This is a genomic window from Halonotius terrestris (assembly GCF_006861665.1).
Taxonomy (GTDB): domain Archaea; phylum Halobacteriota; class Halobacteria; order Halobacteriales; family Haloferacaceae; genus Halonotius; species Halonotius terrestris.
Map to the genome: position 1 here is coordinate 586,810 of NZ_RKLU01000001.1, position 53,697 is coordinate 640,506.

General features: G+C 64.6%; 57 protein-coding genes and 2 pseudogenes (2 of these 59 cut by a window edge). 27 read left to right on the forward strand and 32 right to left on the reverse strand.

The window, feature by feature from the left end:
* Both EGH24_RS03100 and EGH24_RS03105 read left to right on the forward strand, forming a co-directional pair.
* Window positions 1–1,126 carry the 3' portion of an ammonium transporter gene (locus EGH24_RS03100; RefSeq protein ID WP_142978700.1) on the forward strand. It extends 614 nt beyond the left edge of the window, so 1,126 of the gene's 1,740 nt are visible here — the last part of the coding sequence; its start codon lies off the left edge, out of view; its stop codon occupies window positions 1,124–1,126.
* Between the two features lie 204 nt (window positions 1,127–1,330).
* Complete coding sequence (locus EGH24_RS03105; protein ID WP_321167806.1) at window positions 1,331–2,455, forward strand: DNA primase large subunit PriL; 1,125 nt, start codon at window positions 1,331–1,333, stop codon at window positions 2,453–2,455.
* Window positions 2,456–2,482: 27 nt separating this feature from the next.
* On the opposite strand, the gene EGH24_RS03110 is transcribed toward EGH24_RS03105, so the two are convergent.
* The 6 genes from EGH24_RS03110 to EGH24_RS03135 form a co-directional block, all read right to left on the reverse strand.
* A complete protein-coding gene (locus tag EGH24_RS03110; protein WP_142978701.1) occupies window positions 2,483–2,731 on the reverse strand; it encodes a DUF7472 family protein in 249 nt (82 codons plus the stop codon).
* Window positions 2,732–3,043: 312 nt separating this feature from the next.
* The gene (gene hjc, locus EGH24_RS03115; protein ID WP_142978702.1) at window positions 3,044–3,466 is read right to left on the reverse strand and encodes a Holliday junction resolvase Hjc; all 423 of its coding nucleotides are present in this window, start codon (window positions 3,464–3,466) and stop codon (window positions 3,044–3,046) included.
* Window positions 3,467–3,649: 183 nt separating this feature from the next.
* Window positions 3,650–3,871: a hypothetical protein gene (locus tag EGH24_RS03120; protein WP_142978703.1), complete on the reverse strand. Its 222-nt coding sequence runs from the start codon at window positions 3,869–3,871 to the stop codon at window positions 3,650–3,652.
* A gap of 38 nt (window positions 3,872–3,909) precedes the next feature.
* Window positions 3,910–5,199, reverse strand: coding sequence for an adenosylhomocysteinase (locus tag EGH24_RS03125; RefSeq protein WP_142978704.1), 1,290 nt, complete (start codon window positions 5,197–5,199; stop codon window positions 3,910–3,912).
* Between the two features lie 79 nt (window positions 5,200–5,278).
* Entirely contained in the window at window positions 5,279–6,586 is a 1,308-nt protein-coding gene (locus EGH24_RS03130; protein WP_142978705.1) for an amidohydrolase, read from the reverse strand.
* Between the two features lie 69 nt (window positions 6,587–6,655).
* Complete coding sequence (locus EGH24_RS03135; RefSeq protein ID WP_142978706.1) at window positions 6,656–7,336, reverse strand: peptidase; 681 nt, start codon at window positions 7,334–7,336, stop codon at window positions 6,656–6,658.
* Window positions 7,337–7,433: 97 nt separating this feature from the next.
* Between EGH24_RS03135 and hisG the strand changes: the two genes are divergently transcribed.
* Window positions 7,434–8,279: an ATP phosphoribosyltransferase gene (gene hisG, locus EGH24_RS03140; RefSeq protein WP_142978707.1), complete on the forward strand. Its 846-nt coding sequence runs from the start codon at window positions 7,434–7,436 to the stop codon at window positions 8,277–8,279.
* A gap of 25 nt (window positions 8,280–8,304) precedes the next feature.
* Here hisG and EGH24_RS03145 read toward each other — a convergent pair whose 3' ends face one another.
* On the reverse strand, window positions 8,305–8,565 hold the full coding sequence (locus EGH24_RS03145) for a hypothetical protein (RefSeq protein ID WP_142978708.1): 261 nt from the start codon (window positions 8,563–8,565) through the stop codon (window positions 8,305–8,307).
* Between the two features lie 89 nt (window positions 8,566–8,654).
* Between EGH24_RS03145 and EGH24_RS03150 the strand changes: the two genes are divergently transcribed.
* A complete protein-coding gene (locus tag EGH24_RS03150; RefSeq protein WP_142978795.1) occupies window positions 8,655–10,397 on the forward strand; it encodes an excinuclease ABC subunit C in 1,743 nt (580 codons plus the stop codon).
* A gap of 54 nt (window positions 10,398–10,451) precedes the next feature.
* Window positions 10,452–11,030 (forward strand): DUF7090 family protein, encoded by a 579-nt coding sequence (locus tag EGH24_RS03155; protein WP_142978709.1) that lies wholly within the window; start codon window positions 10,452–10,454, stop codon window positions 11,028–11,030.
* 26 nt (window positions 11,031–11,056) lie between these two features.
* On the opposite strand, the gene EGH24_RS03160 is transcribed toward EGH24_RS03155, so the two are convergent.
* The 3 genes from EGH24_RS03160 to EGH24_RS15930 form a co-directional block, all read right to left on the reverse strand.
* Complete coding sequence (locus EGH24_RS03160) at window positions 11,057–11,797, reverse strand: SIMPL domain-containing protein (protein WP_142978710.1); 741 nt, start codon at window positions 11,795–11,797, stop codon at window positions 11,057–11,059.
* A 91-nt stretch (window positions 11,798–11,888) separates the two neighbouring features.
* Window positions 11,889–12,677, reverse strand: coding sequence for a DUF7089 family protein (locus tag EGH24_RS03165; RefSeq protein ID WP_142978711.1), 789 nt, complete (start codon window positions 12,675–12,677; stop codon window positions 11,889–11,891).
* Window positions 12,677–12,766, reverse strand: coding sequence for a hypothetical protein (locus EGH24_RS15930; protein WP_449271756.1), 90 nt, complete (start codon window positions 12,764–12,766; stop codon window positions 12,677–12,679). Before EGH24_RS15930 ends, EGH24_RS03165 begins: the two co-directional genes overlap by 1 nt.
* Window positions 12,767–12,898: 132 nt before the next feature.
* Here EGH24_RS15930 and EGH24_RS03170 point away from each other — a divergent pair, with 132 nt between their 5' ends.
* On the forward strand, window positions 12,899–13,324 hold the full coding sequence (locus EGH24_RS03170; protein WP_142978712.1) for a hypothetical protein: 426 nt from the start codon (window positions 12,899–12,901) through the stop codon (window positions 13,322–13,324).
* A gap of 62 nt (window positions 13,325–13,386) precedes the next feature.
* On the opposite strand, the gene EGH24_RS03175 is transcribed toward EGH24_RS03170, so the two are convergent.
* Window positions 13,387–15,048: a DNA-directed DNA polymerase II small subunit gene (locus tag EGH24_RS03175; RefSeq protein WP_142978713.1), complete on the reverse strand. Its 1,662-nt coding sequence runs from the start codon at window positions 15,046–15,048 to the stop codon at window positions 13,387–13,389.
* Window positions 15,049–15,237: 189 nt separating this feature from the next.
* Between EGH24_RS03175 and EGH24_RS03180 the strand changes: the two genes are divergently transcribed.
* Window positions 15,238–16,104 carry a S26 family signal peptidase gene (locus tag EGH24_RS03180; RefSeq protein WP_142978714.1) on the forward strand — a complete coding sequence of 289 codons (867 nt, stop codon included), beginning with the start codon at window positions 15,238–15,240 and terminating at the stop codon, window positions 16,102–16,104.
* 19 nt (window positions 16,105–16,123) lie between these two features.
* Here the strand turns inward: EGH24_RS03180 and EGH24_RS03185 are convergent, their stop codons facing one another.
* On the reverse strand, window positions 16,124–18,139 hold the full coding sequence (locus EGH24_RS03185) for a Cdc6/Cdc18 family protein (protein ID WP_246057876.1): 2,016 nt from the start codon (window positions 18,137–18,139) through the stop codon (window positions 16,124–16,126).
* An 838-nt stretch (window positions 18,140–18,977) separates the two neighbouring features.
* Between EGH24_RS03185 and EGH24_RS03190 the strand changes: the two genes are divergently transcribed.
* Genes EGH24_RS03190 through EGH24_RS03200 form a run of 3 tightly spaced genes read left to right on the forward strand, consistent with a single transcriptional unit; the run spans window position 18,978 to window position 20,702 of the window.
* Window positions 18,978–19,619 (forward strand): Era-like GTP-binding protein, encoded by a 642-nt coding sequence (locus EGH24_RS03190; protein WP_142978715.1) that lies wholly within the window; start codon window positions 18,978–18,980, stop codon window positions 19,617–19,619.
* Window positions 19,619–20,017: a DUF2073 domain-containing protein gene (locus EGH24_RS03195; RefSeq protein ID WP_142978716.1), complete on the forward strand. Its 399-nt coding sequence runs from the start codon at window positions 19,619–19,621 to the stop codon at window positions 20,015–20,017. Before EGH24_RS03190 ends, EGH24_RS03195 begins: the two co-directional genes overlap by 1 nt.
* 4 nt (window positions 20,018–20,021) lie before the next feature.
* A complete protein-coding gene (locus EGH24_RS03200) occupies window positions 20,022–20,702 on the forward strand; it encodes an OapC/ArvC family zinc-ribbon domain-containing protein (protein WP_142978717.1) in 681 nt (226 codons plus the stop codon).
* Window positions 20,703–21,002: 300 nt separating this feature from the next.
* On the opposite strand, the pseudogene EGH24_RS03205 reads toward EGH24_RS03200, so the two are convergent.
* Window positions 21,003–21,998: pseudogene (locus EGH24_RS03205) on the reverse strand (radical SAM protein).
* 162 nt (window positions 21,999–22,160) lie between these two features.
* On the opposite strand from EGH24_RS03205, the gene EGH24_RS03210 reads away from it, so the two are divergent.
* Together EGH24_RS03210 and EGH24_RS03215 are read left to right on the forward strand one after the other, a co-directional pair.
* Window positions 22,161–22,820 carry a DUF6517 family protein gene (locus EGH24_RS03210; RefSeq protein WP_142978718.1) on the forward strand — a complete coding sequence of 220 codons (660 nt, stop codon included), beginning with the start codon at window positions 22,161–22,163 and terminating at the stop codon, window positions 22,818–22,820.
* A gap of 95 nt (window positions 22,821–22,915) precedes the next feature.
* Window positions 22,916–24,031 carry a DUF373 family protein gene (locus EGH24_RS03215; protein WP_142978719.1) on the forward strand — a complete coding sequence of 372 codons (1,116 nt, stop codon included), beginning with the start codon at window positions 22,916–22,918 and terminating at the stop codon, window positions 24,029–24,031.
* Window positions 24,032–24,053: 22 nt separating this feature from the next.
* On the opposite strand, the gene pyrE is transcribed toward EGH24_RS03215, so the two are convergent.
* Entirely contained in the window at window positions 24,054–24,575 is a 522-nt protein-coding gene (gene pyrE / locus EGH24_RS03220; protein ID WP_142978720.1) for an orotate phosphoribosyltransferase, read from the reverse strand.
* Between the two features lie 67 nt (window positions 24,576–24,642).
* Entirely contained in the window at window positions 24,643–25,698 is a 1,056-nt protein-coding gene (locus EGH24_RS03225; RefSeq protein WP_185903223.1) for a methyltransferase domain-containing protein, read from the reverse strand.
* 127 nt (window positions 25,699–25,825) lie between these two features.
* Between EGH24_RS03225 and EGH24_RS03230 the strand changes: the two genes are divergently transcribed.
* The 3 genes from EGH24_RS03230 to EGH24_RS03240 all read left to right on the forward strand — a co-directional run bounded on the left by EGH24_RS03230 (window position 25,826) and on the right by EGH24_RS03240 (window position 27,291).
* Complete coding sequence (locus EGH24_RS03230) at window positions 25,826–26,152, forward strand: DUF5658 family protein (RefSeq protein WP_142978722.1); 327 nt, start codon at window positions 25,826–25,828, stop codon at window positions 26,150–26,152.
* A gap of 125 nt (window positions 26,153–26,277) precedes the next feature.
* On the forward strand, window positions 26,278–26,838 hold the full coding sequence (locus tag EGH24_RS03235) for a TATA-box-binding protein (protein WP_142978723.1): 561 nt from the start codon (window positions 26,278–26,280) through the stop codon (window positions 26,836–26,838).
* A 69-nt stretch (window positions 26,839–26,907) separates the two neighbouring features.
* Window positions 26,908–27,291 carry a DUF7473 family protein gene (locus EGH24_RS03240; RefSeq protein ID WP_246057878.1) on the forward strand — a complete coding sequence of 128 codons (384 nt, stop codon included), beginning with the start codon at window positions 26,908–26,910 and terminating at the stop codon, window positions 27,289–27,291.
* A gap of 32 nt (window positions 27,292–27,323) precedes the next feature.
* Here the strand turns inward: EGH24_RS03240 and EGH24_RS03245 are convergent, their stop codons facing one another.
* Entirely contained in the window at window positions 27,324–28,004 is a 681-nt protein-coding gene (locus tag EGH24_RS03245; RefSeq protein WP_142978724.1) for a class I SAM-dependent methyltransferase, read from the reverse strand.
* A gap of 111 nt (window positions 28,005–28,115) precedes the next feature.
* On the opposite strand from EGH24_RS03245, the gene EGH24_RS03250 reads away from it, so the two are divergent.
* Complete coding sequence (locus EGH24_RS03250; RefSeq protein WP_142978725.1) at window positions 28,116–28,580, forward strand: DUF2391 family protein; 465 nt, start codon at window positions 28,116–28,118, stop codon at window positions 28,578–28,580.
* A gap of 65 nt (window positions 28,581–28,645) precedes the next feature.
* Here the strand turns inward: EGH24_RS03250 and EGH24_RS03255 are convergent, their stop codons facing one another.
* The 4 genes from EGH24_RS03255 to mdh all read right to left on the reverse strand — a co-directional run bounded on the left by EGH24_RS03255 (window position 28,646) and on the right by mdh (window position 32,138).
* Window positions 28,646–29,173, reverse strand: a complete 528-nt coding sequence (locus EGH24_RS03255) for a magnesium transporter (RefSeq protein WP_142978798.1) — start codon at window positions 29,171–29,173, stop codon at window positions 28,646–28,648.
* Window positions 29,174–29,249: 76 nt separating this feature from the next.
* On the reverse strand, window positions 29,250–29,822 hold the full coding sequence (locus EGH24_RS03260) for a magnesium transporter (RefSeq protein ID WP_142978726.1): 573 nt from the start codon (window positions 29,820–29,822) through the stop codon (window positions 29,250–29,252).
* A gap of 93 nt (window positions 29,823–29,915) precedes the next feature.
* The gene (locus EGH24_RS03265; RefSeq protein WP_142978727.1) at window positions 29,916–31,124 is read right to left on the reverse strand and encodes a potassium channel family protein; all 1,209 of its coding nucleotides are present in this window, start codon (window positions 31,122–31,124) and stop codon (window positions 29,916–29,918) included.
* A 99-nt stretch (window positions 31,125–31,223) separates the two neighbouring features.
* Complete coding sequence (mdh, locus tag EGH24_RS03270) at window positions 31,224–32,138, reverse strand: malate dehydrogenase (protein WP_142978728.1); 915 nt, start codon at window positions 32,136–32,138, stop codon at window positions 31,224–31,226.
* A gap of 286 nt (window positions 32,139–32,424) precedes the next feature.
* Here mdh and EGH24_RS03275 point away from each other — a divergent pair, with 286 nt between their 5' ends.
* Complete coding sequence (locus tag EGH24_RS03275; RefSeq protein ID WP_142978729.1) at window positions 32,425–33,069, forward strand: Sjogren's syndrome/scleroderma autoantigen 1 family protein; 645 nt, start codon at window positions 32,425–32,427, stop codon at window positions 33,067–33,069.
* On the opposite strand, the gene EGH24_RS03280 is transcribed toward EGH24_RS03275, so the two are convergent.
* Window positions 33,066–35,531: a DEAD/DEAH box helicase gene (locus tag EGH24_RS03280; RefSeq protein WP_142978730.1), complete on the reverse strand. Its 2,466-nt coding sequence runs from the start codon at window positions 35,529–35,531 to the stop codon at window positions 33,066–33,068. The two genes, EGH24_RS03275 and EGH24_RS03280, sit on opposite strands and share 4 nt — an antisense overlap.
* 145 nt (window positions 35,532–35,676) lie before the next feature.
* Window positions 35,677–36,396, reverse strand: coding sequence for a hypothetical protein (locus EGH24_RS03285; protein ID WP_142978731.1), 720 nt, complete (start codon window positions 36,394–36,396; stop codon window positions 35,677–35,679).
* Between the two features lie 319 nt (window positions 36,397–36,715).
* Between EGH24_RS03285 and EGH24_RS03290 the strand changes: the two genes are divergently transcribed.
* Window positions 36,716–37,006: an AbrB/MazE/SpoVT family DNA-binding domain-containing protein gene (locus EGH24_RS03290; protein ID WP_142978732.1), complete on the forward strand. Its 291-nt coding sequence runs from the start codon at window positions 36,716–36,718 to the stop codon at window positions 37,004–37,006.
* Here the strand turns inward: EGH24_RS03290 and EGH24_RS03295 are convergent.
* Window positions 36,990–38,033, reverse strand: coding sequence for a Brp/Blh family beta-carotene 15,15'-dioxygenase (locus EGH24_RS03295; protein ID WP_142978733.1), 1,044 nt, complete (start codon window positions 38,031–38,033; stop codon window positions 36,990–36,992). The genes EGH24_RS03290 and EGH24_RS03295 overlap by 17 nt on opposite strands.
* A 43-nt stretch (window positions 38,034–38,076) precedes the next feature.
* Window positions 38,077–38,745, reverse strand: coding sequence for a phosphoserine phosphatase SerB (gene serB, locus EGH24_RS03300; RefSeq protein WP_142978734.1), 669 nt, complete (start codon window positions 38,743–38,745; stop codon window positions 38,077–38,079).
* A gap of 116 nt (window positions 38,746–38,861) precedes the next feature.
* Between serB and EGH24_RS03305 the strand changes: the two genes are divergently transcribed.
* From EGH24_RS03305 to dhaM, 6 genes are all read left to right on the forward strand, one after another.
* Window positions 38,862–39,875: an A24 family peptidase C-terminal domain-containing protein gene (locus EGH24_RS03305; protein WP_142978735.1), complete on the forward strand. Its 1,014-nt coding sequence runs from the start codon at window positions 38,862–38,864 to the stop codon at window positions 39,873–39,875.
* A gap of 82 nt (window positions 39,876–39,957) precedes the next feature.
* A complete protein-coding gene (hisI, locus tag EGH24_RS03310) occupies window positions 39,958–40,326 on the forward strand; it encodes a phosphoribosyl-AMP cyclohydrolase (protein ID WP_142978736.1) in 369 nt (122 codons plus the stop codon).
* Window position 40,327: 1 nt separating this feature from the next.
* Window positions 40,328–41,581 carry a DUF7118 family protein gene (locus EGH24_RS03315; RefSeq protein ID WP_142978737.1) on the forward strand — a complete coding sequence of 418 codons (1,254 nt, stop codon included), beginning with the start codon at window positions 40,328–40,330 and terminating at the stop codon, window positions 41,579–41,581.
* Between the two features lie 113 nt (window positions 41,582–41,694).
* Entirely contained in the window at window positions 41,695–42,690 is a 996-nt protein-coding gene (gene dhaK, locus EGH24_RS03320; RefSeq protein WP_142978738.1) for a dihydroxyacetone kinase subunit DhaK, read from the forward strand.
* Window positions 42,687–43,388 carry a dihydroxyacetone kinase subunit DhaL gene (dhaL, locus tag EGH24_RS03325; protein ID WP_142978739.1) on the forward strand — a complete coding sequence of 234 codons (702 nt, stop codon included), beginning with the start codon at window positions 42,687–42,689 and terminating at the stop codon, window positions 43,386–43,388. The genes dhaK and dhaL overlap by 4 nt, the downstream gene beginning before the upstream one ends.
* A complete protein-coding gene (dhaM, locus tag EGH24_RS03330; protein ID WP_142978740.1) occupies window positions 43,388–43,765 on the forward strand; it encodes a dihydroxyacetone kinase phosphoryl donor subunit DhaM in 378 nt (125 codons plus the stop codon). The genes dhaL and dhaM overlap by 1 nt, the downstream gene beginning before the upstream one ends.
* A 30-nt stretch (window positions 43,766–43,795) precedes the next feature.
* On the opposite strand, the gene ptsP is transcribed toward dhaM, so the two are convergent.
* The 3 genes from ptsP to glmM form a co-directional block, all read right to left on the reverse strand.
* On the reverse strand, window positions 43,796–45,490 hold the full coding sequence (ptsP, locus tag EGH24_RS03335; protein ID WP_142978741.1) for a phosphoenolpyruvate--protein phosphotransferase: 1,695 nt from the start codon (window positions 45,488–45,490) through the stop codon (window positions 43,796–43,798).
* Window positions 45,487–45,783, reverse strand: coding sequence for a phosphocarrier protein HPr (ptsH1, locus tag EGH24_RS03340; protein ID WP_142978742.1), 297 nt, complete (start codon window positions 45,781–45,783; stop codon window positions 45,487–45,489). Before ptsH1 ends, ptsP begins: the two co-directional genes overlap by 4 nt.
* Before the next feature lie 76 nt (window positions 45,784–45,859).
* Window positions 45,860–47,218, reverse strand: a complete 1,359-nt coding sequence (gene glmM, locus EGH24_RS03345) for a phosphoglucosamine mutase (RefSeq protein WP_142978743.1) — start codon at window positions 47,216–47,218, stop codon at window positions 45,860–45,862.
* A gap of 121 nt (window positions 47,219–47,339) precedes the next feature.
* Here glmM and EGH24_RS03350 point away from each other — a divergent pair, with 121 nt between their 5' ends.
* Window positions 47,340–49,676: a DEAD/DEAH box helicase gene (locus tag EGH24_RS03350; protein ID WP_142978744.1), complete on the forward strand. Its 2,337-nt coding sequence runs from the start codon at window positions 47,340–47,342 to the stop codon at window positions 49,674–49,676.
* Between the two features lie 12 nt (window positions 49,677–49,688).
* Here EGH24_RS03350 and EGH24_RS03355 read toward each other — a convergent pair whose 3' ends face one another.
* The 3 genes from EGH24_RS03355 to EGH24_RS03365 are packed head-to-tail and all read right to left on the reverse strand — an operon-like array spanning window position 49,689 to window position 51,042.
* Complete coding sequence (locus EGH24_RS03355; protein WP_142978745.1) at window positions 49,689–50,024, reverse strand: DUF5615 family PIN-like protein; 336 nt, start codon at window positions 50,022–50,024, stop codon at window positions 49,689–49,691.
* Window positions 49,918–50,319, reverse strand: a complete 402-nt coding sequence (locus EGH24_RS03360) for a DUF433 domain-containing protein (RefSeq protein ID WP_142978746.1) — start codon at window positions 50,317–50,319, stop codon at window positions 49,918–49,920. The genes EGH24_RS03355 and EGH24_RS03360 overlap by 107 nt, the downstream gene beginning before the upstream one ends.
* A 48-nt stretch (window positions 50,320–50,367) precedes the next feature.
* Entirely contained in the window at window positions 50,368–51,042 is a 675-nt protein-coding gene (locus tag EGH24_RS03365; RefSeq protein ID WP_142978747.1) for an HAD family hydrolase, read from the reverse strand.
* A gap of 74 nt (window positions 51,043–51,116) precedes the next feature.
* Between EGH24_RS03365 and EGH24_RS03370 the strand changes: the two genes are divergently transcribed.
* On the forward strand, window positions 51,117–51,878 hold the full coding sequence (locus tag EGH24_RS03370) for a topoisomerase DNA-binding C4 zinc finger domain-containing protein (RefSeq protein WP_142978748.1): 762 nt from the start codon (window positions 51,117–51,119) through the stop codon (window positions 51,876–51,878).
* A gap of 3 nt (window positions 51,879–51,881) precedes the next feature.
* Here EGH24_RS03370 and EGH24_RS03375 read toward each other — a convergent pair whose 3' ends face one another.
* On the reverse strand, window positions 51,882–52,556 hold the full coding sequence (locus tag EGH24_RS03375) for a metallophosphoesterase family protein (RefSeq protein ID WP_142978749.1): 675 nt from the start codon (window positions 52,554–52,556) through the stop codon (window positions 51,882–51,884).
* A gap of 26 nt (window positions 52,557–52,582) precedes the next feature.
* Here EGH24_RS03375 and EGH24_RS03380 point away from each other — a divergent pair, with 26 nt between their 5' ends.
* Window positions 52,583–53,467 (forward strand): phosphorylase family protein, encoded by an 885-nt coding sequence (locus EGH24_RS03380; RefSeq protein ID WP_142978750.1) that lies wholly within the window; start codon window positions 52,583–52,585, stop codon window positions 53,465–53,467.
* 3 nt (window positions 53,468–53,470) lie between these two features.
* On the opposite strand, the pseudogene EGH24_RS03385 reads toward EGH24_RS03380, so the two are convergent.
* A pseudogene (locus EGH24_RS03385) lies at window positions 53,471–53,697 on the reverse strand (IMP cyclohydrolase) (it continues 372 nt past the right edge of the window).

The window sequence follows — 53,697 nt, forward strand, 5'->3', positions numbered from 1 at the left end:
GAACGTCATNCCCGGTCACTCNNTGACNTTCGCCGTACTGGGAACGCTCATCCTCGCGTTCGGCTGGTACGGCTTCAACGTCGGCACGGCCTCCGTGGTCAGTGGCGGCGTCTTCAACACGCAAACGCTGAACCTCGTTGCGATGAGCACGACCATCGCCATGGCCTCCGGTGGCCTCGGTGCTGCCGCCGTTGCCTGGCTGAAAACCGGGAAAGTCGACACGCTGTACGTTGCGAACGGCCTGCTGGCCGGCCTCGTCGGCATCACCGCCATTCCGGACACGACCGTCTGGTGGGGTGCCTTCATCGTCGGCGGCCTCGCCGGTGCCCAGCTCCCGCTTGTCTTCGAGTTCGTCTCGGACACGCTCAAGATCGACGACGTCTGTGCTGTCTTCCCCGTCCACGGGAGTGCTGGTGTGCTGGGGACGCTGATGTTCCCGTTCGTTGCCGCACCCGGCGCGCTGAGTAGCAGCGTCGGTGCCCACTTCATCGCACAGCTGACCGGTGTCGTCATCATCGGCGGCTGGACGCTCACCGCAACCGCGATCGTCTGGTACGCCCTCAAAGTCATGGGCGAAGCACGCGTCACCGCCGACCACGAGCAGGAAGGCCTCGACATCTCCGAACACGGCGTCGAGACCTACCCCGAGTTCGGTGGCGACCGCGTCGCGACCGACGGCTTCGGGCCGACTGACAACGACGAGATCCGCACCGACGGCGGCAGCGACGACCACGAGATCCGTACTGACGGCGGCCGCGAGGTCCGCACCGACGGCGGCGACCCGGAACTCAAAATGGTCCTCTCGGTCATCCGTCCGGAGAAACTCGGTGACGTGAAGNANGNGCTCGCNGANGTCGGNGCGCCCTCGCTNACNGTNACNAACGTCTCNGGTCGTGGCNNCCAGCCCGCNAAGAAGGGNNNNTGGCGCGGCGAGGAGTACACCGTCGACCTCCACCAGAAGGTGAAANTCGAGTGNGTCGTCGCCGATGTCGAAGCTGAAGAGGTTGCCGACGCGATCAAGGAAGCAGCCAACACCGGCGAACCCGGCGACGGGAAGATCTTCATCCTCGATGTCGAAGACGCCATCCAGGTCCGAACCGGGAAAGAAGGCACGGAGGCTGTCTAACGCGACTGACGCACTGCTGACTCGATTTCGGCACGGCCGCTCGAACCAAGCCGGGCGGTTGTCCCGAGCCTGATCACCACACTCCGACCGGTTCTTTTTCCGATACGCAATACCCGTCAGTTGCAACACCGTCACTGCGGGCGCGGACGAAGTGAGCGAAGCGACCGTCGGGCTTATTCACCCCGCCGGTGAATCACTCCCACGATGGCGATCACTCCACGCGACGCCCGGTACCCGTTCCTCGCGGCCGCTCGTGCGGCCGTCACGGAGGCGGGTGTCGATCTGGCGGAGTTGGTCGCCACCGACGAACCCGCGGTCGATCGCGGCCGCGAGCGGGTCGAACGCGCGCTGCTGGCCGGCCGCGTGGATTCGGAGACACCCGACCAGTGGCGCGTCGAAGACGAATTACTCTCGTATCCGATCGCCCGCATTCTCGTTTCGTTGCTTGATTCGCCGGCCGCAGTGGAAAAATACGCCGCTGCGGAGGCGAAAACCGCGATCGAGCGGCTACAGGACGACCTCGAAAACGCGGGCGACGAGCTCCGGAGTACCCCCTCGGCCGGCATCGACCGCGAGACGCTGATCACCGAACTCGGATTGGAGGGGTCGATCCGGCCCGAACGCGAGGGGGCGACCACGACGGGCGACGCGACCGCCGGCGACGAGCCAGCGTGGTTCCACGTCGGCGTCGGCACCTACCTCGAACTCGCCTCAGGGGCGCGCGGCGACGGCTGGCGGCTCGTCAATCGAGAACTCAGCGACGGCGCGGTCCGGGTCGAGCGCGAGGAGCTATTTCGCCTGTTGCGGACGGCGATCCGCCGGCGGGTCGCGGAGGGACTGCCGTTCGACGGTCTCAACGAAGACGAGGGCATCGCCGCGGAGTTGGAGGCGGAACTTACTGATCTCCGGCGGCTGCTCTCCGAGCGGACGCGGGTCGGCGAGATCGATTTCGTCGCCCGCGAGCTGTTCCCGCCGTGTATCGAGAACCTACTACAGAAGGCCGAAGACGGGATCGAACTCGAAGGCTTCGAGCAGTTCACGCTGATGGCGTTTCTGACCGGGATCGGGATGGACGCCGACGAGATCGTCGCCTTCTGTGCGGCATCCTCACTGGAGCCGGAGGGGATTCGCTACCAGACCGAGTATCTGAAAGCCGACCGCGGCACGCAGTACCCGCCGCCGTCGTGTGAAACGCTGAGTGCTTACGGGATCTGCCACAACGAGGACGACCACTGGAAAGTCGCCGGCCACCCCCTGGAATACTACCAGCAACAACTGGAGACAGCCGACGACGTCGTCGACTGGCGGGAACAGGCGGCCGACGACTGACATAGAAACAGGAAGCAGAACGGGGCGTTACTCGGTTGGTTCGGAGTCAACGGCCTCGGCAGCGTCGTCGTTGCTGACGCGGGCCAGCCACGCGCCGACGGCAGCCATCAGGAGGACGAAACCGACGAGCGCGCCGATGATCGCCAGCCCGCCGGTACTGGAAAAGCCCTCACCGCCGCCGAAGACGGTCCCGATACCGATGAGACTCACGAGGAACAGCCCGACGGCAGCCGCCGAGACGATCGTTTTGCGGCGGAGATCCGCGTCGATATCCATACGCTCAGTTGCGAGAGCCGTCGCAAAAGGGCTTCGAAACGGGCGACAGCGACGGACGCGACCGTGACGAGCGGTGCGCTCAGCGTGTCCACGTCAGGGGAACCGCCGCAGAAGCACACGTGCCGGCGTGGTGCCCGGGCCACGCACGGCGTGGGTGGTTGTTCGACACGGCCGCTGGGTGGGAACGACGCGGCCACCTAGGCCCATATTTCCTGTCAACTAAAATGTACTGGATATTAGTAATTTCATTCTTTTCAACAAATTAAGTCGAAAACACGGGAGGAGTCGACGACAGCACGGAGACACAACTGCTCAGAGGTCGTCGAGGGTCGTCCGCTCGCTGTGGCCGACGAGTTCCTCGAAATCGATCCCGTCGGCGAGAGCGGTCTCCTTNTTNACGCGGTAGTTCCCNCCGTCNGTGACNTNGAGGTCGCCGGGGTGGAAGAAGTACCAGTCCTCGCGGTCGAAGCGGGCGGCGATNCGNGNNTTCGCGCCGAAGTTCTNNGCGAAGTAGANNAGCGCNTCNACCTCCTCGCCGGAGAGATAGATCGGATCGCCGCTGGAGGATTTGGCTTCGATGGCATAAAACCGGCCGTCGTCGCCGGCCAGCACGTCCGGGAGGTCGCGGTCGGTCGCGCTCCCGCTGGCCGGCGCGCGCATGACCGCGAAGCCGGCCTCGTCGAGGCGGTTGACCAACTCGCGTTCGCGGCGGTCGCCCTTCCGGTTGGCACTCATCGGTGGCGAGAGGCAGTCGTCACGGGGAGTCGTCGCAGGCGGTGCGAGCGATGCAATCGGTACATACGCAGGAATAGACGGGGACGGCCAAAAGGATACGGACGCCAGCTCGGGGACGTTGGGTTAGGGATCGTTGGGTCAGGAATCGTTAGGTCAGAAGTCGTCGGCTACGGGTCCGGCGAGTCACCGCTCGTCAGTGTCTTCAGTGGTCTCCGTGTTGCCAGCACTCTTGTTGAGTTTCTCAGCCACGTCGCCCTCGGCGAGGTTGGTCGATCCGAGGTAGATCAACACGATGGAAGCGAGCAACACGAGATCACCGAGGACGCTGCCCTGCGTCATCGCCATGTACGCGCCGCCGATGACGGAGACGACGGCCAGTCCCAGATACGCCCACCCAACGTTCATACCAGTAGTGCTCCGACCGAGGTGAAAAACGCGACGGTCTACGTGCCGTGATCCCAGCTACCGAGGTACTCGCGCTGCTCGTCGCTCAGCGAGTCATGGGCGACGCCCTCGGCGTCAAGTTTGATCTCGGCGATTTCGCGGTCGAGGTCGTCCGGCACGTCGTGGACGCCGGCCGCGTACTCGTCGCCGTTGGCCGCGAGTTCGCGGACACAGACCGCCTGCACGCCGAAGCTCTGGTCCATCACTTCGACCGGATGGCCGAGCGCGATGGGCGCAGCAAGGTTGACGAGTCGCCCCTCGGCGAGGACGTTGAGCCGGCGGCCGTCGGGCATCTCGTAGGCCTCGACGCCGTCGCGGGCCTCGTAAACATCGACTGCCTTCTCCTCGAGAGCGACGAGGTCGATCTCGATATCGAAGTGGCCCGCGTTCGCCAAGAGGACACCGTCGGGCATCACGTCGAAGTGCTCCTCGACGACGACATCGCGGTTGCCGGTGGTCGTCAGGATGAGGTCGGCCTCGGCGGCGGCCTCCTGCATCGGTTTCACGTCGTAGCCTTCCATGTGGGCTTCGAGGGCTTTCCGCGGGTCGACCTCNGTGACGACGACGTNGGCGTTCTGGCCCNNNGCTTTCTTNGCGACGCCGCGNCCGCAGTCGCCGTAGCCGGCGACGACGACCGTCTTGCCCGCGAAGGAGAGGTTCGTCGTCATCGCGATGTTGGCGAGCGACGCCTCGCCCGTGCCGTGGACGTTGTCGAACAGCCGCTTCATCGGCGTGTCGTTGACGGCGAAGACGGGGTAGTGGAGCTCGCCGTCGTCGTCCATCGCGCGCAGCCGGTGAACGCCCGTCGTCGTCTCCTCGCAGCCGCCGAGGATGGAGTCGATGAGCGCCGGGTGGTCCTGGTGGATGGCGGCGATCATGTCCATCCCGTCGTCGACGGTGATCGTCGGTTCGTGGCCGATGACGGCCTCGATGGCCGCGTAGTAGGTGTCGTCGTCGACGCCGCGCTCCGCGTAGGAGGTGATCTGCTCGTGGGAGTCGAGCGCGGCGCTCACGTCGTCGTGCGTCGACAGNGGGTTNCAGCCGGTGATNGCGACCTCNGCNCCNCCNANGGCNANNAGTTCGNNGAGNNNGGCNGTCTTNGCNTCGACGTGCATCGCCATCCCCACCGTCTCGCCGGCGAGCGGTTGCTCGGCCTCGAACTCCTCGCGGAGCGACTGAAGAATAGGCATGTGCTGGAGCGCCCAGTCCATCTTGCGGCGGCCCTCGCTGCGGGCGGATTCGGGGTCGTCGAGATGTGCGTCGACCGGCAGATACGCGGATTCGCTCATACGGAGGCATCGAGCGAGGCGGTGAAAACGGTACCGAAGACGGCGACGCGGGGATGGCAGGTTACTCGGCGCGAGCAGATTACTCGGCGCGAGCGATCAGGTCGGCGGCGTGCTCGCTCGCCCGCTCGCGGATCGCGGCCTCGTCCAGCGTCTGGACCTCGCGGTCTTCCATCAGGATCTCCCCGTCACAGATCGTGTGGCGCACGTCCGAGCCGCGAACCGCGTAGGCGAGGTGGCTCACGTAGTCGTGGACCGGCGTCAGGTGGGGTGCGTCGAAGTCGACGACCGCGATGTCGGCTGTCCCGCCGGCTTCGAGTTCGCCGACCGGGAGCCCGATGGCCGCTGCGCTGCCTTCGGTCGCCATGCGGACGGCCGATTCGGCGGCGACATCGCGGGCGTCGCCACGGGCGAGTTTGCCGAGCATGGCTGCATCCCGAATCTCGTCAAAGAGGTCGAGATCGTTGTTCGAGGCCGCGCCGTCGGTGCCGAGACCGACGTTGACGCCAGCGTCGAGTAGCTCCTGGATCGGGGCGATCCCGCTTGCGAGTTTCATGTTGGATGCGGGGCAGTGGATCACACTCGCGCCCGTCTCAGCCAGCAGGTCGATTTCGGTCTCGTCGACATGGACGCAGTGGGCGAGGAAGTCGTCGTCGGTGAGCATCCCGAGGTCGTCGGCGTATTCGAGCGGGCGGACGCCGTGCTCGTCGACGACGGGCTCGACCTCGTTTTCCGTCTCGTTGGCGTGGAAGTGCAGCGGGACACCGGCCTCGCGGGCCTGGGGGACGAACTCCTCCAGATACTCGGTCTCAACAGTCGTCAGCGAGTGCGGCATCAGCGCGGTCGTGATCCGGCCGTCGGCCGCGCCGTCGAACTCGCGGGCGATATCGAGGCCCTCCTGTGCGTCGGCGCGAGCCCCTTCGTCGTCTTTGCCGACGCTGATGAAGGCGTGGCAGAGGTTGGCGCGAAGGCCGGAAGCCTCGGTTGCGGCAGCGATCTCGGGGACTTCGAAGTAGCTGTCGGCGAACCCGGTGATCCCGTTTGTGATGAACTCGACGAGGCCGAGTTCGGTGCCGACGCGGATGTCCTCGGGCGTCAACTCCGCTTCGACCGGCCAGATGTCCTCCTGGAGCCAGGAATCTAAGGGTTTGTCGTCGGCGTAGCCGCGGAGCAACGTCATGGCGACGTGGGTGTGGGCGTTGACGAGCCCCGGCATCACCAGCGAGTCGGTTGCGTCGAGCGTTTCGCCGCCGTCGAGGTCGTCAGCAACTTCGAGCACCACGCCGGCCGGCCGATCGATCAGTACGTCGGCCTCGCGCACCTCGAAGTCGGGCGTGAGGACGTGTCCGCCCTCGATGACGACGGTGTCGTCGAATGCCGTCTCGGTCATACCGGCGATTACGGTGCGGGTCTCTTAATCGGACAGGGTCGACAGCGACAGGACTGCGCGATACAGCGATCACTCAGTAGATCGTAAGCGGTCGATCCGCTGGCCAAGCGGTGGTTGGACCTCGAAATAGGTGCGCCACGTCGCCCCCTCGGGATCGACGCCGCGGTGGTCAGCGACCGCCTCGAAGGCGTCGGCCAGTTCGCTTGCACCGACGCGGTCGGCGGCCGCCCGATCCGCGCGGAACTGGAGTTGGCGGCCGCCCCAAAAGAGGACGAGGGCGGCAGCCGCGATCACGAACAGCCCGTTTGAAAAGGCGAGCAGCCCGCCGAACATCGCAGTGGCGACGCCGATGACGACCGCGGCGGCGACCGCGCGGTATTCGAGATACAGGAGACGACCGCGCTGGGCCTCGGCCGTCAGCAGCGCGGTCGCCGTCGCGTCATCGAGCGTGTCGAGAACCCCCTCAGTGAGTAGGAGTTGGCGGCGACCCGGCAGCCCGATGAGCGACACCTGGATCGACGACGGCGCGGCCGTCTCGGAGAAATGGATCGCCGTCGGATCGAGATCGGCTGCCGCGAGCAGCGCGTCGATTGTCTCCTGTTCGTCGGTCGTGGGCGAGCGCGTTTCACGGAGCGATAGCGACACCCGCGGGCCGAGTGCGGCCATCGCTAGAAACAGCACGACGGCGGCGGCGACGAACCACCACGGATCGATAGTGGCCTGCAGTGGGGCGGCGACCGCAGCAGTCATACATCCGACTGCGGCCGACGGCCCCATAGCGGTTCCGCTCCGCTATCCCGTCGTAGCGGAGGGAAAGACAGTTGCCCCAGCGGCGAGAGGTGCGGATATGCGCATCGCCGTGCCCAACAAGGGGCGTCTCCACGAGCCGACGGTGAAGCTACTCGAACGCGCCGGGCTCCGGATCGAAAACGGGGCCGACCGGAAGCTCTACGCCGAGACGGTCGACCCCGACGTGACCGTGCTGTTCGCACGCGCCGCGGACATCCCCGAGTACGTCGCCGACGGCGCGGCCGCCGTCGGGATCACCGGCCTCGATCAGGAACGCGAATCCGGCACCGACCTCGACGAACTGGTCGACCTGGAGTTCGGCCAGTGCCGGCTCGTGTTGGCGGCTCCCGAAGACGGCGAAATCACCGAGCCGGCGCAGTTAGCAGGCAAAACGGTCGCTACCGAGTTCCCGCGAATCACTCGGGAGTACTTCGACGAGCAGGGGATCGACACCGACATTGTCGAGGTCACGGGCGCGACCGAGTTGACGCCGCACGTCGAGATGGCCGACGCCATCGTCGATATCACCTCGACGGGAACGACGCTCGCGGTCAACCGGCTGGCGATCATCGACGAGGTACTGCAGAGTTCGGTGCGGCTGTTCGCACGGCCCGAAACGGCCGACGACGACAAAGTCCAGCAGCTTATGACCGCTTTCGAGTCGGTGCTGGCAGCCGACGACAAACGCTATCTGATGATGAACGTCGCCAGCGAGGATCTGGAAGCGGTCAAAGACGTGATTCCTGGACTCGGCGGGCCGACGGTGATGGACGTTGCCGGCAGCGACGATCTGGCAGTTCATGTCGTCGTCGACGAACGCGAGGTCTTCGAGATCATCAACGACCTCAAAGCCGCGGGCGCGACCGGGATTCTCGTGACCGAAATCGAACGGCTGGTGGAGTAACGCGGCAGCGGTACGGAACGGTCTGTTAGATCGGTTCGTCGGGCTCGTAGTCCGCAGCGACCGATTGGGCTTCAGTCGCGTACTGCTCCTGATTGTCCGGATCAACTGCAGCGAGTTCGTCCTCGTCATCGATGTCGATAGCGGCCGTGATCGGGTCGCTCCGCTGTTGGAGGAGCGTCGCCGACAACTCCTTGCGAAGCTGTTTGGTACCGTCAGTTGTCGCGTACACGAAGGAGATCAGATTGCGGTCATCGTAGCTGCGCTCGACGAGCCAGAGCCGTGGCATATCCGTCCTTGTTGGAGGAGTGAAATGTGGCTGTCGGTCCAGAGAGCGGTCGCGTTACGTTCAATTGTCCTGCCGCCCAATCGACGGTGATGGAGGTCGGAACGCTCCGCGAGCGCGCAAGCGAGTTGCCGACGGAGCCCGGCGTCTACCAGTTTCAGGCCGGCGAGACGGTGCTGTACGTCGGCAAGGCGGTCGATCTGCGCTCGCGGGTTCGTTCGTACGCCGATCCGCGAAGCGACCGCATCGCCCAAATGGTCGCCCGGGCGGAGTCCCTTGAGGTCGCCGTCACCGACACCGAAACGCAGGCCCTCCTGCTCGAAGCGAACCTGATCAAACGCCACCAGCCGCGGTACAACGTCCGGCTCAAGGACGACAAATCCTATCCGCTGGTGCAGCTCACCGAGCACGACGTGCCGCGGATCGAAATCACGCGCGAACCGAACGACGCCGCGACCGTTTTCGGCCCGTTCACCGACAAAGGCCGGATCGAGACCGTCGTCAAGGCGATCCGCCACGTCTACGGCCTTCGCGGCTGTTCGGACCACAAGTATCAGGGCCGGGAGCGACCCTGCCTCGACTACGAGATGGGGCTCTGTACCGCCCCCTGTACCGGCGAGATCGACGCCGAGAGCTACCGCGAGGATGTCGAGGCGGCGATCCGGTTTTTCGAGGGTGAAACCGGCGTGCTGGCTGACCCACTCCGCCGGAAGATGGAAACAGCGTCTCAAGAGCAGGCCTTCGAGCGCGCCGCGAACCTGCGGGATCAACTCGATGTCGTCGAGACGATCCACGACGACAGCGAGCGGGCAGTCGCCGGCGGGAGCGACGAGGTAGTCGCGGACGTACTCGGCGTCGCCGTCGACGGCGACCGCGCGACCGTCGCCCGGCTTCGCAGCGAGCGCGGCCAGCTCGTCGACCGCTCGCGACACAGCCTCGAGGCACCCGACGAGGCCGACGGCGGCGACCGGGTGGCCGCGTTGCTGTCGGCGTTTCTGCCGCAGTATTACGCCGAACGCCCGCTGCCGGATGCAGTCTTACTCTCCGAACGTCCGGCCGATGACGACGTGGTCGCATGGCTAGAACGCGAAGGGGTTGCGGTCCGCGTTCCGGGAGCGGGCCGGGAGGCAACCTTGGTCGATCTCGCACTCAAAAACGCCCGACAGGGCCCGGTCGACGGCGACCCGCTGGGCGTGCTCGGTGAGAAGCTCGGTATCGACCGACCGCGCCGGATCGAGGGGTTCGATGTGAGCCACAGTCAGGGCAAAGCAGTCGTCGGCAGCAACGTCTGTTTCGTCGACGGCAGCGCGGAAACGAGCGACTACCGCCGGAAGCGACTCACCGACCGCAACGACGACTACGCGAACATGCGGGAGTTGATCGAGTGGCGCGCGGTTCGTGCGCTTGAGGGGCGTGACGACCGACCCGATCCGGACCTCCTGCTCATCGATGGCGGTGAGGGACAGTTAGGGGCCGCGATGGACGCCCTCGACAAAACAGGCTGGGACGTGCCGGTCGTCGCGCTCGCCAAAGACCGGGAGTTGGTGATCACGCCGGACCGCGTCTTCGACTGGCCGAGCGACGCCGAGCACCTCCACGTCTGCCAGCGCGGCCGCGACGAGGCCCATCGGTTCGCCGTCCAGTACCACCAACAGCTCCGGGACGACGTTTCGACCGCGCTTGATGGGATTTCGGGTGTGGGCCCCCAGACGCGAAAGCGACTGCTCCGACGGTTCGGCAGCGTCGAGAACGTGCGGGACGCGTCGAAAGCCGACCTACAGGACGTCGACGGCGTCGGCAAGAAAACGGCCGCGAAGCTCGCCGAGCGGCTGTGAGTGGCCGATACCGAATGCCTACATCATTAAGTTAACCCAGCCGATTTCAACGATATGGACTACACGCTTGCGGTCGATAACGCGCCGGAGACGATCAGCGGTGGGACGGGGGTTCTCCTCCTCCACCCCTCGATCGGCGAAACCGACCGGATCGACACGGANTTCCTGAAGACNGANACNGANCACNNNCTCGTNGTNTCGACCCGAACCACCGCCCGCGAGGTNGNACAGAAGNTCGAACACTACGACGTCGACGAGGACCGCGCGGTCATCCTCGATACGCTCTCGGTCGAACGCGGCTACTCCCGTCGCGGTACCGACGACGTCCACTACGTTTCCGCCCCGGACGACCTCGACGGGATCGTCCGGCAGGTCGGCGACTTCCTCGATGAACACGACGGGAAACTCCGGATCAGCGTCGACTCGCTGACCGAGATGATCTACTACGCCGACGAGGACGGCGTCGCCGACGCAACCGAACAGATCCTCGAACTGCTCGTCGAACACGATGCCGTCGGGATCTTCCATCTCTCGAAGGAGGTCCACGACGATGCGGTCATCGAGAAGTTCCGCGACCTCTTCGACGGTGTCATCGACCTCGACGACGACGGCAGCGTCGAAACCGACTTCTGAACGGTCAGCCGAGCCACCGACTCGGCTCAGCTGATCCGATACGTTACTTCGACAGTCGCACTCACAGTCACATCGTCAGGCCGGAGATCGGTTGACGCCGCGTCGGCCATGGCCTCTTCATCGAACCGCGCGTACGACGGTGAGAGCCCGCCACCCGCGGAGGTGACGTGCTGCACGTCGATGATTCCGGAATCGACCCGCTCGGCCAGCACGTCGGCCTCGGTGCGGGCGTTGTCGACGGCGGACTGAAGGGCATCCTCACGCAGCGAGTCGCGGGTCCCATCGGAGAGCGTGTACTCAATGCGGTCGATGGAGTCGGCCCCGCCGTCGATGGCAGCGTCGATGACGTCGCCGGTCGAATCGACGCTGTCGATGTCGAGGGTAAACGAGTGGGTGCCGAAGTAGACTGGCTCGTCGGGCGTTTCGGACTCGGGGAGTCGCGGCGGGACGCGCTCCTCTCGAATGCTGAACCGACCGGTCGTGATCTGCTCGTCGCTGAGGCCGGCCTCGCGGAGGGCTTGGGTGAGCCGCTCGGAGTCCGTCGAGAGTTGGTCCCGAACGCTGGCCGCGGTGTCACCAGTGGCTTCGACGCTCACTTCGACGACAGCCCGATCCGGTGGGGCCTGCATCTCGGCTGTGCCAGTGACAGTGATCGTTCGGAGGTTGCTATCGCCACCTGTCGCGCCCGACTGGGCGGCACTAAGACAGCCGGAGAGGGCAGTCGTCCCGGCGGCTGCGACACCGAGAAGGAGGGTTCGTCGGTCCATGGCTGAGAGACAGGCGCGGAAAGGATAGGCGTTGTGCAGGGTGAAACAGGGATATGAGCGCGTCTGGAGCGCGAAATACTCGGCTGCCGTGCTATTCCTGCAGTTCCGCGAAGGTCTTTTCCGCCCACTCGACGCCGTAGTCGGCCCCGTGATCGCGGTAGGCACCCGTATCGAGCGCGCTGAACGGCGTCGGAATCTCGAGATCGTGTTTGATCGCCGCGCAGGCGTACTCCGTCGCTTCCGCGAACGTCATCTCGTCGTGAGCGACCGCCCGCGAGAGGTCGCCGAGGCGACCTTCGAGTCGCTGGCCGGCATCGACCCACGCCTCATGCAGGGATTCGAACTCGCTTTCGTCGGCCCACGAGGCGAAGACCGGGCGCGTCTGGAGGCCGACCCAGCCGTCGAAGAGCGCGGCGGCGATCTGATACACGTCGGCCCCGCCGAGGCCGACGGCGGCGTCGAGGTCGGCGTAGGCATCGGCGAAGAATGGGAGGAAGTGTTCGGGGACGCTGCAGTCGATTTTGACGAACGCCTCGGCGATGAGGAAATCGAGGAACGGGTCGGGCGTTCCCTCAGCCCGCTGTTTCAGCAGGACCGTCGGCGGCTCGGTCTGGGTAGTCCAGACGACGGTGCCGTCGCCGGGCATCCCGATCGTGAACGGGGAGCCAGCGTACTTCTGCAGGACTGTGGGCGCGGTCTCGGGCACCCACTCTGCGGGGTAGCTGGCGGGATCGATACTGTCGGCGAGCAGGCCGAGGTCCTCGGCGACAGCGGGCGGCAGCGTCTCGAAATCGGTGTCAACATCGAGTACTGTCGCCGCTGGAGCGTACCGCCCGCGGGCGGCCGCGACGGGCGGCGACAGCGTTCGTTCGGTGAACATCAGGCGAACACGAACGAGAGGATGATACCGACGGCGAAGACAGCCGATAGGAGCACGGTGCCGAGAACGACTTTGGTAGCCTGAGACATGTCCCGCTCTTCTCGGTCGGTCCAAATAAAGCCTTCATGTCGGCAGGATTCGGGCGTGGAATCAGTCGAACGCCGTATTCGACACCGCCGGTCGCCCCGAATTTTATGCAGGTCGATGTGATATACGATCACATGGATGTCCGGGACGCCGTCGAAGAGGACGCCGAGTCGATCGCGGCACTGGCCGACGTGCCGGCGGATGTGATTCGGAACCTCGTCCACGACCGCAGCGTCCGGGTCGCCGAACGGCAACAGGCCGGCAACGATCCCAACGCCGACACCGACGCGCTTGAATCCGAGCTGTTGGGGTTCGTGAGTTTTGACGTTCACGACCAAACCGTCCACGTCACGCAGGTCGGCGGGACGAAGGAGGCCTGCGAGCGACTCCTGAGCGAGCCGGTGCGGTTCGCCGCCGCCGAAGGGCTGGACGTCGAGCTATTGGTCGAACAGTCCGCGACCGACCTTCAGACCGCAGCGCAGGCCGCAGGATTTCAGGAAGACGGCGACGGGCCCGTGTTCCGTGGGTCGCCGACGATCCGGTATCATCAGGAGCCCTAACGACGCGAATCGACGGACAAACCGAGACGGGGAAACGAGCCGAGACGGGCGAACGGGCCGACTCAGGCGAACTTCCGGACGGTCATCTCTAGGGTGTCGAGATCGACGATCGGGGCATGCGCCACGTCGGGGTCGATGTTGACTTTCTTTTGGAACGCGGTTTGGGCCTGCCAGCAGCCGCTGTTGACCGCGAGGACGTTGTGGTATTTGCCCCAGCCGAGTTTGTGGACGTGGCCGGTATGGAAGATGTCAGGGACCGTGTCGATAGTGAGATAGTCCTTCGTTTCGGGTGCAAGTCGCATTTTGCCGCCGTACTGGGGGGCGACGTGGCGTTTCTTCAGGAGTTGGTGCATCGCCTTGTGGGGGTTGTCGTAGCTGGCTTTCTCCTCGGGGAGTTCGGCGATCACCTCGTCCAGCGAAACGCCGTGATACATCAGGATCGAGACGCCCTCGATGGTGACCGTCGAGGGGTTGCCTGTGATTTTCGGATCGTGTGCCGACATGATGTTTCGGAGTTCCTCATCGAAGCCGGGTTGGGGTTCGGCCAGCCGGACGGCGTCGTGGTTGCCGGGGATCATCACGATCTCCATATCGCCGGGGACGGCTTTGAGATGCTCCGAGAAGGCTTCGTACTGATCGAAGATGTCGATGATATCGAGTTCCTCGTCCTGGCCGGGATAGACGCCGACGCCNTCNACCATGTCGCCNGCGATNAGCAGGTANTCNACGNGNTCGGCGNCCTCGGTGTGNAGCCAGTCNGNNAAGCGNTGCCACGCGTCGGCCATGAACTCCTNGNNGCCGACGTGGACNTCNGAGATGAGGGCGGCCTGAACGTGGCGGTCGGCCGTACTCGGGCGGAAGGTCCGGGGGACATCGGGGAAATGAATCGAGTCGGTAAACAGGATGCCGGAGTCGTCGGCGAGCGTTCCTTGGACGGCGATACACTCGTCGAGGAGGAGTTCGTCGACTAACTCGGCGATGGGCCGGTCTTTCATCACGAGCGCGGGGAAGGTTCCGGTTGTGTCTTCGAGTTCGATCAGCCAGTGGCCGCTGGCCGTCGAGCGGATGTCGTTGACGAGGCCGATCATTTCGGCGTCGCTGCCGCCCGGCATGTCGGCGATAGCCGACGCGGGGCGGTGGTTGACTCGACTCTTGAGGAGCTTTGAGAGCCGTTCGTAGCGATCCCGGAACGTCGTCACGAACTGGCTATACTCGCCAGTGCCGGTACTCTGACCGGTGATGTCGCCGGTGATTTCGGCGGGCGTCGGGTTTCGATTCTGGGCGTGGCTGGCGGTTTCTGTTGGTTCGTCAACCACTTCTTTACGCCCGGTCGAGTTCGACCCCTCTGTTTCGTATGGAGATTCCGACTCTGTCGCTTGGTTTGTCTGTGTTGTGGTTGCAGTCGAAGATGGGGTGTTTGCGGGCGTCTGTTGGGGGCTCTCAGGCTGTGAATCGGGGGATTCCGGCGGCTCTGCAGCGGCGGATTCGGACGGGGACGACGGAGTAGAAACGGCCGCGCCGGTAGCAACGGCGTCGGTATCGAGACACGCCCGGACATCGCTGCTCGTGATGCGGAGGGTGTCGTCGCCGGCCGCCGAGACGACGGCTTCGATGGCGGCAGCCGGATCATCTGCGCGGGCGAGCAGCGTGACCGCCTCGCGGTCGGCGTTGTAGCCGTGGCGGGCCAGCGTTTGGACGATCCGGGAGGGCGTCTCCGATGGCACGACCGAACGGTAGGTAGCTCCGGGCAAAAACGTGCCGGGAGCAACGTAGCGGAGGAATCGGATGCCGAGAGCGACGGAGCGGAGGAATCTGAACGAGTGTGTGGCGAGTGAAGCGACCGTAGATGGGCGACCGGAGCCGGTTTCGATGTAGTCAGAAGGTTCAAACAGACCGCGGGTGAACGACTGGTAATGAGTTCCGGCGATCGTCAGCCATCGGATGACGAACCGGGAGGCGAAGATTCGATGGCCGACGAGTACACAGCCGAGTCGATGGGTGACGACGATACGGCCGAGCGCGACGACGAATCAGTGGGTAGCCCTCCAATATCCACGGACAACGGGGCCAGCAGCGACCCGTGGTGGAAGCAACTCTGGACCGCGAACGACGGCCCGCTGCTGTTCGTCCGCGAGTTGCTGTTGAGTCTGGCGATCGTGAGCGTCATCGGGCTGACCCTGTTTGCGATCAGCGGCGTCTGGCCCCCGATGGTCGCCGTCGAGAGCGACAGCATGGAGCCGAACATCAATCAGTACGATCTCGTCGTCGTCAGCGAGGCCGGACGCTACGCCGCCCCAGAGGCCAACGAACAGGGGCTCGTTATGGCCGCAAACGGCGGCGACCACGAATCGTTCAACAGACCGGGGAGCGTGATCGTCTACGACCACCCCGGCCGGGTCGGCTCGCCGATTATCCACCGGACGCACTTCACCGTCGACGAGGGTGAAAACTGGTACGACCGCGCCGACCCCGACGCCATCACAGCCGAGAACTGTGTAGAATTGAATGGGTGTCCGGCTCCGCACGCGGGGTATATCACGAAAGGCGACAACAACGCGCGATACGACCAAGCCAGCGGGATCGCCCCCGTCGTCAGACCGCGGTGGGTCGATGGCGTCGCGCAAGTCCGAATCCCGTATCTCGGGCGGCTTCGGTTGGTGCTGCTCGGAACCGCGACGACCGGATCGAGCGAAATCGTGAGTTCGACGACGACAACCGCTTCCGTGAGTCCAGTAGCACCGGCAACAACGACGACTGTTTCAGGTGGAACTGCAGCCTAAATCGAGGAGAAATCCGTCGTCAGTTATCGAACCGGGCTTGAACGAACGGCTGGACNTCCTCGANNTCGCCGANNCGGGAGTCNGANAGCANNACGGCNTCNGTNTCGTCGATAGGAACCGATAGGGAGATCTCCTTCGTGCGGCCGTAACGTCCCTTCGAGACGACGACGGCGTTGACGATGCCGAGCATGTCGAGTTCGGAGATGAGGTCCGTGACGCGCCGNTGGGTGAGTACGTCGGCGTCGACCTCGCCGCAGAGCCGCTTGTAGATGTTGAACACCTCGCCGGTGTTGATGTTGTGNACGCCGTTNTTCTCCANNAGNATGATNGNNNANAGGACGATCTTGCTCTGGGTCGGAAGCGTTCGGACGACCTCGACGACGCGGTCGAGTTCGATCTTGTCCTGAGCCTGCCGGACGTGTTCCTCCTCAACGACATCGGCCTGTCCGCGCTCGGCGAGTTCGCCGGCGGTCCGCAGCAAGTCGAGCGCGCGGCGGGCGTCGCCGTGTTCCTGGGCNGCNAANGCGGCACACAGCGGGATNACGTCGNCGNCGAGCGAATCGGCCTCGAACGCGACTTCGGCGCGCTGTTGGAGGATGTCCCGGAGCTGGTTCGCGTCGTACGGCGGGAAGACGATCTCCTCCTCGCCGAGGCTCGACTTTACCCGGGGGTCGAGGAAGTCGGTGAACTTCAGGTCGTTCGAGATACCCATGATTGAGACGCGAGAGTTCTCCAGCTCCGAGTTCATCCGCGAGAGGTTGTACAGCGTGTCGTCCCCGGACTTCTCGACGAGCTTGTCGATCTCGTCGAGCATGATGACGACCACTCGCTCGTGGTAGTCGACGGCNTCGAAGAANNTNTNNTANACNCGGTCGGTCGGCCANCCGGTCATCGGNNCNGNCTCCATCTCCTCGGCGTCATCGCGGAGGGCGTCGATCCGCTCCTCGACGGCTTCGACGGACTCGTATTCCTCGTTGGCGATCGGGAGCGTTCCCTCGGGGGTATCCTCGCCGTCGGCTTCGGCGTCGGGAATGCTGACGACCGTTTCCTCGGCGTCGTCGACGACTGGGGAGTCGTCTTCTGCCGAGGAAATGGCGTCGGTCAACTCGATGGAGTCCGTCGAATCGTCGTCGGCGGTTTCGGAATCGGAGTCGGTGTCGGCAGCGTCGTCGGCGGTTTCGGCGTCGGCCTCGGCGGCGAGTTCGTCGCGGACGGTTTCGAGTGCGTCGATCCGGGACTCGATGAGGGCGACGTTCTTCTCGATGAATTTGTTGGCGAGCTGTGCGAGGACGCGGTACTGGGTATCGGTGACCTCGCAGTTGATGTACTCGACCTCGCAGGGCACGTCGTACTTCTGNGAGGTGNNNTCGAGCTCNTNGNNGACGAACTTCGCGCTNGCNGTCTTCCCGGTNCCGGTCTTTCCGTAGATGAGGATGTTCGAGGGCGTGTCGCCCCGGAGCGCCGTGACGAGGATNGTCGCCATNTNGTTGATCTGNTCNTNGCGGTGNGGNAGNTNNNGNGGNGTNTAGGANGGNCGAAGGACCTCCTTGTTCTCGAAGATCGGTTCGCCGGAGAGGAGATCGTCGAACAGGCCTTCGCTCTCGCCGTCCTCGGGCGTGTCGGGGTCAGTGTCCAGAACGCTGTCGATATCGAGATCCGAGGAGGCCGTCGAGCGGTCCCGACTTGATTCGGCCGACTCGGTTGTTTCGGGGATGTCAAGCGGAACGTCGGTCTGGAGGCCATCGGTAGCGGATTCGGACCCGTCGGTGGGAGAATCTGAATCGCCGGTGTCGGATCCATCAGCAGGAGATTCGTCGGTAGCGGAATCAGAATCAGAATCGGGATCAGCTCCGTGGTCGGAGCTGTCGTCGGCGACGGCGTCCAACGATTCGGGGGTCGGTTCTGGAATGTCGGGCGGCGACGCAGTTGCCTCAGAGGCCGGTTCAGCTGCCTCGGAGCGGTCGGTATCCGTCGCTGGCGACTCGGCGTCGACGTCAGTGGACTCCGCGTCCGTCTCGGTGTTCTCCTTCGTCATGTTCCCCCTCGTTTCGGGTGGAATAGCCGACAGATACCGTCCAAACACAGCGGAGGAAGCCGTATACCGGGGATTCAGTTTGGGTGGGGACTGTAGGCGTATTCTGGTAGTGCAGGCGAAACAGAGGGAGAGATAGTACAAAAACGTTCTCCCTTTGTCTCATATTTGTCATCCGGCCTCATACACCATGAGACGGACGGGTGAGAGCGATCCCGGCCGAGTTGGCGAGGGGAGTGGTAGGGAGTGGCAGAGGAGTAGTAGTTGGCAGTGGCGGTAGTCAGAGTAGGAGCGGACTGGTAGGAACGCGATCACTGCTCGATGTGCAGCTGGCGGGAGTGAACATACCGGCGAATCGGAAGGAAACGGACGGGAAACGGAGGGATATCTCGGGCTGTGGAACCCCCCACCCCTTCGTTTCAACTGGAACGTTGTGTGATTGTGACCTCACAGAACCGGATTAGTTTATTCTAGGTGTTTTTGTCATAAATATAAACAACATCTCAAATAATATTATTTGTCTTTCTTGTTCTACGGGTCTGTTTTCCTAGGTCAGATAATAAAGATTGTGGTAGTACTAGCCATCGCTGACGGGGTGGCTATTGTAGCGGTTCCACCCGAAACAAAGGGGTGGGGGGCTAGATACCACCGACACCCTCTCGGTTCGGCACCCTCCTCGCTACTACCTTCTTCTCAGTCGTTATTATCCACCGATAATTCCGGCTGTCGGCACTCGATTCCGCCGGCTCACCCGGGCCTGACGCAGTGTTTAAGTGTTCCCGGGGTGCAAAGTGGGTCATACGCCCTTCCACGCGAAACAGGGGAGGCGCGGGAGTTCAGGATGGGTCTACTCACAAACCTCAAGGACAGCGTCTCGCGGGTCACCGACCGGCTGTTCGCCTCCGACGATCCGAAACGGATCGGAATCTACGGACCGCCGAACGCCGGGAAGACGACCCTCGCGAACCGTATCGCACGTGACTGGACTGGCGACGCTATCGGTCCCGAAAGCCACGTTCCACACGAAACACGCCGGGCACGACGCAAGGAAGGCGTCGATATCGAACGCAACGGCCGCTCGGTCACCATCGACATCGTCGACACTCCCGGTGTCGCCACCAAGGTCGACTACAAGGAGTTCCTCGANCACGACATCGAGAANGANGACGCNNTCCGTCGNTCCCGNGAGGCGACCGAGGGGGTCGCGGAGGCGATGCACTGGCTCCGCGAGGACGTCGACGGCGTCATCTACGTGCTCGACGCCACGACGGACCCGTTCACGCAGGTAAACACGATGCTNATCGGNATCATCGAGAGCCNGGANCTCCCCGTNCTCATCTTCGCCAACAAGATCGACCTCGACGAGGCCGATATCAAACGGGTCGCCGACGCCTTCCCCCAGCACGAAACCGTCCCACTGTCGGCCCTCGAGGGCGACAACATGGACGAGGTGTACGACAAAATCGCGGAGTACTTCGGATAATGCCTGAAGCAACCCCCTCGGATTCGGCGGACTCCGAAAACGGCGTCCAGATCGATCTGATCAGCGGCTCGCGGATGGAAGGCCTCCGGAGCATGGAGAAGATCCGGCTAATCCTCGACGGCGTCCGTGACGGTAACATCGTCATCCTCGAGGATGGACTGTCGCCCGACGAGGAATCCAAACTCATCGAGGTCACGATGACCGAGATCAGCCCCGACGAGTTCAGCGGGATCGAGATAGAGAGCTATCCACACGAGGAGGCTGCCGATCAGAGTTTCCTCGACCGCCTGATGGGCCGGGAATCCACGAAGAAACTGACCGTCATCGGCCCGGCCAACCAGATCGAAACCCTGCACAAGGACGACCAACTCATCAGCGCGTTGGTCTCCCGGAAGTAGCGTCATGCCCCACCAGTGTACCAACTGCGGCCACGTCTTCCCCGACGGCTCCAAGGAGATGCTCTCGGGGTGTCCCGACTGCGGCGGCAACAAGTTCCAGTTCAAACAGGGCTCAGTCGACGATGTCGCTGACGACGACGAGGAGCAGGCGACGCTCGACGATGCCGCCCCGGCTGGTGAGTCCGCATCGTCCGATCCGGAGCCGGCCACAGAATCCACTGGCACACCCGAAGCTCCTGCTGAGACGACCGAGACAACCGACCCGGCTAAGACGACCGACCCGGCTAAGACGACCGACCCGACCGATGCTGAAGTCCTCGACGACGACCGCTCGCCGGGCGGCGAATCACCGGCCCAATCGAGTGCCCGCTCGGATATCGTCTCCGACGACGAACTCCCAGATTCTCCGCCGCCAGCTGACTCTCAGCAACCAACGGATCAGTCTCCCCCCGACGCCGCCGACGCAGGTGACGCGGCGGCCGACGAAGCGACTTCGTCGAGCCTCGATCAACTCCGCCAAGAGCTCAACGATCAGTTCGAAAGCATCCGCATCGTCAGCCCGGGCCAGTACGAACTGAACCTGATGGAGCTCTACGACCGCAACGAGTACATCATCTCGCTGCGCGAGGACGGTCGCTACGTCATCGAAGTCCCCGACGGCTGGGGTGCTGACGAACCGACGTAGCGACGTTTTCTTTTTGTCGATAGTTTTCAGAAATCGGTTGCGTGAGATGGATTGGTGTAGAAAGCCCTCGACGTTCTCGACTCCCAGGACTCGCTGCGCGCTTCGTCGCTCGTTTCGCTCGCTCCTGTAGTGCTTGCGTCGTCCGGGTTCGCCGAGAACGTCTCGCCCTTTCAGTCTACCAGAAGCAAAGCTTCTGGTCGCCCGAAAATCTTCGATTTTCGCAGGCCGCCAGGAGCGTCGGCTGGTCGGATGGCCGATTCACCTGATTGGTTGCTCGTATTTGAATAGCGGCGGTACTGCCTACGCGAGCGGTGTTCGTTCGACAACCGTCCCGTCGACAGTCGGGTACTGCTCGACGATCTCGCCNTCNNTNANGTCNCCNTCNTCGACCATCTCNTCGAGGAGCCACCACGCCANCTCGANGTGGTCGNNNTTNACNGTGTAGAACTCCTCGGGNACNCCGAGNTCTTCGAGTCGAGCTTCCGGCTCCCATGTTTTCCCGTAGACGAGCGTCCCGTCGTCGGTGATTTCGTCGAACTCACGGCCGATGACGCGGGCCATCCGTTTCAGGCGGTTGCGGTGTTGGGCGGCGTCCTTGAAGACGCTCGTACAGAAGTAGACGCGTTCGTGGTCGCCCATCGTTTCGAGGATTTCCTCCTTCGATCCCTCGACGGCGGACATGTGGCCNTCNTNCAGCTCGNANCCNTNCTCCTGCATCCGGCGGTAGTTACCGTCGGACATCTCGAACTCGTTGATGTTACAGAAGTCCGCGGCGCCCTCGTCGAGGAANTCNAGGAACTCCNNNTCNGCNCGGATNCCGGGNATCTCGAANGCGGGNGTNANCCCCTCNTCNCNNGCGATNTNNAGNATNTCCTCCCANTCNGTNCCGTGNAGNTCGCCCCACTGCTCNNNNGGNGGGTGGAAGCGGATCTCGTCGAGACCGGCCTCCGAGAGCCGCCGCATGTTCTCGCGCCCGCCCGTGATACCGGTGTAGAGGTGGGTGTGGTGGTCCTCGCCGAACTCGTCTTTCAGCAGGCGGAGGTAGCGACAGGTCTTCTCCAGCGCCTCCTGNGGNTCNCCNCCCGTGATNGANGTNCCNAGTGCGTCCATCNGNTNNGCNTCCNCGATGANGTCCTCGTCGNNNTCGACNNGNCGNTCGTTNGCNTANNCNTNGGTGACGTTCTTGCGGTTNTCNCCNAGCGGNCAGTAGAANCAGTCNCGCTGGTCNCAGTAGCCGTAGACGAANAGCACCATCTTCCCNCCTTTGGCGCACTGTTCACAGCCTTTGGAGATCATCAGTTGTCTTGTGTATCGCTCCCCGCCACAAAAAGCGTCCGAAACGTCGATAGCGCAACCAAAACCGGTGTCACGACCACTCGATCCTTGGTTTGCTGGTCGCTTCAGACGCCGTCCGTCACCGTCCGTTCTTTTTATCTGGCTTCCAGCCCACTACCTGCTATGGTCCCCACACGCCGTCACCTACTCGCAAGTACCGGCACCCTCGGTATCGCCTCGCTGGCTGGCTGTTCGGCCGTCGATTTCGTCCTCGGCAACGACTCCCTCAGTTTCGAGGCCGCCCGCGCCGTCGTCAACGAAGCGACGCTCTCGGAGAGCCCTTACGCCGAATCGAAGCAGACTTCGGACACCATTACCCGCACGTTCGAGGCAGCGGGTCAGAGCCGCGAGGTCGAAGTCACCAACAAGATCGCGGAGTACGACCGCGGCATCTCGATCCTCGGCCAGGAGTACCGCTGGGCGATGTTCACCGTCCTCTCGACGCCGAAGGTCGAAATCCTCGGCGAGGCGTTCAACCCCGTCGCCGACATGTCGACCGACGAACTCATCGCACTGATTCAGGACCGCTACGACCAGATCGGGAATGTCGAACGCGACAGCACCCGCTCGGTCGAGGTCCTCGGCGAGTCCGTCGAGGTCGTTCGCTACCGCGCCGAGGGACGCTTCACCGAGGCCGACGTGCGACTCGATCTCACCCTGCACATCACCGAGCCGGTCGCTGTTGCCGAAGACTTCGTCGTCTGTTTCGGTGTCCATCCCCGCCAGATCGACGATACGGACGAGATCAATCAACTCCTCGGTGGCGTCGAACACACCGCGTAAGCGACCGCCATTCTTCCCGCCTGCCCGGTTGGCGTTCGCCCACTGTTTTCTCATCCCCAGAAAAGTCTTAACGGGTCGCTCTCGTAGCAACACATGTGCTGCTCGTCCTCTGTGTCGATCTCGATGACGATGTCGGCCGCAAAACCGGTGCCTCGACGCCGGTCGTCGGGGCCGACGCGGTCCGCGAGGCGGCCGTGGATCTCGCCGAATCCGACCCCGAGGACTCCGATCTGAACGTCATGTTTCAGGGGATTTCGACCTACAACGACCTCCGCGAGGAGGGCGACGAGGAGGTCGAAGTCGCTGTCGTCACCGGCGTGGAGGGCAGCGACATCAAAGCCAACCGCGCTATCGGCGACGAGATCGACACCGTGCTGGCGAGCCTCCAGACCGGCGAGGAGGTCCGGGCGATTATCATTACTGACGGTGCCCAAGACGAGTCGGTGATCCCGATCATCCGCTCGCGGATGCCGATCGACGGCGTTCAGCGAGTCGTCGTCCGCCAAGCCCAAAACCTCGAATCGATGTACTACACGATCAAGCAGGTCTTGGCCGACCCCGAAACCCGTGGCACCATCCTCGTCCCGCTGGGCATCCTCTTGCTCATCTACCCGTTCGTCGTCATCGCCGGCGTCTTCGACATCGCTGGCGCGGTCGTCCTCGGGCTGATCTCCGCCCTGCTGGGCCTCTACACGCTGTTCCGCGGTCTCGGCCTCGAAGACACGATCGACACGACGGCCGACCGCGTTCGCAACGGCCTCTACGCCGGCCGGGCGACGCTGATCACCTACGTCGTCGCCTTCGCGCTCGTCGTCGTCGGCGGCGTCCAAGGCCTCGCGTTAATCGAGACAGCCGAGGCAGCGGTCGATGACCCGCTCGCTATCGTAACCGCCGCGGCGGCGTTCGTCCACGGCTCCGTCCAGTGGTTCGCGGCCGCCGGTATCACCAGCAGCCTCGGCCAGGTCACCGACGAGTATCTCGCCGGCCGTTTTCGCTGGCGATACCTCAACGCGCCGTTTTACGTCGTCGCCATCGCCATCGTCCTCTACGGCCTCTCGGGGTTTTTCCTCCCGCCCGCGGAGGGGATCGTCCCGCTCTCGTTGCCGGATCTCGCGGCTGCACTCACCGTCGGGACGTTGCTCGGCGTCCTCAGCACGCTGACCTTCGCGGTTGTCGAATCCCGGTATCCTGCCGAGCCCGACCCGGCCTGAGAATCGCGGTTAGCTACTTCCCTTACTGATCGGCCAGCAGTTCGCTCGCAGTGACGAGCGCGTCGAGTTCCAGATCATGNTCGGCNAGCTTCTCGNNNGCGCCCTCCTCGCGGTCGACGACGACGAGGACGCGGTTCACGACNGCGCCNGCCTCNCGCAGNGCNTCGACGGCNTCGACNGCNGANNNNCCGGTCGTCGCNATNTCNTCGAGNACNACGACCTCCTCGCCCTCCTCCAGCCGGCCTTCGATTCGGTTGCCCGTCCCGTACTCCTTGGCCTGTTTGCGGGCGATGACATAGGGTCGCCCGGTTTCGACGGCTGTCACCGCGACCAGCGGGACCGCGCCGAGGGCGACGCCGGCGAGCTTCGGTTCGTCGATTTCGCCCGCGAAGGCTTCGGCGATGAGTTCCAGACAGCGGGGGTTGGTCTCGAAGAGATACTTGTCGACGTAGTAGTCGCTGGTCCCGCCGTGGGAGAGTTCGAATTCGCCGTACTGCACCGCGTCAGCGTCGCGTAAGGCGTCGATGAGTGCCTGATTGGTCATACGCGCACTCGGCCAGCCGGCGGCTTAAACGAGGTGGATCTCCGCGGTCCCTCGCCGCAGCCGTGCCCTACTCAGCCCGATCAACCAAGACGTGAATGTGCCGCACCAGCGACCCATGCACCCGTCGCTCAAATCGCCGATCGACTGTCCAGCCGGCCTCAACTGCGGCGTCATCCCACGATCGGTCGGCGACGACGACCGCTCGCGGCGCGATCCGCCGGGCTTCGCGTAGCGCGCCGCCAACCAAATCGTCCAACTCGTGGCGGGCGATCTTCGACTGCCGGCCGTAGGGCGCGTCGAACACGACCGTGTCGGCCGCGTCGTCAACGAGCGGGAGCGCGGTCGCGTCGCCGTGGATGATGGTCACGTCACCGTCGAACCCCTCGCCGGATTCCTCGCGCAGTGCTCGCAGATTCTCTCGGCTTCCGCGGGTCATCTTCCACTGGGCGTCAACGCCGATCACGTCGCTACCGACGAGGCCAGCCTCCAGCAGCAGCCCGCCGGTCCCGCACATCGGGTCGACGACCGTCGTTCCCGGTTCGGCTCCCGCGATGTTCACGAGCGCGCGAGCGTCGAGCGGCGCCATACTCCCGGGCTGGACGAACGGCCGGTCTGTGGGTCGTCGCTCGCCGTAGTCTCGCCGGCTCTCGACGGCGAGCCACCCGAGCAGACAGCAGGCGTCGCCGTCGCCAGAGGGAGCTGCGTCGTCCGTGCTGTCCGTGCTGTCCGTGCTGTCCGCGCCACCACCCGCGAACAATACTCGCAATTCGTGGTCGGGCTTGTCGAGATCGACCTCGAAACCACGATCGACGAGGACGCCGCCGAGCCGTCTTTCGGCTGCCTGCGTGCTCACATCCGTCTGGCTTCGTACGTCGCGGGCCCGGACTGCGACCGAGCCCTCGCGGTCGAGGGTCGCCGCGGTGAGTGCGGCTGCGGCAGCCTCGATGTCGGCGTCGGTCGTCGCAACGAGGTCGCTGGCGGCGTGGGTGTAGGCGAGCCGCCGGACGCGGTCGGGATCGATCCCCCGAGCGGTTGCCACCCCACCGGCGATGACCTCGACGGCACTCGCGGCCGCGGCGGCCTCGCAGGCCGCGAAGTCGTCCTCGTCGCCAGCGAGTTCCAGACAGTACACGCCTCGATACAGTCGCAGATCGGGTTTCAGCGTGTCGATCCCGCTGATCGATGAGCAGGGCTGGTCGGCTCAGTGCTTCGGTCGGTGTATTCTTGCCATTCGCCGACAGAGCGGCGGTATGGTGCTGTCGACGACTGAGATCAGCTGGTGGGTCGTCGCCGTGCTCGCTTACGGTGTCGGCGACTACCTGACGACAGTCATCGCGGTCCGGCGGTATTCGGTCGTCGAAGCGAACCCGGTGGTGCGACGACTCCTCTCCCGTGAGCCCGACCCTGTCGGTTTCGCGGTCCTCAAACTCGCCACACTCGGCGTCTGTTTCGCCGGTTTCCTCGCTATCGCCGACAGCCCGATCGCCATCGGTATCCCTGTCGCTATCGCCGTCCTCGGCCTCGCGGTGACGCTGTCGAACCTCCGGGCGATTGCGAACAGCCAGTCCGCGACGTAGCGGCCAGTCGGGTTGAGACGCGTCGGTACTGACAAACCGGCTGACTGAACCGCCGTTCGGCGGCGATCCGACCCGTTGTTCGGGGTACACATTTATACCCAAACCTGTCGAACAGCCAGACAGAAATGACTGACCCCAAAGACACGATCACCATCGAGAACGTCGTGGCCTCGACGGGGATCGAGCAGGAGCTCGACCTCCAGAGCGTGGCGATGGATCTCGACGGGGCCGACTACGACCCCGANCAGTTCCCCGGNCTCGTCTACCGGACGNNNGANCCGAAATCCGCNGCGCTCATCTTCCGCTCNGGNAAGATCGTCTGCACCGGCGCGAANTCNANNGACGCCGTCCACGAAAGCCTCGATATCGTCTTTGGGAAACTCCGCGATCTCAACATTCCGATCGGTGACGACCCCGAAATCACGGTCCAAAACATCGTCACNNNNGCNGACCTCGGCGNNNANCTCAACCTCAACGCCATCGCCATCGGGCTCGGGCTGGAGAACATCGAATACGAACCCGAGCAGTTCCCGGGGCTCGTCTACCGGCTCGACGAGCCGGACGTCGTCGCNCTGCTGTTCGGCTCCGGNAAGCTCGTCATCACGGGCGGGAAANANCCCNNCGACGCGGCGGCGGCCGTCGACGTAATCACCGACCAACTCGCTGATCTCGGCCTGTTGGCCTGAGTCCGAAACAGCTGCTTTTCGGCAGTCGCAAACGACAGATTCGACACCCTCCAGTTCCTCTTTGGTCGTATGGTTGGACTGTCGTCGCTGCTGCCCCTGCAAACCTCGCCGAGCCCGATTTCGGTGTTGGGCACGGTCGGGCTGTTGGCGATCTTTCTCTCGCTGACCGCCCATCTCGCCGCCCGGAACGTCATCGGTGATGTCGCCCCGCTCAAGGCGTTAGGCGTCGGTGTCGGCCCCGCGATCCTCTCGCTGGCGACGCAGCTGTTATCGATTCCGGCTGGGATCGGCGTCGCCGCCGCGCTGCTGGTCGACGGGGTAGCGATTCACTTCCTCTACGGCGAGTCGCCACGGACCAGCGCGTACATCACCGCGATCCACGCGATCATCACGATCATCCTCGGGGCCGTTCTCACCGGTGTCGTCGCGCTGTTCGTGAGCGCGCCCGGCTGATCGCTTGCTGCCGACTTCCGGTTCGCTGTCGCCTACGGTTTCACACCGACCGTCAGCAACGTCCCCCACGTCCGGTAGCGATCGACCATCGCCGCCCGCGTTTCCCAGTCGTCGGTCGGAAACGCTTCCGCTGGCGGAATCTCGATTTCGCGGTCGGCGATGGTGTCCTGTTCGGCGACGTGTAAGCCGGCTTCCCGGAACGCCTCGCGGTATTCACGGCGGTTCCATCGCGTCATCTCGATAGCGATGTTGTCCTGCCACTCGTGGCTCGCTTCGTTTTCCTCGTAGTAGTTGACCGCGCAGTAGAACGTCCCGCCCGGCCGGAGAATCCGTTTGATTTCTTCGAGCGTATGAATCGGGTCGCGGGCGTAGTAGAACGCCTCCATCGAGAAGACGTGATCGACGCTCTCGTCGGCAAACGGCAGCGCGTCGAAGTCGCCGACGAGGAAGCCGACCGCGTCGTCGTCGGTGTAGTCGGCGGCGTTGCGCGCCATCTCCGGCGCGCCGTCGAGGCCGTAGCCGCGGCCGATGCCGGCAGTCTCCCGCAGGGCTCGTAGCGCGTAGCCGCTGCCCGTCCCGAGATCGACGACCGTGTCGCCGGCTTCGACCGGCATCCGTGCGAGGGCGTGTTTGGTAGTGTGCCAGTGGCGATCCTCCATGCCCTTATCCCGTCCCTCGGCGGCCCAACTGTCGAACTCCTCGCTCGCGCTCATGGGTGGGCCTTCGCCGCGAGCCCCTAAACACGTCCTCTTTGTCGCTGGCCGCGGGGAGTCGGCACCCATTCTGACCTTCGATTTTATACGCTCGTCGCCCGTCACTCCGGTATGCGCCCGCGTCCCCGGTTTTCGACCGGCCCGCTGCGGCTCCGCCGGCGGTTCCGACTCGCCGACTCCGCCCAACAGCTCGTCGGCGGTTTTCTGCTGGCTGGCCCGTTCGTCGTCACCGAGGAGGTCTGGGTGTTGGCGGCGAGTATGAGCCAACTCCAGGCCGCGCTCAACGTCATTCTCGTCTCGCTGATCGGCTACGGCGCGCTCTACCGGGCGGATACGAAACGCGACCCCGAGGTCGAACAGCAGGTCGCCGGGGTGCCGATCCGGTTCATTTCGTTGATGGTCGTCTCCTTCGGCTCGGTCGCGATCCTCGCCGCCGTCTTCGACGCGCCGGCGACGTTCATCGGCGCGCCACCCGCGGTCCCGCTCGGCGAGGTCGCCACCGTGACGTTCCGGGCGATCAGCGTCGGTGCGGTCTTCAGCGTCGTCGGCGCGGCCACCGCTGACAGCGTGTTCTGACCCCGATTTCCTTCCGCCGCAACGAACCGGCTCACACTACGGCGACGACAACGCCGACCACCGACTCACACCACGACGACGACAACGCCGAACAGGAGCAACACGCCGGTGATGTCACAGAGGTTGGTCACGACCGGGATCGTCGTATCGTCGGGGTTGTACCCTAGCCGGTAGGCGACCTGCACCGACACGAGGCTCAACACGACGACCAGCCCCGCCAACAGCAGGCCGCTGACAAGCGAGATCGTCAACACCTCCGGCAGCGTGAGCACGCCGCCCAGTGCCTGTCCGATGGCCCACGCCGCAACGCCGACGATGCCGAAAACTGTCCCCGCGAGGCCGAAGACCGCCGCCGTGTTGGCTCGGACGACCGAGTTCGTCGGACTGAGTTCGAACGTCCCCAGATAGAGTTGGGTCGAGACCCGCGAGCACATGATCGACGCGAGGTTGCCCGCGGTGCCGATCTGGACCGGGACAAGGACCAACAGCGCGGGGTTGGCCACCAGCGTCGACTCGAACGTTTCGAGGACGCTCCCGGAAACCATCTGCAGCACCGACAGCGTCGCCAACAGCGGCACCATCGTCCGCACCATCCGGCCGATAGACCACTCGGCGGTGAACTGCTGGCTCACGGGCTCACCTCCGATAGCCACACAGCAGTCGACAGCATCACAGTATCACGTCCATCAACTCGATACCGACCAATAGGAACACGACACCGAATACATCACCCAGCGTCGTCACGACCGGGCCGATGAGATTGTCCGGATCGAGTCCGCGGCGGTAGCCGACGATGATCACCGTCACCAACACCGACAGCATCAGGATCGCGCTCAACAACCCGGCGATGAGCATGATCCCGACGAGCTGGAGGAGGCTTCCGGCTTGGCCCGTCAACTGCAGGATCAGAAAGGCGACGACCGCGATGAACGTCGAGACGACCATCCCGTTGATGAAGGAGGCGGCGATGGCGTTCGACAGCGGCGTGGTGAGCTCGAACTTCGGCTCGATAACACCCTGATGGAGCCCGCTCGACAGCCGCGCGCCGAGCGAGCCGTAGACGCCGCCGCGGGTCGCCAGAAACGCCGGCAGCAACAGCAACAGGCCGGGGACCTCCGCGATCCCGGCGCGCATCGTCTCGCTGCCGAGGACCGTCCCCGCGAACAGCCCCGCGATGAGACTGATGAGGATGACTGGCAAGGCCTCCCGGTAGATATCCTTGGCCGTGTCCTGTCGCTGCATTCGTTCGGATGTGGTGCTGCCAGCACCAAAAGCCTCGCCAGTCGGTTGCTGGCCGGCCGCCTACGCCTCTGCCATCGACTGGTGCCCGCCAGCCTACGCCTCCGCCATCGACTCGAACGCCTCGCCGGCGGTTCGTGTCCCCTTGGCGATGAGGCTGTCGCCACCCTGAATCACGACGTCGGTGTCGCCAACGAGCAGCCATCCTTCCTCCGGCCGCCGGATCGCAATGATCGACATCGTCGCGTCCGCATCGGGAATCCCGTTGGTCACGCTCGTCCCGTCGAGTTCGCTCCCCGCGGCGACTTCCGTCCGGCTGATGATCTCGTCGCTCTCCTTGACGGCGAGGTGAACGACTGGGTGGACGGTGAGCTGGCGGATGACGCCCTCGCTGATGTCGAGAGCGGCGTCGCTGATGACCTCGGTGCTGGTGCCGAGGTGGATGAGCCCGCGGAGGCTGACTGGGTCTTCGGCGTCGGCGGCGGCCTCCAGCACCCACGCCTCGAAGCGGGATTCGAGGTTGTCGACCTCGACTTCGAGGTTGCGGACCTCCTCGGCCAACTCTACGTCGTCGAACAGCACGCTGCTGTAGGCGAGATCGACCGCCAGCTCAGAGAGGTTCTTCATGTGGACGATGGTGTCGACAGCGCGTTCGAGGTCGTCGATGGCCGGCGTTTCCGTCACTGCGGGCTCGTAGCTCTCGCCGGTCAACTCGTTGTAGACGCCTTCCATCTCGGATTCCGGGCCCCGCAGGAGGGCGATATCATCGGTCGTGATCTCGGTTTCCCGGCCGGGGTTGAGCAGCCAGTCCTCGCCGCGGCGGAGCGCGATCACCCGGACGCCCGTTTCGGATTCGAGGTCGATGTCGCCGAGCGTCCGGCCGGCGTAGTCCGAGTCGGGATCGACGACGCCCCTGACCAGCGTTTCGACCGCTTCGGGGAGGGCCGCCCGCATCGCGTCCGGGAGGCCGATCTCCTCGCGGACGATCTTGGCGATGTCGCCGGCGGCGTCGCTGATCTGGTCGGTCGCGGTGACGATGCTCAACACGGGCGCGAGCTGTTCGGCGTCGTCGGGGCTCCGGGCGGCCATCAGCAGGCTCATCTGGGCCCGGAGTTCGAGAATCCCCATCCGGTGTTCCAGTTGGATCACCTCGTCGGCGAGCGCGTCGCTTTGGTGTAACACCGCCGAGTAGGCGAGATCGATCATCAGCTCCGCGGTGTCTTTCATCTCGACGAGGAGGTCCTTGACGCTCACGGGCTCGTATTTGATCGGCGTCGATGACACCTCGCCCGCTGGCAGCTTCATACCTGATTTCGGACGCCCGGCTACAAAAGGGTTCACGGCAACCCTCGCCGCGGTCGCCCCCGCGTCGTCGGCGCGCGCTTCCGTTGGTCGTTTTCTCAGTCAGGCGATCTCGTCGTACTGCCCGGCCAGCTTCTCGGCGGCTCCGGCCATCAACTCCGTCTCGTAGTCCTCAAGGTCCCATTCGACGATCTCCTCGACGCCGTCGCTACCGAGTTTCGCGGGCACGCCGAAGGCGGTATCGTTGTGGCCGAACTCGCCGTCGAGGACGACCGAGCAGGGCAACACTTCGCCCGTATCGTTCAAGATGGCCTCAACGGTGTGGGCGACGCCGGTCGCCGGCCCCCATTGGGTCGCCCCTTTTCGCTCGATCACATCCATCGCCGACTGCTGGAGGGCGGCGAGGATGTCGTCTTTCTCGCCGCCNTCGAANNCGGGNTCGCGCCCGTCGACGCGGACCTTCGAGAAGGCGGGAACCTGCGCGTCGCCGTGCTCGCCGAGGATGGTCGCCTCGACGTTCTTCACGGGGACGTCGAACCGCTCGGAGAGGACGTAGCGGAACCGCGCGGAGTCGAGGCGGCCGCCGAAGCCGATGACCTCGTGGCGGTCGCGGTCACCCGCCTCGTACAGGTGGCGGTTGAGCAGNTCGACCGGGTTCGAGGTNGTGACGGNGATGAANTCNTCGTTGTGTTCGGCCAGCGACGCGCCGATGTCCTCCATGATCGGCGCGTTGTCCGCGGCGAGATCGAGCCGGCTGTCGCCGGGCGAGCGGGGGATGCCCGCCGTGATGACGACAACGTCGGAGCCGGCGGTGTCGGCGTAGGAGCCCTGCCGAACGACCGTGTTGGAGTCGTAGGCGATCCCGTGGTTCGTGTCGGCGGCTTGCCCGACCGTTTCGTCCTCCTTGTCGGGGATATCGACGAAGACGAGTTCGTCGACGACATCCCGCAGTGCGAGGTTGTACCCAGTCGCCGCGCCGACGGTGCCCGCGGCACCGACGATTGACACTTTTGTCATACGTTACCATCTGTCTGGATTTCGAGTAAGCGTTTCGGTGATTTCACTCCTGATGGTTAGAGCCGATCAGCCGCATTCCTGGCGGACTGAAAGGGCGAGACGCGGTCGGCGAACCCGGCCGACACAAGCACTGCAGGAGCGAACGCAGTGAGCGACGAAGCGCGCAGCGAGGCCCGGGAGTCGAGCGCGTCGAGGGCTTTCTATACGTATTCGCAGCCATCACCCGCTATTCGCACACTCTCGTTGAGCCGCTGTGTTTTTCCGGGTACCACTCCTTCTTCCGGGTATGAGCGACTTCGATAAGGAAGCCGAACGCGAGAAGCTCCGGAAGAAGTACGCCGACGACGAGGCCAAGCGGGCCGACACGAAGCGGATGAGTGAACTCCTGCTGAAGGGGGCGACGATGACGAACCAGCACTGCGATGCTTGCGGCGACCCGCTCTTCCGCCACAACGGCCAGACGTTCTGTGCGAGCTGTCAGGCCAACGGCCAGCAGCCGGCCGAACAGGCCGACGGGTCACAGCAGCCCGCTGCCGAGCAGTCGGCTGACGCTGACCAGTCACAGCCTGCGAACGGCGAGGCGACTCCCGAACAGTCGGCTCCCAGCAACACGCCGCAGTCGACGCAGTCCACGCCGAATCAGCCCGCGACGAACGGCCAGCCGACGCAGCCCGAAACTCAGCCTACTACCAACACGTCACAGTCGCCGGCCGCGCCGTCGTCGCAATCGCCGCCACAGCCGTCGCAGCCATCTTCGCCACCGGCAACCGCTGGCGGCAACGGACTCAGCGACGCGCGGCAGTCGCTTGCGGCCACAGTCACGCGGTTCTCCCAGCGTGCGGCCGAGACCGATGACCCGCGTCGTGCCAAGGAACTGCTGTCGGCCGCCCGCGAGGCCGCCGAGACGCTGCGCGCGCTCGAATTCAACTAAGGCTCGTACTCGTCGCCGACGACTTCCCGAATCTTCTCTGCGGTCACCTCGCCGACGCCGCTTACCTCCTGTAGATCGTCCTCTCGTGCGGTCATCACGGCCTCGACGGTGCCGAAGTGTTCTAGCAGCGACCGGGCCGTCACGGGGCCGATATCGGCGATCGAGGCGACGACGTACTCCTGCTGTTCGGCGGTCGTTTTCGCGCTCTTCTCGCCGTGGACCGAGACCTCCCGATCGCGGGTTTCCTGCTCGCGTCGGGCGATCGTCTCCAGCAACTCGGCGGTCTCGCTTTCGTCGTCAGTCCGGAGGATACTCGCGTTGAAATCGACCGCGAGACTCGACAGCGCGCCGCGGATNGCGTTCGGGTGGACGTTGCGCNNNCCGTAGAGGTCNTCNCCCTCGACGACGACGACCGGTCGGGCGTAGCTACGGACGGCGTCGCCAACCTGCTCGAACATCGAGCGGTCCTCGCCGAGCAGCGTGTCGAGGAAGTCCNCGACNNNNTTCCGCTCGACGNCGACNCGNTCNGAGAGNACGTAGTCGCCGACCGCCAGCGTTTCGAGCCGGGTCGTGATCCCCTCGCGCTTCGAGAGGTCGCGGGCGACCGTCGATTCCAACTCGCGTTGGTCGGCGACGATTTCGACCTCGTCGGTGTCGGTGCCGGCGTTGGCAACGATTGCGTCCTCGTCGTCGCTGGTGTCGGTGTTATCGCGCTCCTCGCTCTGGCCCGCCGGTTCTTCCTCCGTCTCGTCTGGCTCGTCTTCCTCCTCAGCTTCGCCGAAATCCGCTAAGCCGGGCTGGCTCTCGGCGTCGCTGCCGCCGTTTGTCGCTGCTGATGGGGCGGCTCCGTCGCTCGCGTCGCTGGCCTCGCCGTCGAATTGATCGAGCGCGGACTGATCGTCGTCTAACTCCTCTTCGACTTCGTCGGCGACGCCCTTCAGTTTCCGAAGCTCCGACTCCATCTGTTTCTCCTTGCGGCGGGCGATCCAGAAGTACGCCTCGTCGCGGGTGTCGTTGGCCAGCAGGACGACGACGCGGCCGGTCGTCTGCCGACCAGTCCGCCCTTTCCGCTGGATCGACCGGATCGCCGTCGGCACCGGCTCGTAGAAGAGAACGAGATCGACTTCCGGTACGTCAAGCCCTTCCTCGGCGACTGAGGTCGAGACCAGTACGTCAAATTCGTTGTTGCGGAACCGATCCAGCGTTTCTTGCTGTTCGGTTTGGGTCATTCCGTCGGAGCCCTCCTTGTCGCCTTGGCCGACGAACCGCTCGGTGTCGAAATGTTGGCTGAGGAATTCGGTCAGGGCTTCAGCGGTGTCCCGCGACTCGGTAAAGACGATCACGCGCTCGCCGTCGTTGATGCCCAGCGTCTCGGCCAGCAGGATTCGCGTCTGGGAGAATTTGGGATGGCGTTCGTCGAAGCGCTCGATTTTGCGCATCGCCTCGCGGACTTTCGGCTCGGCGACGAGTCGCTGGCTGGCCTTCGAGGCCCCCGAACTCTCGGCGGCGTTGCGCTGGCGTTCGAAATACCGTCGGACGGATTCGACGCTCTGGGTTTCGACGAGCGTGACCGCCCGCCGGAGCTTCATGATCTCGGCGTGCGTTGACATCCCTTGATACCCCTCCGACTGGTCGTTATCCATCAGTTTCCGAAGTTCCGCGCTGATCTTGTTGAGCTGTTTCTGGGAGATGTCGGGGCTCGTCGCTTTGGTGACGCCGAGTTCGCGCAGTTGTTCGAGGCGATCCGAAATTACCTCGTTGAGGCCGTCCCGAATATCGAGCAGCTCCTGCGGGAGATCGATTCGTTTCCACTCGACATCGGTGTCGTGAGTGAACTCGTCAACGTCGGCGTCGTCCTCGGTCATCACTTCGACGCCGTCGAGCCCGAGGTTTTCGCAGATGATTTCAATGTCTTCCTTCGTGCCGCCCGGCGACGCGCTCATCGCCGTCACGAGCGGCTGGTCGGCGTCGGCGTGGTANCGNTCGGCGATGTAGNNGTANGCGTAGTCGCCGGTNGCGCGGTGACACTCGTCGAAGGTGAGATGTGTCACGTCGGCGAGCGAGATGCGGTTGCCGACGAGGTCGTTCTCGATGACCTGCGGGGTCGCCATGACGATCCGCGCCGACTCCCAGAGGTCGGCACGGTCGTCGGGTCGCACGTCGCCGGTGAAGACGACGATCTCGTCGTCNGGAACNTCGAGCGCGTNGCGGTAGAANTCNGCGTGCTGCTGGACGAGCGGTTTCGTCGGCGCGAGCANNAGGGNGGTGCCGCCGGCTTCCTGCAGGCGTTCGGCCGTCACCAGCAGGCTGACGGTCGTTTTCCCGAGTCCGGTCGGCAGACAGACGAGCGTGTGGCCCTGTTTCGCGGCGTCGGCCAACTGGAGTTGGTAGAGCCGCCGCTCGATGAACTCCTCGGCGAGCAGCGGATGCTCGATGTAGCCAACGTCCTCGGTGGCCGCCATTGGTTGCGGTTAGGAAGCGTCGCGGTTAAGCGTTCGCCGAGCAGGGTGGAAGTAGAGTAGTGGTGTTCGAATAAATCGCTCAGTGCTGTAACTACATATAGAAGAATTATCACTAATTCAGACCAAAATGACCATTTTTTGTTATTTAAATCCGATCAAGCAGCTTCCAAATATATCTTCCAAGTTTAGTTGACCAGTCTGGGTTCACTGGAGTAGGATTGATAACGTCTACTTCTTCATGAAGCACCAATCGTTCACCCACGCCCCAGTGATGCGCTTCTCCTAATATAATACAAGCAGAGTCCACATCATCAGTGCGAGATAGTATTGAACTCGCCATGGCGTCTTCCCGCCGGGAGTTTACCACATAGAGCATTATCAAGAACAACACGAAAGTTGTCAAAAGGAGCACCAGCGTCGACACGTAAATCGCATCAAAAAGAGAATAGTATCTTGATGCGAATAATGGGACTGCAACAAGTGGCCCCCAATTAACGGCTGCCCACTGCAATGGATTCTCGTAGACTGGGAGGGCAGGATGCACTAAATCTATCTCTTGAATCTCTGCCCCATGTTCAGTTTTAATTCGTTGCATGATGTCTTTATCACGACCTTTTGATCCTCCACTGACTATTGAGAGAACCAACCCCCCGATAGGATAAATTAGAAGCACAAGGAATGCGGCTCCAAGCGCAATCAATGGTGCTCGTGGAAACAGGTGGGTGATCTCTCGTATCTGTCCAGTCTGTGTTGCTTCGCCGGCTTCACCGAAGACAACATCTGGTGATTCAAGATGTTGGTTGATTGCGTCAACACGCCTCCTAACCTCGTCAATGTGTGTTCCAGAGGAGATGAATACCTGCATTTATCGGATGAAATGATGGCATAAAATAAAATTGCTCCGACAGTCTGGAGTCTATATTATTGGAAATCAATCAGTTAGTAGAATTTCATTTCCCGAACTTCTGGTAGAAAGCCCTCGGTACTCTCGACTCCCGCGGCTCGTTGCGCGCTTCGTCGCTCGCAGTGCTCGCTCCTGCAGTGCTTACGTCGCCGGGGTTCGTCGAGAGTACCTCGCCCTTTCAGTCCGCCAGGAATGCGGCTGGTTGGTCGGCTGACCCAGCTACTTGACGGTTTGTTTGTCCAACCAAACAGCTATTCTCGTTCCGTTCGTTGATTCGGATATGCCAACGGTCGATTCCGAGGGTCGGATTCGAATCCCCGAGGAGATCCGTGATTCTCTCGATCTCACTCCCGGAACCGAGGTGACGATTCGCCACGTTGACGACACCGTCGTTGTTGAAACAGGGCCGCCACCGGAGCGGATTCTCGACCGGATGGAGACGTTGTTCGATGAGATTTCTGCCGATCCAGAGCCGACACCGCGAGGCGAACTCGACGCACAGTCACGGTCGCATCTCGACGCGATTCAGAGCGGTGCTGCCTCGGGCAAAACCGCTACTGACGATCAGTAATCCCCGAGTCTCCGTACTGCTGTCGATCCATCCACGTCACCACGGCGACGTGCGGCAGCGTCAACACGGCGATGCCGACGAGATAGATCGCCAGCAACGCGTTCAGCGAGCCGTCGGTCGGCACCCAGACGTACAGCCCGGCAAACAGCGCGAGCGACGCGACCGTCAGTGGTGCGGCATCCCGATAAAATCGCCAGAGCACGGTCGGCCACTCGCCGGCGTCAAGTGCGTCCCGCGCGGCCGGATCGACGATTGCCAGCCGACCAATGTGTCGAACCGAGTGCCAGATCGCGAAGTAGAGCCCGACCGCAAACACCGGCGGCACGAGCCAAAAGAACACCCACAACACCCCGATTTCCACTGCGTCCCACGCGATCCCCGCCGCGGATATGTCACCGCCCCACACATGGCGAGCCGTCCACAGCAGGCTGCTGAGGGTGAATACCCCGAATCCGACCCCCAGCGCGAGCCGCGTGTCCAGCCGAAACAGGGGGGCTAGCGCGGCTGTCGCCGCCGGATCGAACAACGCGATGATGCCGTTGACGACACGTCGGTAGCCTTCGGGCTGGCCGAGCAGCGGCACCAACATCGGCAGCCCACCGCGGACGACCAGCGACGCCCAGCGGTCGCTCCGTGTCCGGATGTGTGCGGCCTCGCCGAACGCCCGCAGCGCGAAGGCGTCGCCCTGTCCCCAGTGGAACCACGTCATCCCGATGAACGCCAGCAGTGCGACCGCCGGCGAGACGGCCCAAACTACGAGATACAACCCGCCCAGGATGGCGTAGACGACGCTGACGACCGTTAGCGACCGTTTCAGCGAAGCGTCGCCGAGCCGAAGCGGCATCAGGTGGTCGACCGCGCCGTGGGGCAGGCCGAACAGCCCGACGCTCACGACGAACGGCGCAAAACGAACCGCTTGCGGGAGGTCGTCGACGACGAACCCGAAGGGAATCGCCAGCGCGATCACGGCGACTGGCAGTGTCATCGTCAGTTGGCCGACAGCCGACGTGCGGGGCCACGTGTCCATAGTTTGAGTGAGCAATCGCCGCGGTCGCTGCGCAGTCCTGTTCTCAGTTGCTATCGACGGTCGCCGAGAGCACGCCGCGGTCTTCGAGGAGGGCGTCGAGTTCGGCCATCGTCGNNACNACCNCGTCNCAGGNNGGTTCGACCGCNGGNTTCGGCTCGAANCCGACCGCGAGNCCGGCNACNTCCAGCATNGGCAGGTCGTTCGCGCCGTCGCCGACNGCGACNGTNTCGNNCATCTCGACGCCGAGATCGGCCGCGAGTGCTTCGAGTTGGTCGTCTTTGGTCCCCTCAATGAGCGGGCCGGTGACTTCGCCGGTGACTTCGCCGGTGAGTTCGCCGTCCTCGATCGGGAGGGCGTTGGCGACGATGTGATCGACCTCGGTGCCGGCCTGCGAAAGTGCGTGTTCGACACCGCGCTCGAAGCCGCCGGTGAAGATAGCGACCGTGTGGCCAGCCTCGCGCAGGCGGTCGATCAGGGCCGCCGTGTCGGGTCGGAGGACGACCTCGCTGTAGGCGTCGTCGGCGTCGGCCTCGCTCAGGCCGGCCAGCAGCTCCGCCCGGCTGCGCAGGCTCTCGGCGTAGCTGAGCTCGTTGTTCATCGCTCGCTCGGTGATATCGGCCATCTCGTCGGCGACGCCCAGCTTCTCGCCCAGCAGGACGGTCATCTCCGAATTCGACAGCGTGCCGTCGAAATCGAACGCAATGAGGCTCATTGCCGGCCGTTGGCGGGCAGGGCATGAAAAACACCCGTCTTTGTCCCTGCCGACGCCACGGCCAGTCGGCACCGACACCTAAACACCTATTTGTGATGCCGTTCCGAACTGTGGTAATGGTTGCATCGGTGCCTGATCTGCTCCGACTCCTCGTGATCCCTGTCTTCGCGTGGGCCGCATGGCGGGACATCCACACCCGCCGGCTGCCGAACAAGCTCTGGCCGCCGCTGGTCGTCCTCGGCGCGCTGCTGCTCGTCTGGGAAGCCGCCCAGTTCTTCGTCTTCGGCCAGTCCGGCGGCCGGCTCTTCTTGATTCAGGCGGGGATCAGCGTCCTGTTCGTCGGTCCGCTCGGCTACGCATTCTGGTGGTTCGGCGCGTTCGGCGCGGCCGACGCCAAGGCGATGATCGTCTTATCCATCCTGCTACCGACGTTCCCGAGCTACACCCTCGGCGGGCTGGAACTCCCGCTCGTCGATACCGCGCTGGGGGTCTTTTCACTCACTATTCTTACCAACGCCGTGTTGCTCGCGGTCGTCGTTCCCGTCGCCCTCGGCGTTCGCAACGCCGCCGGCGGGCGGGTCGAGCCGCTCGCCATGTTCCTCGCCCGCCCCGTCCGGATCGACTCGCTGCCGGATCGCCACGGCCGCCTGTTCGAGACGCTCGACGGGATCACCACCGACGGTCTTGACCTCGACGTGCTCCGGATGTACCTCCGCTGGCGCGGCCTCCCGCTTGCGGCCCTGCGAGCAGATCCAGACGCCGCCCGCGATCCGGCCAGCATCGACGACACGGGCGATCCAACTGACGGCCGCAGCGACGTTGCCGACGACCTCTCATGGGACGACGCGTCGGCGACACCGAACTCAGGAAACGTGACCCCTACCGACGACGTTGCTGACCCGTGGGGTGCTGAGGAGTTCTTCGACTCGGTCGAGGGATCGACGTACGGAACCGACCCCGAACAGCTTCGTGCAGGCCTCGAACTACTCGCCCGCACCGACAGCGAGACGATCTGGGTGTCACCGGGGCTCCCGTTCGTCGTTCCGATGTTCGCCGGCCTCGTGGTCGCCTTCATCTACGGTGATCTGCTCTTCGGTTTCCTCGGCTTGCTCGGCTTCGGCTTCATCTGAGCCGTCGTTCCATCGCGTCGGCTCCCCGTCGGCGTGCAAACGACGGAAAGGCCTATTCGCCTCGCCGCGCTGAGCCCAACTAATGACCGACCAGATCGACGTTGATTTCGGCGACAGCGGCCTTGTTCCCGCGGTCGCCCAAGACGCCGAGTCGAAAGAGGTGCTGATGCTCGCCTACGTTTCCCCCGAGGCTCTCGAAAAGACCGTCGAGACCGGTCGCGCACACTACTACTCCCGCAGCCGCGATGAACTCTGGGAGAAAGGCGCGACCAGCGGCCACACCCAACGGATTCAGGAGGTCCGAGTCGATTGCGACGAAGACACGCTACTCTATCTTGTCGAGCAGGCGGGCGGCGCGTGTCACACCGGCCACGAGAGTTGTTTCTACCGCACCATCGACGGCGAGAACGTCGGCGAAACCGTCTTCGATCCCGACGACGTATACGAGTAATATGGCCGACCCTGCCGCCGCGCAGTCGCCGCCCGACGTCGTTGTCGAACTCCGCGCGGCCGCCGACCGCGTGCAGGCCGCCGAGGCCGCCATCGCCGAGCATGGCGAAGCGAGCGTCGAAGCCGCAGCCGACGCCTACCGGAACGCGACGCGGCTGCTCGACAGTTACGAGGGCAGCGCGACCGGCACCGGCGATTTTACGGCGTATCTCCAGTTCCAAAGCGAAATCCTCGCACTCGTCGAATCGCTGCCCGACGACGCGTTTGCGGCCGACGCCTTCCAGCGCGTCAGCGACCGCCTCGACAAACGCCGGCTGAACGAGGCGGACTTCGAGTTCGCCCGCGAGGAGATCGAAACCGCGGGCGAGGCCGTCGAGATGCTGGAGGAACGCGAGGACGCTATCGCCGCCTATCGGGAGGCACGCAGCGCGGCCAAGACCGCACTCGACGACCGCCGCGAGGAGGCCGACCGCCTCCGCGATCTCCAGCGACTCGCGGATGTTGACCTCGATATCTCCGTCGAACCGCTCCGCGAGCGAACTGAGGCATACAACGCGGCCGTTCGCGCCGCCTTCGACCGGTTCCGAACCGAGCGGAGCGCGCGGGAGCTGTTCGATCTCCTCGGCGACGCAGCCGACCGCCCGCTCGTCGGTGTCGACCGTCCGCCGCGGCATCTGGTCGAGTACATCGACTCGAAGCCCGCCGGCACCGAACCGCTGGCGACGCTCGTCGAGTACGCCGACTACTCGCCGTCGAAACTGGACCACTACGTCGACGACCCCGGCGCGCTCCGCACCAGCGTTGCCGTCCATCAAACTTACCTCGACCGTCTTGATGCCGAGCCGTTTTGTGTCGATTGGCCGCCCGCCGAGGCCGCGACGCTTCGGGCGCGACTCGATGAGCTGGCCCCGCTGGTTCGCCGCCTCGATTCGGTTTTCGAGGCCGACGATGACGATGCCGGTGACGCTGACGCCGCTGATGACGACGTTGACGACGCCGACACCCCTGCAGACGACGCGGCGACTGATGACGACATAGGAGCGACCAACCGGATCGAAGCTGCTCGCCGTCGCCTCGCTCGCTTTACACGCCGCGATGAGTACGAACGTCTCCGTGAGGTCGCCGTCGCCGAAACCGAGTTGGACGACGACGAGTTCGAGCGGGTTGCTTCCGGAGCCGTCGACGACGACCTTGCGGTCGTTACCGAGGAAATCGATCGGATCGAAACCGCGCTCGCGGAGACGGACATCGACTAGCCGGCCGGCGATTTTCATGCCGACGGGCTGATCACGTGGTTGTACTACGCCTGTGATGTGACAAATCCACGCAATTAACCTTTAGTCTATCACGGACGATTATGATAGTGGGTATGAAGAAACTCATCAACGATTCTGACGACGTTGTCGACGAGATGCTCGACGGAATGACCGCTGCCTATCCGGATATGCGGCGGCTTCCGGACACCCAGGTCCTGGTCCGCGACGACGCGCCCGTCGACGGCAAAGTCGGTGTCGTCTCCGGCGGCGGCAGCGGCCACGAGCCGACCCACGGCGGCTACATCGGCGATGGGATGCTCGACGGCGCGGCCGCCGGCGACGTGTTCTCCTCGCCGACCGCCGACGAGTTCGAAGAACTCATCGCCGCCACCGACAGCGGTGAGGGGGTACTGGCGGTCATCAAAAACTACGAGGGCGACGTGATGAACTTCGAGACCGCCATCGAGATGGTCGAGATGGAGGGCACCGATGTCGCCACCGTCGTCGTCAACGACGATGTCGCCGTCGAGGACTCCCTGTACACCTCCGGCCGGCGCGGGGTCTGTGGGACGATCCTCGTCCACAAGGCTGCCGGCGCGAAAGCCGCCGAGGGCGAGGACCTCGATGAAGTCCAGCGGGTCGCCCAGAAGGTCGTCGACAACGTCGGGACGATGGGAATGGCACTCACGTCCTGCATTACGCCAGAAAAGGGCGAAGCAACCTTCGACCTGCCCGAGGACGAGATCGAACTCGGGATCGGGATTCACGGCGAGCCAGGCACTGAGCGTACCGACGTGATGTCGGCCGACGAGATCACCGAGGAACTCACCGAGAGCGTCCTCGACGATCTCGATCTCGACGAGGGCCAGGAGGTCGTCACCATCGTCAACGGGATGGGCGGCACGCCGCTGATGGAGCTGTTCGTCGTCAACCGCAAACTGCAGGAACTCATCGGCGATCACGGCCTCGAAACGTGGGACGCGTGGGTCGGCGACTACATGACCTCCCTGGACATGGAAGGCGCGTCGATCACGGTCTGTGCGGTCGATGACGAACTCAAGGAGCTGCTCGGCGCGCCGGCCGACACCCCCGGTCTGACAGTCCAATGAGCGGGGACGCCGACGCCGTCGTCGCCGCCGTGCGAGCGGTCGCCGACCGCATCGAGTCCGAACGCTCACACCTGACCGATCTCGACTCCGCTATCGGCGACGCCGACCACGGCGGCAACATGGCCCGCGGCTGGGCCGAAGCCGCCGACGCCGTCGCCGACCTTGACGACCCCGACGCCCAAACCGCTGTCAAAACGGCGGGCAAGACGGTGCTCTCGGAGGTCGGTGGTGCGGCCGGGCCGCTGTACGGCGGTTCGCTCGTCTTCGCCAGCCCGGAGTTGGAGGGCGGCATCACCCCCGAAACCGCCGTCGCCTTCGCGGAAACCTACCTCGAAAAGGTCAAAGACCGCGGCGACGCCAACGTCGGCGACCAGACGATGGTCGACGCGTTGACGCCGGCGGTCCACACGTTCAAGAAATCCATCGAGACCGACGACCTCCCGCCGCTGGAAGCCCTCGCCAAGGCGGTCGCGGCCGCTGAGATCGGCGTCCAGTTCACCGTCCCGATCCGGGCGAGTAAGGGCCGGGCGTCCTATCTCGGTTGGCGGTCGGTCGGCCATCAAGACCCCGGCGCGACGAGTACGCTGTACATCATGGAGGAGTTGCTCGAAACGGCCGCGGACCAATTCGACAGCGAGGTGCCGGACGTGGATGCGACCTCGCCGACAATCCCGGATGCGGAGGCCGCGGAGAACTGATGGTCGGGCTCGTCGTCGTCTCCCACAGCGCGAAAGCCGCGGAGGGCATCGTCGAAGTCGCCGCCGAGATGGGTGGCGACACCGCAATCGAAGCCGCCGGTGGCGACGATGGTGAGATCGGCACCGATGCCGACCGCATCAGCGACGGCCTCGCCGCCGCCGACGATGGCGACGGTGTCGTCGTCCTCGTCGATCTCGGTAGCGCGGTGATGAACGCCGAGGTCGCCATCGAGATGCACGACGGCCAGGCGATCATCGCCGACGCGCCCGTCCTCGAAGGCGCGGTCAACGCCGCCGTCGCCGCGACCGATCCGAAGGCGTCGCTCGATTCAGTCGTTGAGCAGGCTGAAGCGGCGGCCGACATCAGCAAGGTCTGAGCGACTCGCCGCGCCGGCGGCTGATTTTCGCTATTTTTCCTCGCCGTCGAGCACCGTCTGCACCTCGGCTCGCGTCTCGCAGGCCAGCACCTCGGCGGCGAGTTCGCGGGCGGTGTCGGTCGCGGTTTGCTGGACCTGCTGTTTCACTGCTGGCACCGTCACCGCGCTCATGCTGAGTTCGTCGAGGCCGAGTCCGACGAGCAACTCCGTCAGATCGGGGTCGCCGGCCATCTCGCCGCACATCCCGACCCACGCGTCCCGGCCCTCAGCGGCCGAGACCGTCCGGTCGACAGCGCGCAACACCGCCGGATGCAGCGGGTCATGGTAGTCGGCGACGGCGTCGTTCTCGCGGTCGACCGCCATCACGTACTGCGTGAGGTCGTTGGTCCCGATGCTCAGGAAATCCAGCCGCTCGGCCAGTGCGTCGGCGAGATACGAGGCCGCGGGCGTTTCGATCATCACGCCGAGTTCGGGGACAGCGTAGTCGATCCCCTCGCTCTCAAGATCGTCTGCGACCGATTCGACGCGCTCGATGGCACTCTCTACTTCTTCGATCTGCGTCACCATCGGGAACATCACTGCGAGCTCGTCGCCGTGCTCGCTGGCCGCGACCCGCAGCAGCGCGCGCAAGTGCGTCTCGAAGAGGTCGCTGTGGGTTCCCAGCGAGAGCCGAATCCCGCGCTGGCCGAGGAAGGGGTTCGTCTCGTCGGGCAGATCGAGATACGGCACGGCCTTGTCGCCGCCGATATCGAGCGTTCGGACGACGACGCGGTCGTCGGGGAAGGCAGCCAGCGCGGCGGTGATCGCCTCGTACTGCTCGCTTTCGTCGGGTGGAGCCTCCCGGTCCAGAAAGAGGAACTCCGTTCGAAAGAGGCCGATTCCGTCCGCGCCGCGCGCGGCAGCCGGCTCGAGTTCCGCTTCGCCGCCGACGTTGGCCGCGACCTCGATCCGCTTGCCGTCGGCCGTCGCAACCCGTTCCTCGACGACGGGCGCGTCAACGCCGCCGGCGGCCGCTCGTTCGCCCTCGTCGGGATCGACGACAACGGTGCCGGCGTCGCCATTGACGAGCACGTCCGCGCCCTCTTCGATCTCGTTCAACACCTCGCCGACGCCGACGACCGCGGGAATCGCCAGCGAGCGGGCGATGATCGCCGCGTGAGAGGTCCGGCCGCCGGTGACCGTGGCGATGCCGGCGACCGAATCGGGATCGAGTCCTGCGGTATCACTGGGCGTCAGTCGTTCCGCCAGCAGGACGGTGCCCGCTGGCAACGCTGAGAGGTCGACCGTCTCGACATCGAGCAGTACGCGGAGGAGCCGATCCCGAATGTCCCGCAGGTCGTCAGCGCGCTCGGCCATCCGGCCGTCCATCCCTTCGAACTGCGCGATGGCTTCCTCGAAGCGGTCAGAAACGGCGTGTTCGGCCGGCGTGCCCTCGCTCATCGCGCTCTCGATATCGCCGACGAGTTGGGGGTCATCGAGGAACTGGAGATGCGCCTCGAAGACCGCGGCTTCGTCCTCGCCGACGCGCTCGGCAGCCTGCTGGCGGGCCTGTTCGATCTGCTCGCGGGCGGTCGTCTGCGCTGTCTCAAAACGCTCCTGCTCGGCGTCGCTGTCGACCTCGCTGGGATCGGGTTTCTCCGGGAGCGTCAGATCGCTCTCGGGCCGGTACCAGCGGGCGGTGCCGACACCGGACAGCGGCGTGCTCCCGATGCCGGAAAGCTTCATGCGTCGTCCCCTGCCTCGCTCTCGTCGTCTTCCTCAACAGGCGTCGTCAACAGTGCTTCGAGTTCGTCGAGTGCGGCTTCGGCGTCGTCGCCCTCGGCCGTAATCCGAACCCGTTCGCCGTGTTCGATGTTCAGCCCGGTCACCGCGAGCATGCTGCTGGCACTCACGGTGTCGTCGCCGTCGGCGCGGCCGACCGTGATCTCGCTGTCGAAGCGGTTGGCCGTCTGGACGAACTTCGATGCTGGCCGTGCGTGCAGCCCTGCCTCCGGGACGACCTCGACGATTCGTTCCATACTCTCCTGTTTGGTGTGGAGGTTCTTACCATGTTTGCCGCCCGGGTGACAGATCCGCCGTTATTGTCGTCGGGATTTACGCCACGGCTGCCCGCACCACGTCGGCGAGGTCGCCGGCCAGCGAGTCGGCGCGGTCGGCGGTCGTCGCCTCGGCGACAATCCGGATCTTCGGCTCGGTGCCGCTCGGCCGCACGAGGACCCACGAATCGCCGTAATCGAGGCGATAGCCGTCGAGTGTCGAGATCTCGGCGTCGGCGTCGTGAACGAACTCCTCGGCCGCCGAGAGCATCGCTCGGCGTTCGGCCTCGCTGCCGTAGGCGAGGTTGATGCGTGTGTTGTGGTAGTCCTGATACGGCGCGATGACCTCGCTGGCCGGCCGGTCGGCGATCAGTTCGAGGAACTTCGCGCCGATATAGGGCCCATCGCGGACGAGCCGGTGGTCCGGGAAGAAGACGCCGCCGTTGCCCTCGCCGGCGATGGGGACCGACTCGCCGGCGGTCCAGAGTTCCTTGATTCGGGTGATGATATGGGTCGCGCCGATGGGCGTGAGTTCCAATTCGGCATCGACGCGCTCACAGACATCGACGAGTCGCTGGGAGACGTTGACCGCGGCGACCGTGTGGTCGCCGGCCGAGAGTTCGCGTTCAGCGAGGGCGGCCAGCGAGGCGTCGCCGTTGATGTAACTGCCTGTTTCGTCGAAGAAAACTGAGCGGTCGGCGTCGCCGTCGTGGGCGATCCCAACGTCGGCGTCGGCGGATTCGACCAGCCGGCCGAGGTCACCGAGGTTCTCGGGGACGGGTTCGGGCATCCGGCCGGGGAAGTGGCCGTCGAGTTGGGCGTTGACGGTGACGACCTCACAGCCTAACTCCCGATAGAAATCCGGACTGACGAGCGTCCCCGCGCCGTGGCCGGGATCGAGGGCGACCGTGAGGTCGGCGTCGGCGATGCGTTCGGTGTCAACGGCCTCGATGAGCGACTGGACGTAGGTTTCGTTCGCGGTATCGACTTCGCGGCTCTCGCCGACGAGATCCCACGGGACGATATCGAACTCCTCGCTGAGCGCGTGGGCTTCGATCCGCTCCAAGCGGTCGATCGAGAGTTCGATCCCGTCAGCTCCGATGAGTTTGACGCCGTTGTACTCCGGCGGGTTATGGGAGGCCGTCAGCACGACGCCGGGGATCGCCTCCTGATCGCAGTACCGCCCGATGGCGGGCGTCGGCGTGATCCCCAGCCGATCGACGTTGAGGCCGACGCCGGCCAGCCCCGCCGCGGTGGCGTCGGCGAACATCTGGCCGGTCCGGCGCGTGTCGGTTGCGACTGCCGCGCGGTCGGCCTCCCAGACCGTCCCGGCGGCTTCCGCGACTTGGAGGACGAATCCCGGCGTGAGTTCCGTGCCGGCGATCCCCCGGGCTCCACTGGAGCCGAAGACTTCCATACCTGTCCCTTGCCGGGGTGGTTCAAATCGGTTGCGGCCGCGCGGTGTCGGCTGGACGGAAAGGCCTTTCATCGCCGGCCTCCCGACAGCAACCAATGAGGCACCCCGCCGGTGAGTCGCTGTGAAGGTCGCCGATGCGATCCCGGATTTCGCCGATGCCTTCGGGTTCGANGAGTTCAACCGGATGCAGNNGGAGGCNCTGCCGGNCNTCNTNGAGNNCGACGACAACGTCGTCGNNAGCGCGCCGACCGCCGCCGGCAAAACCGCGCTCGCCGAGTTGGCGATCTGTCGCTGCCTGCGCGANGGCGGNACNGCGCTGTTNNTNGCNCCGNTGCGCGCGCTGACCAACGAGAAGGAGGCCGAGTGGGACCGATTCGAGTCGCTCGGCTACTCCGTCTACGTCGTCACCGGCGAGCGCGACCTGAACCCGCGGCGCGCGGAGCGGGCCGACATCCTCGTGATGACGCCGGAGAAGGCCGATTCGGCGACNCGNAAACACGANTCGCNNCGCTATTCGTTCATTACTGATGTTGACTGCGTCGTCATCGACGAGGTGCATCTGCTGGATTCGGAGGGTCGCGGCGGCGTTCTTGAGGTGACGATCTCGCGGCTCCGCCGACTCTGCGCGCCCCGGATCGTCGCGCTGTCGGCGACGATGCCGAACATCGACGACGTGGCCGGTTGGCTCGACGCACCGCCCGACGCGACCTTCGAGTTCGGGGAGGACTACCGCCCGGTCGAACTCCACACGGGCGTCCAGACCTACAGCCACGGCGACAACGCCTTCGCAGACAAGTACCGCCGGCTCTACGCCGCCCTCGATAAGGTTGAGCCGCACCTCCGCGAAGAGGGCCAAGCGATCGTCTTCGTCTCCTCCCGGCAGGACGCGGTGCGAGCCGCTGCGAAAGCCCGCGACGAGGTCGCCGACCGTGACATCCCGATGGGGGCTCGCGGCGATTACGACTTCCACAACGCGGCCAAAGACCTCAACAACGACAGCCTCCGGAAGGGCGCGCCCGACGGCGTCGCCTTCCACCACGCCGGCCTCGCCAAAGAGGACCGCAACAAGATCGAGGAGTGGTTCAAAGACGGCAAGATCCAGCTCCTCTTTTCGACCTCGACGCTGGCGTGGGGTGTCAACCTCCCGGCCCGCTGTGTCGTGATCCGCGATACCAAATACCACGACCCGCTGGAGGGTGAGGTCGATATCAGCCCGCTCGACATCCTCCAGATGCTCGGCCGCGCCGGCCGGCCCGACTACGACGACGTGGGCTACGGCTGGGTGATCTGCGACCGCGACGACGCCAACAAATATCGGCGGCTACTTCGGGACGGCAAAGAGATCGAATCCCGGCTGGCNGNCGANCTCGACGCNCATCTCAACGCCGAGATCGCNCTNGGNACGATNNGCGATCTCGACGACGTGATGGAGTGGCTGGAGACGACGTTCTACTACCAGCGCGCCAACGCCAACCCCGAGGCCTACGATCCCGAGGGGCTCCGCGAGCGGGTCCGCTCGACGCTGGAAACCCTTGTCGAGCGCGGCTTCGTCGATACCGACAGCGATCTCGGCGTCGAAGCGACGCAACTCGGCCGCCTCGCATCGAATTTCTACCTCCGATTGCCGACGGCCGTCCGCTTTGCCGACCTCGTCGAGCGCGACCGTCTCTCAGTCGATGCCGTGCTTGACGCCGTCGCTCGCGCTGAGGAGTTCGACAGCGTCTCCGCGCGGCAGGCCGAAACCGATGCCATCGACGAAGTCCTCGACGACACCGATACCGACCTCGAAAACGGCCACCGGAAAGTCCTCGCCATTTTGCAGGCGAGCATGGACGACCGGGTTCCCTCGGGGCTCCGCAGCGACGCGTGGGTGATCAAGCAGAACGCCCTGCGCCTGCTCGCAGCACTCCACGCCTTCGCCGACCGGTTTGCCGGCCCGCGGGCCGCCAACCTCGTCCGCCGAATCGAAGCCCGCGTCGAACACGGCGTTTCTCGGGAAGCGGTCGGCCTCACCGCCATCGACGGCGTCGGTGCTGGCCGGGCGGAAACCCTCGCCACCGGTGGGCTGACGACGCCCGGCGACCTCGTCGCCGCGGGCGTCGATGAACTCACGCGGGCTGGCCTCACGGCTGGCGTCGCCGAGCGCGTCGCTGATGCGGCCGCCGAGTTGCCACGGATCGCCGTCGAGTGGGGCGAGTTCCCGACCACCATCGGCCGCGGCGACAACGAGATGTGTGAGATCACCGTCCGGACGACTACGGGCAGTGCGACCACCGGGATTCGCGTGACCGTCAACGGCGTCGAGATGAACGAAAAGCGGTGCTATCTGGCTGACGAGACGACGGTTCCAGTAGGTGTGTTCGGTGCTGATGAAGATCTGGAGTTCACTGTCGAGGTGACGTTCCCCGATCTGCCGTTGCCCCCGGTGCGGGCGAGTCGGTCGGTGACGGTGGAGTAGTCGGTTCGATCCTCAGAGCCATTCGCCCGGCACATACAGCACTGTTTCCGCGAGATTGTCGGTGACGGCATCGATACGCCGGACAGCAGTAGCGATCTCGCCGGGTGAAGCAGTCGGATCACAGGCGAGGACGCCGGGAAACGACTCACTCTCCAGTTCCTGATCTGCCCCACGGAAGTCGGTGTCTTGGCTGAGAATCAGGCGATTCGTCTCGCGGGCGTACTCAAGTAGCACCTCGTCGTCAGCACTCATCGGAATCTCGTTGCCGACGACAGCGACATCGTGGCCTTCGCCATCGAGGGCCGATACGAACGCTGTCGGGACGTGTTCGTCGGCCAGCAGCCTCATACTTCGCGTTCGGACTGAACTTCGGCTCGAGGTCGTCGGGGCCACGAACGACGGCAACACTGTCAGGAACCGACTGTCGCTCGGCTTGCACCCGGCGCATCTCCTCGGGGTTATCGTAGTAGTAGGTGAGCGCGCGGTGGACATCTGCGATATCGAGGTCGTACTCCGCCGCGACGGTTATCGGTGCCTCACCGCCGTCGACGACGCGGGCGGCGATGTGATGGACGCCGATCCGCCGTCCCTCAATTCGCGGCGCGCCGCCGAGGGTATCGGCTGTCGAGACGATCTCGCTCATTACGCCTCAGTACGCCGTCATCGCGTATAAAATCACGCTCGTCGTGAGTTAGTTCTCTATTCCTGTCCGCCGCCGAAGCTCGGCGTGTAATTCCTCGGGGCCGTCGGCGACGACATCCGCCGCCGAGAGGTCGGTCTCGCTGTTCGGGCCGGTTCGGTAGGCGATGACGACCATCCCGGCTCGCTTCCCGGCCTCGACGCCGTTTTTCGAATCCTCGACGACGAGGCAGTCAGCCGGATCGATGCCGAGTACGTCCGCGGCGTGCTCATAGACATCGGGAGCCGGCTTTCCGTCGCCGTCGATGTCTTCCGCGCTGATCGTCGCATCGACCCCGATATCGAACCGCTCGGTGACGATCCCGTGCCACTCCGGCGGCGCGGAGGTGACGATGGCGACGGTCACGTCGTTGGCTGCGAGGTCGTCTCGGAGGTCGTGAAACCCATCGAGCAGCGAGACGCGCTCGCGGTAGATCTCACGAGCCGTCTCGTCGAAGATCTCGATGAACTCGTCTTTGCTGATTTTCGTCTCGTAGTTGGCGTCGAGATAGTCGTAGATCTCCTTGTAGTTCATCCCGGTCGTCTCGTCGAGATCCGGGTACTCGCCGGCCAGCGTCGCCGGAAAGATGTGCTCGGGCTGGGCGTCGTGCCAGTACCGCTCGGAGTCGACGATCACGCCGTCCATGTCGAACAACACGGCCCGGCTCGCGGGTTCGGGGGTGCCCATACCGACCCGTCATCGCCTTCGCCTAAAGACTCTCGCCCGTAGCTTTAGGGCAGAAGCCGCGGCCACGCCAGTCCATGGCCGACCGCACCCGCATCCTCACCGGCGACTGCACCGTCGAGTTCGAAGGCACCCGCGACCGCACCCAACGCGGCCATGTCGTCATTTTGGTCAAGCCTGACCGTACCGTGCTGGTCCACGATGCCGATGGCTACCAGCCCGTCGCGTGGCTCACTCGTCCCGACGAAGTCACCGTCGAACACGACGGCGAGGGATTCAGCCTCAGTGCCGCGGCCGACGGTCAACAGCTCTCGGTCAACTCTCACGACGCGGGCGGTGTCGAGTCCTACCCAGTCTCGGAGGCCGGCGTCCCCGTCGGCGACTGCCCGCTCTGTACCGGCCAACTCGTCCGCACGCGCGGCGAAGTCAGATGTCTCGACTGCGCCGAGCAGTACGGTTTGCCGTCGGGAGCGACCGTGCTTGACTCTGCCTGCCCGGACTGTGGCCTCCCACAGATGCGCGTCGAACGCGGCGAGGCCTTCGATCTCTGTGTCGATTACGCCTGCGAGTCGCTGTCGGATGCCGTCCGCGACCGCTTCGACGAGGCCTACGACTGCCCAGACTGTGGCGCGCCGCTGCGCGTCCGCAGCCCGGACGGCCGGCTCTTCTTCGGCTGTGACGACTACCCGGACTGCGAAACGTCGTTTTCGTTCCCGGCTGGTGTCGTCACCGGGGCCTGTGACTGCGGGCTCCCACGGTTCCGCACTGCCTCCGGCGAACGGTGTCTCGACGGGACCTGTGAGTGCGACCGGCCGGCGTCGGAACCGAAATCGGCGTAATCCCTACCGCCCGCTCGTGAGCCGCTGCCCGATCTCTTTGGGTAAGCCGGCCTCGTCGACGGCGTCGATCACGCGGTCGATATCGTAGGCGACGCGGTGGGTTTCGACCTCGATATCGTGGGTCTCGTCGTCGATTTCGACGACGGCGAAGGCGGCGTCGGGGTCGCCGTCGCGTGGCTGACCGACGCTGCCGGGGTTCATCACGACGCCTTCGTCGAACTCCCGGACGCCTTGGACGTGTGTGTGGCCGGTGATCGTGAGGCAGGCGTCGTCTTCGAGCATCGCTGGCGAGAAGTCGTCGGGGTAGGTGTACCGATCCGGATCCTCGGGATGGCCGTGGACGATCAGGACCTCGCCGTCGGCGACGGTTCGACGGTCGGGGAGGGCTGCGAGCCAGTCGATAGCGTCGTTGTCGAGTTCCTTGCGGGCGTATTCCACGCCTGCCGAGGCCATCGAATTGAACCGAAAGCCGGTGTCGCTGGCGACCGCGCGGTCGTGGTTGCCCATGACGGTCGCGGCATCGAGTTCTCGAATCTGGGCGACGCACTCGGCGGCCCACGGGTTGTAGCCGACGACATCGCCGGCACAGAGCCACGCATCGACGGCCGGCATCGCGTCAATAACGGCTTCAAAAGCGGGGATGTTTCCGTGGATGTCAGCCACAACACCGTATCGCATGCCGGCCATTGCAGCGGCAATGAAAAATGCGTTTGGGCGGGAAGGCTTCTTTAGCCAGCCGGCTCGACCGTTCCCATGACGCTCACCCGGCTGTCGTCGTTCTCCCGGCGTTCACTGATGCCGAGTACACCGGCGACGCCTCGGAAGTCGAGCCGTGGCTCGACCGCTACGATTTCGATTCGCTCGACGTGGCCGGTATCGACCACCCCGTTCGGCACGCACCCAACGATGGGGTCGTTCTCGCGCCGACGGGAATCGGTAAGAGCGCGGCCGCCACGACCGTCAGCGCGCTGGCTGCTGGCGACGCGGTCGCCCTCGACGACGCGACGATCATCACAGTTGGCATCGCTGGCGTCGCGCCGGCGGCTGGCACGCTCGGTTCGGTCTTCGTCGCTGACCGCGTCGTTGACGGCGATATCAAACTCCGGATCGGCGAGACGACCCGCCGGATGCAGTGGCTCGTTGACGACTACGTCTGGGAGCTCGATAGCGACCGCCGCGACCGCGCGGTTGCAGCCGCCAGCGATGTCGAACTCGCCGACAGCGACGACGCACAATCGATCCGAGATCACTACGACGATGACCGATCACCGAAGGTCGATACCGGTCCGACGATCTGCGGCGACGAGGTTTATCACGGCACCGCGGCGGCCGAACAGGTCGAAGCACTGTGTCGAACGTACGGGATCGACGGGATCGCAACGACCGAGATGGAGGACGCCGGCACCGTGACGGCACTCGACCGGTTCGGCCTGCTCGATCAGTACGTCTCCATCCGTGCTGCCGCGAACTTCGATCGGGAGCCGGCTGGTGGGGATCCCGAGGCGAGTATCTCGCGGGATGTGTTCAGTCTCGGCGTCGAGAACGCTGTCCGCGTCGGGCACGCGGTCGCCGAAGAATTCAGCGACTGATTTCTACTCGCCGTTGTGGATCGCGTAGTCGACGCCGTCGCTGTCGACGGTCGCGGCGGCCGCACAGATCGCGTGTTCGTAGTCGGCGTCGTAGACGGCTGCGGCGGCGTCGGCCGCGCTGGTCGCGTCGAAGTCGTAGGCTCGCGGGCTGTCTTCCTCGTAGGTCGCCACCAGCGTCGGCTCGTCAACGGCTTCGACCAGCAGTGCGTCGTCGCGGACGGTGCCGATGT

What these genes read in the sequence shown, in the direction of transcription:
- EGH24_RS03210 (WP_142978718.1), top strand. Translation starts at nt 22,161, where the DNA reads ATGGTCCCCACACGCCGTCACCTACTCGCAAGTACCGGCACCCTCGGT.
- EGH24_RS03275 (WP_142978729.1), top strand. Translation starts at nt 32,425, where the DNA reads ATGAGCGACTTCGATAAGGAAGCCGAACGCGAGAAGCTCCGGAAGAAG.
- EGH24_RS03375 (WP_142978749.1), bottom strand. Translation starts at nt 52,556, where the DNA reads ATGCGATACGGTGTTGTGGCTGACATCCACGGAAACATCCCCGCTTTT.
- glmM (WP_142978743.1), bottom strand. Translation starts at nt 47,218, where the DNA reads ATGGAAGTCTTCGGCTCCAGTGGAGCCCGGGGGATCGCCGGCACGGAA.
- EGH24_RS03170 (WP_142978712.1), top strand. Translation starts at nt 12,899, where the DNA reads ATGGATGTCCGGGACGCCGTCGAAGAGGACGCCGAGTCGATCGCGGCA.
- EGH24_RS03230 (WP_142978722.1), top strand. Translation starts at nt 25,826, where the DNA reads ATGGTGCTGTCGACGACTGAGATCAGCTGGTGGGTCGTCGCCGTGCTC.
- EGH24_RS03160 (WP_142978710.1), bottom strand. Translation starts at nt 11,797, where the DNA reads ATGGACCGACGAACCCTCCTTCTCGGTGTCGCAGCCGCCGGGACGACT.
- hisI (WP_142978736.1), top strand. Translation starts at nt 39,958, where the DNA reads ATGACCGACCAGATCGACGTTGATTTCGGCGACAGCGGCCTTGTTCCC.
- EGH24_RS03120 (WP_142978703.1), bottom strand. Translation starts at nt 3,871, where the DNA reads ATGAACGTTGGGTGGGCGTATCTGGGACTGGCCGTCGTCTCCGTCATC.
- EGH24_RS03380 (WP_142978750.1), top strand. Translation starts at nt 52,583, where the DNA reads ATGCGTTTGGGCGGGAAGGCTTCTTTAGCCAGCCGGCTCGACCGTTCC.
- dhaM (WP_142978740.1), top strand. Translation starts at nt 43,388, where the DNA reads ATGGTCGGGCTCGTCGTCGTCTCCCACAGCGCGAAAGCCGCGGAGGGC.
- dhaL (WP_142978739.1), top strand. Translation starts at nt 42,687, where the DNA reads ATGAGCGGGGACGCCGACGCCGTCGTCGCCGCCGTGCGAGCGGTCGCC.
- EGH24_RS03240 (WP_246057878.1), top strand. Translation starts at nt 26,908, where the DNA reads ATGGTTGGACTGTCGTCGCTGCTGCCCCTGCAAACCTCGCCGAGCCCG.
- EGH24_RS03135 (WP_142978706.1), bottom strand. Translation starts at nt 7,336, where the DNA reads ATGACTGCTGCGGTCGCCGCCCCACTGCAGGCCACTATCGATCCGTGG.
- EGH24_RS03105 (WP_321167806.1), top strand. Translation starts at nt 1,331, where the DNA reads ATGGCGATCACTCCACGCGACGCCCGGTACCCGTTCCTCGCGGCCGCT.
- EGH24_RS03315 (WP_142978737.1), top strand. Translation starts at nt 40,328, where the DNA reads ATGGCCGACCCTGCCGCCGCGCAGTCGCCGCCCGACGTCGTTGTCGAA.
- EGH24_RS03285 (WP_142978731.1), bottom strand. Translation starts at nt 36,396, where the DNA reads ATGCAGGTATTCATCTCCTCTGGAACACACATTGACGAGGTTAGGAGG.
- EGH24_RS03200 (WP_142978717.1), top strand. Translation starts at nt 20,022, where the DNA reads ATGCCCCACCAGTGTACCAACTGCGGCCACGTCTTCCCCGACGGCTCC.
- EGH24_RS03130 (WP_142978705.1), bottom strand. Translation starts at nt 6,586, where the DNA reads ATGACCGAGACGGCATTCGACGACACCGTCGTCATCGAGGGCGGACAC.
- EGH24_RS03180 (WP_142978714.1), top strand. Translation starts at nt 15,238, where the DNA reads ATGAGTTCCGGCGATCGTCAGCCATCGGATGACGAACCGGGAGGCGAA.
- dhaK (WP_142978738.1), top strand. Translation starts at nt 41,695, where the DNA reads ATGAAGAAACTCATCAACGATTCTGACGACGTTGTCGACGAGATGCTC.
- EGH24_RS03150 (WP_142978795.1), top strand. Translation starts at nt 8,655, where the DNA reads ATGGAGGTCGGAACGCTCCGCGAGCGCGCAAGCGAGTTGCCGACGGAG.
- ptsH1 (WP_142978742.1), bottom strand. Translation starts at nt 45,783, where the DNA reads ATGGAACGAATCGTCGAGGTCGTCCCGGAGGCAGGGCTGCACGCACGG.
- hisG (WP_142978707.1), top strand. Translation starts at nt 7,434, where the DNA reads ATGCGCATCGCCGTGCCCAACAAGGGGCGTCTCCACGAGCCGACGGTG.
- EGH24_RS03165 (WP_142978711.1), bottom strand. Translation starts at nt 12,677, where the DNA reads ATGTTCACCGAACGAACGCTGTCGCCGCCCGTCGCGGCCGCCCGCGGG.
- EGH24_RS03250 (WP_142978725.1), top strand. Translation starts at nt 28,116, where the DNA reads ATGCGCCCGCGTCCCCGGTTTTCGACCGGCCCGCTGCGGCTCCGCCGG.
- EGH24_RS03145 (WP_142978708.1), bottom strand. Translation starts at nt 8,565, where the DNA reads ATGCCACGGCTCTGGCTCGTCGAGCGCAGCTACGATGACCGCAATCTG.
- EGH24_RS03360 (WP_142978746.1), bottom strand. Translation starts at nt 50,319, where the DNA reads ATGAGCGAGATCGTCTCGACAGCCGATACCCTCGGCGGCGCGCCGCGA.
- ptsP (WP_142978741.1), bottom strand. Translation starts at nt 45,490, where the DNA reads ATGAAGCTTTCCGGCATCGGGAGCACGCCGCTGTCCGGTGTCGGCACC.
- EGH24_RS03195 (WP_142978716.1), top strand. Translation starts at nt 19,619, where the DNA reads ATGCCTGAAGCAACCCCCTCGGATTCGGCGGACTCCGAAAACGGCGTC.
- EGH24_RS03245 (WP_142978724.1), bottom strand. Translation starts at nt 28,004, where the DNA reads ATGAGCGCGAGCGAGGAGTTCGACAGTTGGGCCGCCGAGGGACGGGAT.
- EGH24_RS03355 (WP_142978745.1), bottom strand. Translation starts at nt 50,024, where the DNA reads ATGAGGCTGCTGGCCGACGAACACGTCCCGACAGCGTTCGTATCGGCC.
- EGH24_RS03365 (WP_142978747.1), bottom strand. Translation starts at nt 51,042, where the DNA reads ATGGGCACCCCCGAACCCGCGAGCCGGGCCGTGTTGTTCGACATGGAC.
- EGH24_RS03260 (WP_142978726.1), bottom strand. Translation starts at nt 29,822, where the DNA reads ATGCAGCGACAGGACACGGCCAAGGATATCTACCGGGAGGCCTTGCCA.
- EGH24_RS03110 (WP_142978701.1), bottom strand. Translation starts at nt 2,731, where the DNA reads ATGGATATCGACGCGGATCTCCGCCGCAAAACGATCGTCTCGGCGGCT.
- EGH24_RS03305 (WP_142978735.1), top strand. Translation starts at nt 38,862, where the DNA reads ATGGTTGCATCGGTGCCTGATCTGCTCCGACTCCTCGTGATCCCTGTC.
- EGH24_RS03290 (WP_142978732.1), top strand. Translation starts at nt 36,716, where the DNA reads ATGCCAACGGTCGATTCCGAGGGTCGGATTCGAATCCCCGAGGAGATC.
- EGH24_RS15930 (WP_449271756.1), bottom strand. Translation starts at nt 12,766, where the DNA reads ATGTCTCAGGCTACCAAAGTCGTTCTCGGCACCGTGCTCCTATCGGCT.
- EGH24_RS03255 (WP_142978798.1), bottom strand. Translation starts at nt 29,173, where the DNA reads ATGGTGCGGACGATGGTGCCGCTGTTGGCGACGCTGTCGGTGCTGCAG.
- EGH24_RS03295 (WP_142978733.1), bottom strand. Translation starts at nt 38,033, where the DNA reads ATGGACACGTGGCCCCGCACGTCGGCTGTCGGCCAACTGACGATGACA.
- EGH24_RS03370 (WP_142978748.1), top strand. Translation starts at nt 51,117, where the DNA reads ATGGCCGACCGCACCCGCATCCTCACCGGCGACTGCACCGTCGAGTTC.
- EGH24_RS03265 (WP_142978727.1), bottom strand. Translation starts at nt 31,124, where the DNA reads ATGAAGCTGCCAGCGGGCGAGGTGTCATCGACGCCGATCAAATACGAG.